The organism is Candidatus Sulfurimonas marisnigri (assembly GCF_015265475.1).
In the GTDB taxonomy this organism is placed as follows: domain Bacteria; phylum Campylobacterota; class Campylobacteria; order Campylobacterales; family Sulfurimonadaceae; genus Sulfurimonas; species Sulfurimonas marisnigri.
On record NZ_CP054493.1, the window covers coordinates 1268294 to 1325964 of the forward strand.

General features: G+C 33.4%; 67 protein-coding genes, 1 tRNA gene and 1 other RNA gene (2 of these 69 running past the window's edge). 24 read left to right on the forward strand and 45 right to left on the reverse strand.

What is annotated here, in order from left to right:
- Together HUE87_RS06395 and HUE87_RS06400 are read left to right on the forward strand one after the other, a co-directional pair.
- Positions 1–679 carry the end of a DUF1302 family protein gene (locus HUE87_RS06395; RefSeq protein ID WP_194365389.1) on the forward strand. The gene continues 758 nt to the left of window position 1, outside the view, so only the last 679 of its 1437 coding nucleotides appear in the window; its start codon lies beyond the left edge, outside the window; the stop codon is at positions 677–679.
- 16 nt (positions 680–695) lie between these two features.
- The gene (locus HUE87_RS06400; protein WP_229855068.1) at positions 696–1301 is read left to right on the forward strand and encodes a hypothetical protein; all 606 of its coding nucleotides are present in this window, start codon (positions 696–698) and stop codon (positions 1299–1301) included.
- Here HUE87_RS06400 and HUE87_RS06405 read toward each other — a convergent pair.
- A complete protein-coding gene (locus HUE87_RS06405; protein WP_194365390.1) occupies positions 1288–2523 on the reverse strand; it encodes a DEAD/DEAH box helicase in 1236 nt (411 codons plus the stop codon). The two genes, HUE87_RS06400 and HUE87_RS06405, sit on opposite strands and share 14 nt — an antisense overlap.
- A gap of 109 nt (positions 2524–2632) precedes the next feature.
- Positions 2633–2842, reverse strand: coding sequence for a hypothetical protein (locus HUE87_RS06410; protein ID WP_194365391.1), 210 nt, complete (start codon positions 2840–2842; stop codon positions 2633–2635).
- Between the two features lie 91 nt (positions 2843–2933).
- Between HUE87_RS06410 and HUE87_RS06415 the strand changes: the two genes are divergently transcribed.
- Positions 2934–3743 (forward strand): CHAD domain-containing protein, encoded by an 810-nt coding sequence (locus HUE87_RS06415; RefSeq protein WP_194365392.1) that lies wholly within the window; start codon positions 2934–2936, stop codon positions 3741–3743.
- A 76-nt stretch (positions 3744–3819) separates the two neighbouring features.
- On the forward strand, positions 3820–4467 hold the full coding sequence (adk, locus tag HUE87_RS06420; protein ID WP_194365393.1) for an adenylate kinase: 648 nt from the start codon (positions 3820–3822) through the stop codon (positions 4465–4467).
- Positions 4468–4569: 102 nt separating this feature from the next.
- Here adk and HUE87_RS06425 read toward each other — a convergent pair whose 3' ends face one another.
- The 4 genes from HUE87_RS06425 to HUE87_RS06440 all read right to left on the reverse strand — a co-directional run bounded on the left by HUE87_RS06425 (position 4570) and on the right by HUE87_RS06440 (position 10078).
- Positions 4570–5607 carry a sodium:calcium antiporter gene (locus HUE87_RS06425; protein WP_194365394.1) on the reverse strand — a complete coding sequence of 346 codons (1038 nt, stop codon included), beginning with the start codon at positions 5605–5607 and terminating at the stop codon, positions 4570–4572.
- A 291-nt stretch (positions 5608–5898) separates the two neighbouring features.
- Positions 5899–6468, reverse strand: a complete 570-nt coding sequence (locus tag HUE87_RS06430; protein ID WP_194365395.1) for an adenylate kinase — start codon at positions 6466–6468, stop codon at positions 5899–5901.
- A complete protein-coding gene (gene aspS / locus HUE87_RS06435) occupies positions 6468–8222 on the reverse strand; it encodes an aspartate--tRNA ligase (protein ID WP_194365396.1) in 1755 nt (584 codons plus the stop codon). Before aspS ends, HUE87_RS06430 begins: the two co-directional genes overlap by 1 nt.
- Positions 8223–8287: 65 nt before the next feature.
- On the reverse strand, positions 8288–10078 hold the full coding sequence (locus HUE87_RS06440) for a sensor domain-containing diguanylate cyclase (protein ID WP_194365397.1): 1791 nt from the start codon (positions 10076–10078) through the stop codon (positions 8288–8290).
- Between the two features lie 184 nt (positions 10079–10262).
- Between HUE87_RS06440 and HUE87_RS06445 the strand changes: the two genes are divergently transcribed.
- A complete protein-coding gene (locus HUE87_RS06445; protein WP_194365398.1) occupies positions 10263–11117 on the forward strand; it encodes an NAD(+)/NADH kinase in 855 nt (284 codons plus the stop codon).
- A gap of 20 nt (positions 11118–11137) precedes the next feature.
- Here the strand turns inward: HUE87_RS06445 and HUE87_RS12925 are convergent, their stop codons facing one another.
- From HUE87_RS12925 to HUE87_RS06480, 7 genes are all read right to left on the reverse strand, one after another.
- Positions 11138–11350, reverse strand: a complete 213-nt coding sequence (locus HUE87_RS12925; RefSeq protein WP_194365399.1) for a DUF1450 domain-containing protein — start codon at positions 11348–11350, stop codon at positions 11138–11140.
- 2 nt (positions 11351–11352) lie between these two features.
- Positions 11353–11859 (reverse strand): ferritin, encoded by a 507-nt coding sequence (locus tag HUE87_RS06455; protein WP_194365400.1) that lies wholly within the window; start codon positions 11857–11859, stop codon positions 11353–11355.
- 116 nt (positions 11860–11975) lie between these two features.
- Positions 11976–13217 carry a TIGR03862 family flavoprotein gene (locus HUE87_RS06460; protein WP_194365401.1) on the reverse strand — a complete coding sequence of 414 codons (1242 nt, stop codon included), beginning with the start codon at positions 13215–13217 and terminating at the stop codon, positions 11976–11978.
- Positions 13218–13279: 62 nt separating this feature from the next.
- On the reverse strand, positions 13280–13579 hold the full coding sequence (locus HUE87_RS06465) for a type II toxin-antitoxin system RelE/ParE family toxin (RefSeq protein ID WP_194365402.1): 300 nt from the start codon (positions 13577–13579) through the stop codon (positions 13280–13282).
- Positions 13580–13587: 8 nt separating this feature from the next.
- Positions 13588–13830 carry an addiction module protein gene (locus tag HUE87_RS06470; RefSeq protein ID WP_194365403.1) on the reverse strand — a complete coding sequence of 81 codons (243 nt, stop codon included), beginning with the start codon at positions 13828–13830 and terminating at the stop codon, positions 13588–13590.
- A 68-nt stretch (positions 13831–13898) separates the two neighbouring features.
- Complete coding sequence (locus tag HUE87_RS06475; protein WP_194365404.1) at positions 13899–14231, reverse strand: hypothetical protein; 333 nt, start codon at positions 14229–14231, stop codon at positions 13899–13901.
- Positions 14232–14482: 251 nt separating this feature from the next.
- Complete coding sequence (locus HUE87_RS06480; RefSeq protein ID WP_194365405.1) at positions 14483–14761, reverse strand: hypothetical protein; 279 nt, start codon at positions 14759–14761, stop codon at positions 14483–14485.
- A gap of 372 nt (positions 14762–15133) precedes the next feature.
- On the opposite strand from HUE87_RS06480, the gene HUE87_RS06485 reads away from it, so the two are divergent.
- The 11 genes from HUE87_RS06485 to mrdA all read left to right on the forward strand — a co-directional run bounded on the left by HUE87_RS06485 (position 15134) and on the right by mrdA (position 24902).
- Complete coding sequence (locus tag HUE87_RS06485) at positions 15134–16669, forward strand: AAA family ATPase (RefSeq protein WP_194365406.1); 1536 nt, start codon at positions 15134–15136, stop codon at positions 16667–16669.
- Between the two features lie 10 nt (positions 16670–16679).
- The gene (locus HUE87_RS06490; RefSeq protein WP_194367905.1) at positions 16680–17456 is read left to right on the forward strand and encodes a TatD family hydrolase; all 777 of its coding nucleotides are present in this window, start codon (positions 16680–16682) and stop codon (positions 17454–17456) included.
- A gap of 74 nt (positions 17457–17530) precedes the next feature.
- A complete protein-coding gene (locus tag HUE87_RS06495; RefSeq protein WP_194365407.1) occupies positions 17531–18760 on the forward strand; it encodes a lytic transglycosylase domain-containing protein in 1230 nt (409 codons plus the stop codon).
- The gene (locus tag HUE87_RS12805; RefSeq protein WP_194365408.1) at positions 18753–19586 is read left to right on the forward strand and encodes a septal ring lytic transglycosylase RlpA family protein; all 834 of its coding nucleotides are present in this window, start codon (positions 18753–18755) and stop codon (positions 19584–19586) included. Before HUE87_RS06495 ends, HUE87_RS12805 begins: the two co-directional genes overlap by 8 nt.
- The gene (gene hisB / locus HUE87_RS06505) at positions 19576–20148 is read left to right on the forward strand and encodes an imidazoleglycerol-phosphate dehydratase HisB (protein WP_194365409.1); all 573 of its coding nucleotides are present in this window, start codon (positions 19576–19578) and stop codon (positions 20146–20148) included. The genes HUE87_RS12805 and hisB overlap by 11 nt, the downstream gene beginning before the upstream one ends.
- Positions 20145–20639 carry a KdsC family phosphatase gene (locus tag HUE87_RS06510; RefSeq protein ID WP_194365410.1) on the forward strand — a complete coding sequence of 165 codons (495 nt, stop codon included), beginning with the start codon at positions 20145–20147 and terminating at the stop codon, positions 20637–20639. Before hisB ends, HUE87_RS06510 begins: the two co-directional genes overlap by 4 nt.
- Before the next feature lies 1 nt (position 20640).
- Positions 20641–21162, forward strand: a complete 522-nt coding sequence (gene lptC / locus HUE87_RS06515; protein ID WP_194365411.1) for an LPS export ABC transporter periplasmic protein LptC — start codon at positions 20641–20643, stop codon at positions 21160–21162.
- Positions 21159–21638 (forward strand): lipopolysaccharide transport periplasmic protein LptA, encoded by a 480-nt coding sequence (gene lptA / locus HUE87_RS06520; RefSeq protein WP_194365412.1) that lies wholly within the window; start codon positions 21159–21161, stop codon positions 21636–21638. The genes lptC and lptA overlap by 4 nt, the downstream gene beginning before the upstream one ends.
- Positions 21631–22248, forward strand: a complete 618-nt coding sequence (gene yihA / locus HUE87_RS06525; RefSeq protein ID WP_194365413.1) for a ribosome biogenesis GTP-binding protein YihA/YsxC — start codon at positions 21631–21633, stop codon at positions 22246–22248. The genes lptA and yihA overlap by 8 nt, the downstream gene beginning before the upstream one ends.
- Positions 22238–22702 (forward strand): N-acetyltransferase, encoded by a 465-nt coding sequence (locus HUE87_RS06530; protein WP_194365414.1) that lies wholly within the window; start codon positions 22238–22240, stop codon positions 22700–22702. Before yihA ends, HUE87_RS06530 begins: the two co-directional genes overlap by 11 nt.
- 415 nt (positions 22703–23117) lie before the next feature.
- Positions 23118–24902 (forward strand): penicillin-binding protein 2, encoded by a 1785-nt coding sequence (mrdA, locus tag HUE87_RS06535; RefSeq protein ID WP_194365415.1) that lies wholly within the window; start codon positions 23118–23120, stop codon positions 24900–24902.
- A 28-nt stretch (positions 24903–24930) separates the two neighbouring features.
- Here the strand turns inward: mrdA and HUE87_RS06540 are convergent, their stop codons facing one another.
- From HUE87_RS06540 to HUE87_RS06550, 3 genes are all read right to left on the reverse strand, one after another.
- Positions 24931–25857: a calcium/sodium antiporter gene (locus HUE87_RS06540; RefSeq protein ID WP_194365416.1), complete on the reverse strand. Its 927-nt coding sequence runs from the start codon at positions 25855–25857 to the stop codon at positions 24931–24933.
- 7 nt (positions 25858–25864) lie between these two features.
- Positions 25865–26284 (reverse strand): rRNA maturation RNase YbeY, encoded by a 420-nt coding sequence (gene ybeY, locus HUE87_RS06545; protein ID WP_194365417.1) that lies wholly within the window; start codon positions 26282–26284, stop codon positions 25865–25867.
- Positions 26285–26365: 81 nt separating this feature from the next.
- Positions 26366–26545, reverse strand: coding sequence for a hypothetical protein (locus HUE87_RS06550; protein ID WP_194365418.1), 180 nt, complete (start codon positions 26543–26545; stop codon positions 26366–26368).
- Positions 26546–26628: 83 nt separating this feature from the next.
- On the opposite strand from HUE87_RS06550, the gene queC reads away from it, so the two are divergent.
- Both queC and HUE87_RS06560 read left to right on the forward strand, forming a co-directional pair.
- A complete protein-coding gene (gene queC, locus HUE87_RS06555) occupies positions 26629–27303 on the forward strand; it encodes a 7-cyano-7-deazaguanine synthase QueC (protein WP_194365419.1) in 675 nt (224 codons plus the stop codon).
- Positions 27290–27952 (forward strand): M48 family metallopeptidase, encoded by a 663-nt coding sequence (locus HUE87_RS06560; protein ID WP_229855069.1) that lies wholly within the window; start codon positions 27290–27292, stop codon positions 27950–27952. Before queC ends, HUE87_RS06560 begins: the two co-directional genes overlap by 14 nt.
- Here HUE87_RS06560 and HUE87_RS06565 read toward each other — a convergent pair.
- Both HUE87_RS06565 and HUE87_RS06570 read right to left on the reverse strand, forming a co-directional pair.
- Positions 27936–29165 carry a putative glycoside hydrolase gene (locus tag HUE87_RS06565; RefSeq protein ID WP_194365420.1) on the reverse strand — a complete coding sequence of 410 codons (1230 nt, stop codon included), beginning with the start codon at positions 29163–29165 and terminating at the stop codon, positions 27936–27938. The two genes, HUE87_RS06560 and HUE87_RS06565, sit on opposite strands and share 17 nt — an antisense overlap.
- Positions 29166–29212: 47 nt before the next feature.
- Positions 29213–30346, reverse strand: coding sequence for a TRAP transporter substrate-binding protein (locus HUE87_RS06570; protein WP_194365421.1), 1134 nt, complete (start codon positions 30344–30346; stop codon positions 29213–29215).
- 120 nt (positions 30347–30466) lie between these two features.
- Here HUE87_RS06570 and HUE87_RS06575 point away from each other — a divergent pair, with 120 nt between their 5' ends.
- Positions 30467–31144 (forward strand): hypothetical protein, encoded by a 678-nt coding sequence (locus HUE87_RS06575; protein ID WP_194365422.1) that lies wholly within the window; start codon positions 30467–30469, stop codon positions 31142–31144.
- A 21-nt stretch (positions 31145–31165) separates the two neighbouring features.
- On the opposite strand, the gene HUE87_RS06580 is transcribed toward HUE87_RS06575, so the two are convergent.
- The 5 genes from HUE87_RS06580 to mobB are packed head-to-tail and all read right to left on the reverse strand — an operon-like array spanning position 31166 to position 35648.
- Entirely contained in the window at positions 31166–32161 is a 996-nt protein-coding gene (locus HUE87_RS06580; RefSeq protein ID WP_194365423.1) for a hypothetical protein, read from the reverse strand.
- A complete protein-coding gene (gene metG / locus HUE87_RS06585) occupies positions 32158–34092 on the reverse strand; it encodes a methionine--tRNA ligase (RefSeq protein WP_194365424.1) in 1935 nt (644 codons plus the stop codon). Before metG ends, HUE87_RS06580 begins: the two co-directional genes overlap by 4 nt.
- A gap of 14 nt (positions 34093–34106) precedes the next feature.
- The gene (locus HUE87_RS06590) at positions 34107–34313 is read right to left on the reverse strand and encodes a hypothetical protein (protein WP_194365425.1); all 207 of its coding nucleotides are present in this window, start codon (positions 34311–34313) and stop codon (positions 34107–34109) included.
- The gene (locus HUE87_RS06595) at positions 34297–35139 is read right to left on the reverse strand and encodes a class 1 fructose-bisphosphatase (protein ID WP_194365426.1); all 843 of its coding nucleotides are present in this window, start codon (positions 35137–35139) and stop codon (positions 34297–34299) included. Before HUE87_RS06595 ends, HUE87_RS06590 begins: the two co-directional genes overlap by 17 nt.
- Before the next feature lie 5 nt (positions 35140–35144).
- On the reverse strand, positions 35145–35648 hold the full coding sequence (mobB, locus tag HUE87_RS06600) for a molybdopterin-guanine dinucleotide biosynthesis protein B (protein WP_194365427.1): 504 nt from the start codon (positions 35646–35648) through the stop codon (positions 35145–35147).
- Between the two features lie 96 nt (positions 35649–35744).
- Between mobB and HUE87_RS06605 the strand changes: the two genes are divergently transcribed.
- The gene (locus HUE87_RS06605) at positions 35745–36215 is read left to right on the forward strand and encodes a hypothetical protein (protein ID WP_194365428.1); all 471 of its coding nucleotides are present in this window, start codon (positions 35745–35747) and stop codon (positions 36213–36215) included.
- Here the strand turns inward: HUE87_RS06605 and HUE87_RS06610 are convergent.
- From HUE87_RS06610 to gltX, 3 genes are read right to left on the reverse strand one after another with little or no spacing between them, the layout of a single operon-like run.
- Entirely contained in the window at positions 36148–37773 is a 1626-nt protein-coding gene (locus HUE87_RS06610; RefSeq protein WP_229855071.1) for a lytic transglycosylase domain-containing protein, read from the reverse strand. The two genes, HUE87_RS06605 and HUE87_RS06610, sit on opposite strands and share 68 nt — an antisense overlap.
- A gap of 4 nt (positions 37774–37777) precedes the next feature.
- On the reverse strand, positions 37778–38074 hold the full coding sequence (locus HUE87_RS06615) for a YggT family protein (protein WP_194365429.1): 297 nt from the start codon (positions 38072–38074) through the stop codon (positions 37778–37780).
- The gene (gene gltX, locus HUE87_RS06620) at positions 38071–39369 is read right to left on the reverse strand and encodes a glutamate--tRNA ligase (RefSeq protein ID WP_194365430.1); all 1299 of its coding nucleotides are present in this window, start codon (positions 39367–39369) and stop codon (positions 38071–38073) included. The genes HUE87_RS06615 and gltX overlap by 4 nt, the downstream gene beginning before the upstream one ends.
- A gap of 497 nt (positions 39370–39866) precedes the next feature.
- Here gltX and HUE87_RS06625 point away from each other — a divergent pair, with 497 nt between their 5' ends.
- The 3 genes from HUE87_RS06625 (at position 39867) to HUE87_RS06635 (ending at position 43502) form a co-directional block, all read left to right on the forward strand.
- The gene (locus tag HUE87_RS06625) at positions 39867–40193 is read left to right on the forward strand and encodes a hypothetical protein (RefSeq protein ID WP_194365431.1); all 327 of its coding nucleotides are present in this window, start codon (positions 39867–39869) and stop codon (positions 40191–40193) included.
- Positions 40194–40376: 183 nt separating this feature from the next.
- The gene (locus tag HUE87_RS06630) at positions 40377–43001 is read left to right on the forward strand and encodes an AAA family ATPase (protein WP_194365432.1); all 2625 of its coding nucleotides are present in this window, start codon (positions 40377–40379) and stop codon (positions 42999–43001) included.
- A gap of 81 nt (positions 43002–43082) precedes the next feature.
- Complete coding sequence (locus tag HUE87_RS06635) at positions 43083–43502, forward strand: bacteriohemerythrin (RefSeq protein WP_194365433.1); 420 nt, start codon at positions 43083–43085, stop codon at positions 43500–43502.
- Between the two features lie 74 nt (positions 43503–43576).
- Here the strand turns inward: HUE87_RS06635 and HUE87_RS06640 are convergent, their stop codons facing one another.
- From HUE87_RS06640 to rnpB, 11 genes are all read right to left on the reverse strand, one after another.
- Positions 43577–45016, reverse strand: coding sequence for a protein adenylyltransferase SelO (locus HUE87_RS06640; RefSeq protein WP_194365434.1), 1440 nt, complete (start codon positions 45014–45016; stop codon positions 43577–43579).
- A gap of 117 nt (positions 45017–45133) precedes the next feature.
- Positions 45134–45532: a hypothetical protein gene (locus tag HUE87_RS06645; RefSeq protein ID WP_194365435.1), complete on the reverse strand. Its 399-nt coding sequence runs from the start codon at positions 45530–45532 to the stop codon at positions 45134–45136.
- Between the two features lie 177 nt (positions 45533–45709).
- Entirely contained in the window at positions 45710–46528 is an 819-nt protein-coding gene (locus HUE87_RS06650) for an aldo/keto reductase family protein (protein WP_194365436.1), read from the reverse strand.
- A 58-nt stretch (positions 46529–46586) separates the two neighbouring features.
- The gene (locus HUE87_RS06655) at positions 46587–46988 is read right to left on the reverse strand and encodes a bacteriohemerythrin (RefSeq protein ID WP_194365437.1); all 402 of its coding nucleotides are present in this window, start codon (positions 46986–46988) and stop codon (positions 46587–46589) included.
- 206 nt (positions 46989–47194) lie between these two features.
- Positions 47195–47578, reverse strand: a complete 384-nt coding sequence (locus tag HUE87_RS06660) for a group III truncated hemoglobin (protein ID WP_194365438.1) — start codon at positions 47576–47578, stop codon at positions 47195–47197.
- A 260-nt stretch (positions 47579–47838) separates the two neighbouring features.
- Positions 47839–47913 (reverse strand) — tRNA-Glu (locus tag HUE87_RS06665).
- Between the two features lie 93 nt (positions 47914–48006).
- Positions 48007–48552: a response regulator transcription factor gene (locus HUE87_RS06670; RefSeq protein WP_194365439.1), complete on the reverse strand. Its 546-nt coding sequence runs from the start codon at positions 48550–48552 to the stop codon at positions 48007–48009.
- A 130-nt stretch (positions 48553–48682) separates the two neighbouring features.
- Positions 48683–48892, reverse strand: a complete 210-nt coding sequence (locus HUE87_RS06675; RefSeq protein ID WP_194365440.1) for a hypothetical protein — start codon at positions 48890–48892, stop codon at positions 48683–48685.
- On the reverse strand, positions 48889–49671 hold the full coding sequence (locus HUE87_RS06680; protein WP_194365441.1) for a glucosaminidase domain-containing protein: 783 nt from the start codon (positions 49669–49671) through the stop codon (positions 48889–48891). Before HUE87_RS06680 ends, HUE87_RS06675 begins: the two co-directional genes overlap by 4 nt.
- Before the next feature lie 65 nt (positions 49672–49736).
- A complete protein-coding gene (locus HUE87_RS06685; protein ID WP_194365442.1) occupies positions 49737–49997 on the reverse strand; it encodes a hypothetical protein in 261 nt (86 codons plus the stop codon).
- A gap of 44 nt (positions 49998–50041) precedes the next feature.
- An RNA gene (rnpB, locus tag HUE87_RS06690) (RNase P RNA component class A) lies at positions 50042–50365 on the reverse strand.
- Positions 50366–50539: 174 nt separating this feature from the next.
- On the opposite strand from rnpB, the gene HUE87_RS06695 reads away from it, so the two are divergent.
- Entirely contained in the window at positions 50540–51157 is a 618-nt protein-coding gene (locus HUE87_RS06695) for a TetR/AcrR family transcriptional regulator (RefSeq protein ID WP_194365443.1), read from the forward strand.
- A 93-nt stretch (positions 51158–51250) separates the two neighbouring features.
- Here HUE87_RS06695 and HUE87_RS06700 read toward each other — a convergent pair whose 3' ends face one another.
- The 8 genes from HUE87_RS06700 to fumC form a co-directional block, all read right to left on the reverse strand.
- A complete protein-coding gene (locus HUE87_RS06700; protein ID WP_194365444.1) occupies positions 51251–51805 on the reverse strand; it encodes a 2-oxoglutarate:acceptor oxidoreductase subunit OorC in 555 nt (184 codons plus the stop codon).
- Positions 51806–51814: 9 nt separating this feature from the next.
- Positions 51815–52672, reverse strand: coding sequence for a 2-oxoglutarate ferredoxin oxidoreductase subunit beta (locus HUE87_RS06705; RefSeq protein ID WP_194365445.1), 858 nt, complete (start codon positions 52670–52672; stop codon positions 51815–51817).
- Position 52673: 1 nt separating this feature from the next.
- Complete coding sequence (locus HUE87_RS06710) at positions 52674–53807, reverse strand: 2-oxoglutarate synthase subunit alpha (RefSeq protein WP_194365446.1); 1134 nt, start codon at positions 53805–53807, stop codon at positions 52674–52676.
- The gene (locus HUE87_RS06715) at positions 53807–54154 is read right to left on the reverse strand and encodes a 4Fe-4S dicluster domain-containing protein (RefSeq protein WP_194365447.1); all 348 of its coding nucleotides are present in this window, start codon (positions 54152–54154) and stop codon (positions 53807–53809) included. Before HUE87_RS06715 ends, HUE87_RS06710 begins: the two co-directional genes overlap by 1 nt.
- A 1020-nt stretch (positions 54155–55174) precedes the next feature.
- On the reverse strand, positions 55175–55300 hold the full coding sequence (locus HUE87_RS12810) for a hypothetical protein (RefSeq protein WP_268246164.1): 126 nt from the start codon (positions 55298–55300) through the stop codon (positions 55175–55177).
- 58 nt (positions 55301–55358) lie between these two features.
- Positions 55359–56231, reverse strand: coding sequence for a succinate--CoA ligase subunit alpha (sucD, locus tag HUE87_RS06720; protein WP_194365448.1), 873 nt, complete (start codon positions 56229–56231; stop codon positions 55359–55361).
- Entirely contained in the window at positions 56231–57403 is a 1173-nt protein-coding gene (gene sucC / locus HUE87_RS06725) for an ADP-forming succinate--CoA ligase subunit beta (protein WP_194365449.1), read from the reverse strand. The genes sucD and sucC overlap by 1 nt, the downstream gene beginning before the upstream one ends.
- Positions 57404–57437: 34 nt before the next feature.
- Positions 57438–57671 carry the 3' end of a class II fumarate hydratase gene (gene fumC, locus HUE87_RS06730; protein ID WP_194365450.1) on the reverse strand. It continues 1158 nt past the right edge of the window, so 234 of the gene's 1392 nt are visible here — the last part of the coding sequence; its start codon lies off the right edge, out of view; its stop codon occupies positions 57438–57440.

Consider the following 57671-nt stretch of genomic DNA (forward strand, 5'->3'; position numbering starts at 1 on the left):
TCCATTTTTAGAGTTAAAAACACCAAGCAACTCTTTAAATAACATGCAGTATGCAATGGCGGCAAATGGCGTTTTTTCAGGATGGGATTTGTCTTTTTACGCAGCACATGTACTTGATCAAAAGTGGAATTTTGACAATGTTCAGGGAAGCGTTCCTCTAATCGGCATAACTAGAGTTGTAAACAAAATTAATATGCTTGGAACTGCTATAAATATCGCGACTGGTAGCTGGCTTTTAAAAAGTGAAATAGCATTTTTAAGCGGAGTAGGGTATAACTCAACTGCAGATGAAAAAAACCGTCTCGATGTCTTATTTGGTTTTGACTACATGGGAATTAAAGACGCTGTTGCCTCTTTTGAAGTAGTAAACAGACATATATTTAACCATGAAAACCAGATGAAAAACCAATCAGATTACGTTGATAAGAATGAGATGCAGACCGCCCTTAGATTTACAAAATCGTATTCAAATGACACTCTAAATACTTCTGCTCTGCTGAGTATGTTTGGCTCAAACTGGGAAAACGGTGGATTTACCAGAATTTGGGTTGAATATGAGATAATGGATGCTGTAAGTGCAAATCTAGGTGTTGTAGATTATATTGGTGGAGATAGACCATTTATGGAAGCAAACAAAGAAAACGACAGAATATTTGCAGATATAACGTACAGTTTTTAACTTTAAAGGAAAATAGATGATTGATAATAAAATTGATGAGTTAACAGCAAAAATAAAAAAATTAGAAGACGAGCTGATAACAGAGTTCAAAAAGAAAAGTGAAAAATTTTACTTTAAAATAGAAAATGAGAAAGTAAAGTTTGAAGAGAGAGTTATAAAAGAGGGGAAATCAAGAATAACTAGTTCTATAAAATATTTATCATCATTTCCTGTTACTGTTATTTTAACTATTCCGTTTATTTGGGCTATGATTATACCTGTGATATTGGCAGACATAATGGTAACGGTATTTCAAGCCATATGTTTTCCTATATATAAAATCCCCAAAGTAAAAAGAAAAGATTATGTAATTATTGATAGGTATAATCTTTTTTACCTAGACAGAGTTGAAAAAATCAACTGTTTATACTGTGAATATTTTAACGGTGTAACAGCTTACGTAAGAGAAATAGCAGCAAGAACTGAGCAATTTTGGTGTCCCATAAAACACTCAAAACCGCTTAAAGATAGACATAATAGATATGATAATTTTTTTGATTATGGAGATTATTTAACGTACAAAGATGAACTTAAAAAAAGAAGGTCAGACTTTAAAGACCTAGAAGAGACTAAGCCTCTTTAAGGGCTTTTTCTCTAGCCTTATCTTTTTTACTTTTCCCTTTTCCTTTAACCGGAGCAGGACCTTTAACTTTTTTGGGAGCTTCGCCTTTTAGTTCAAACCCTGCTATCTGCTCCGGAGTCAATTTTACCTTACACTTCTTCTCTATAACGCCAAAATGCTCTTTGTCCTCATGTGATATAAAAGAGACAGCCACACCAGATTTACCAGCTCTTGCTGTACGACCTATGCGGTGAATGTAGTCTGTAGGAGATCGAGGAAGGTCAAAGTTAACTACACATGTGATATCGTCAATATCTAACCCTCTAGCAGCAATATCTGTAGAAAACAAAATTCGTATTTTTTTAGCCTTAAAATCACTGAGTGTCAGGTTACGCTCATCTTGAAGAAGATCCCCATGAAATGACTCTGCCTTGTATCCGTACTTAATAAACTTATCTGCTATATTGTCAGTAGCTCTTTTGTTTGCCATAAACACAAGTACCTGTTCCCACTTCTCACTGTCGAGCAGGTGTCTTAGCAGTGGACCGCGGTTTTCACGATTTACCTCTATTACCCTCTGAGTAACGCTATCTACTGTTGGTACTTCTTGTTCAATAGTGACTTGAATAGGGTTTTGAGTAATTTTAGAAGCAATATCTAGAATTTTTTGAGGGTAGGTTGCCGAGAAGAGCAGGTTTTGGCGTTTGATCGGAATAGCTTCAAGAACAGCTTCAAGCTCCTCTGCAAAACCAAGGTTAAGCATTTTATCTGCCTCATCAAGAACAAAGAAGTCAAGATGAGAAAGGTTCATTTGCTTTTTTGAAAGTACATCAAGAAGTCTTCCCGATGTTGCAACCAAAATGTCACACCCTTGCTGAATAGCATAGATTTGATCGCCAAGACTTTCACCGCCGATAACACTAACAACTATGGGCTTTCTCTTTAGTGAAGCACCGAATGTCGAAAAAGCATCCGCAACCTGAAGAGTAAGTTCACGAGTTGGCGTCAGTACCAAAGCTTTTATCTTAGGCTTTCCTTCGCCAACATTTTTAGACCACAGTTCTAAAATAGGGAGTACAAAACTAGCACTCTTACCGCTTCCGGTTTGTGCCATTGCCATTACATCATTGTGTTGAAGAACAAGAGGAATAACTCTTTCTTGAATAGGTGTCGGCTCTTTAAATCCACTTTTTTTAAGTGCATTTTGAATTTGTGCAGAGAGTCCAAGTTTGGAAAATGGCATTTTACTTCCTCTTATAATATAAACGTATTTTAGAGTGTTTTGCCTTTATAGGAGGTTTATATAGATACAGATTCGACTCTACATGTAGAATATTAAACGAGTATTATTTCTAATAATTATCATATTTGCCGGATTCAACTTCATCTTTTAGTTCATCAAGTGCTTTTTGCATTACATCAAGTATCTGTCCTGCTGCTTTTTTGTTATCAACCTCAGGAACGCTCCAGTCCTCAAACTTCATATTCATTTTAAAGATAGCTTTAACTTCAATTCTTATCTCATTTTTAAGTGCTTCCACACCCTTTGTTGTAGCATCCATAATCAGTCCTTTTCAATTAGTATATCATTATTTGTATTTTAAAGTATATTGCTGTATTATCTAATACATGTGATACAAAAAGGTACTTGTAATGGATTTTAGAGAGTGGTTTAAAGAGAGAGCTAATGTAACAAATGAGTTGTATATCAGACTAGACAACTATGAAGACATAGAAGTGTTACATCAATATCGTGTGAATTTAAGAAAACTATATGCATGCAGTGAAGTATATGCAAAACAAGTAGATAAAAAAAAATCTAAAGAACTATCAAAACTAATAAAAAGAATAATTAAACCTACTTCTGCTTTACGTGATTTAGATGTATTTTTAGGTGAAATAGAGACCTTTACATGTTCAGCTCAAATAAAAAAGAAACTACATAATATTTTAAATATAAAAAGAGCAACTCTTTTTGAAAAGTTTTCTTCTGCGGTTAAGAGTGATGAGTATAAAAACAATTTAAAAGATTTTTATACAATGAGTAAAAGCGATAAGTTTTTTTTATACAAAAAAATAGGTAGGGTGAATAACTACAAAACTATTAAAAACATAGAAAAAATCATCTACGGCGATTTTAACAAAATAGATGAAAGTACATCTTTTACTGAGCTTCATGAACTGCGGATGAAGTTTAAAAAGTTTCGTTATGCTCTTAATATTTACGAGCAATGTTTTGATGAAGGTAAAAAAATCTCTACAGATTTGTCAAAATTAAAAATATTACAAGATTTATTTGGAGCGATTCAAGATAATTTAGTAAGACTAGAGTTTGTCAAGAGCCTAAAAGGTGAGCTCACAAAAAAACAATTGATAGAATTAAAAGATTATTTTAAAAAAAATCTAAACAGTGCGAGAGAGAAACTATATATATTTAAAGACTCCAAAGAGTGGCTGTTGTAAATAGGACATTGACGCTTTATAGTTTATTTTAACTTCATTTATATATAATATCATCAACAAAACAAATAGGATAACAATGAGAATAATATTACTAGGAGCTCCAGGTGCAGGAAAAGGTACTCAGGCTCAATTTTTAACCAAAAAGTACAACATCCCTCAAATCTCCACAGGCGATATGCTAAGAGCGGCTATAAAGGCCGGTACTGATATGGGTAAAATGGCTAAGGCTGCTATGGATGCAGGTCAGCTGGTAACAGATGAGATTATCATCGGTCTTGTAAAAGACAGAATCGCTGAAGATGATTGTAAAAACGGTTATCTTTTAGATGGTTTTCCTCGTACGCTTCCTCAAGCCGATGCCGTTACAAATGCAGGCATTACTGTTGATGCCGTTATTGAGATAGATGTTCCGGACTCTGAGATAGTTACCCGTATGGCTGGTCGTCGTGCTCACTTGGCAAGCGGAAGAACTTACCACCTTGTGTACAACCCGCCAAAAGTTGAAGGCAAAGATGATGTAACGGGTGAAGAGTTAGTTCAACGTGAAGATGATAAAGAGTCGGTTGTTCTTGATAGACTAAAAGTTTACCATGAACTTACAAGCCCGCTTATAGGTTACTATAAAGAACAAGCTTCTAAACTTGACACTTTAACTTACATAACCGTAGACGGAACAGCTGACATCGCTGATGTTGAGGCTAGCATCGTTTCTAAATTAGGTTAATCAACTCCTACATGTAGTGTGTCCGGAGTTTTCTGGATGCCTCTTCTATCGTCCACCGCTTATGCTCTTTAATCACCTATGAAAAAAGATTCTTTCGTAGCTCTATCCAGCTACAGATAGAATTACAAGTCCCCCGAAATATAGTATGAGTAAGGTTACACTTTCAAAACCGATGTTTCCTGGTCCATGGCGTTGACGGTATATGAGACCCATAAGAAGCACACCTGTCATTAGCATCGAATTTGCCAACCAGAACTGCTCAGTACTCGTCATAGCAGCGTAAATTGAACCTTCTCGATAGGCAATATCAGATGCAGAGATGAAGAGGGTATCAAATGCATTACCGCCGATAATGTCACCAACTGCTAGATTTATAGAGCCCATACGAACTGCGGTAATGGCAACAACGAGCTCAGGAATTGAAGTGGAGACAGCGGTAAATACACCTCCGACGACACCGTGCGATAAACCTGTTTTTTCCCCAAGAGGTATTGCTAGCTGAGCGAGAGACCAGCCAGCCAAGGCGACAATAGTTGCGTAGCCGGCAAAGTACAACCAGAGCATCCAAATGTTGGGCTTGTGACTTCGGTTGTAATTCGAATGTTCTGCCGGCGTGTCTGTTGTTTTTCTTGGAAGCCACATCGGCATATCGTGCGTTCGAGCCAGCAGATATACGCCAAAGATGTACGAAATCACTAAAATTACCGTAGCAGGATGTATGCTGAAGATACTGACAATCGGAAACGAAAGCGCAAGTACATGGATTGACAGCAAGGTAAGAAGAAAAGCAGACATAAATAGATTTTCAGCTGATGCAGCTGCGTGCTCCAGGTTTGCACGCCGGTAAGCAATATCCGCTAACGCAAGAAATGCGGTTTGAGCAGCAATACCTCCGAATCCGTTGCTCACTGCAAGCTCTGCATGTCCTGAAACTGCTGCTGAAACGGACATTGTGATACCAGACAAAGACGTTGATGCCCCAATGAACAGTGCTCCCATAAGTGCTTCGCCTAGCCCTGTGCCATGCGCGAGTTCACGAGCAGTTTTGGTCATCTTGATACCAAACCATCCGATGATTGCTGTAGCGACAGCAAAAGCTGTTACAATAAAAACTAACGGCAAACTGCCAAAATATGTCATGCTAATTTTCTGATATTAATATTGACGTATCCGATGGAGCATTCATGACGATACCTTGGTTTTTAGATATAAAGAAAATTCACTAAAATTTCTATAGCGTTCAATACCGACACAAAGGCACCAAAAGTTGCCAGAATATCACTGATACTTAAGAGTGTAATTGTATAAAAAAAATATGAAGGGATTATGGAGAAAATAAATTTCAAGATGGGGTCTACTTGGCGCTTGCAAAAATAGCATATTGAAAAATATATAATTTAGATGTGTGAGCTTCCAAGTTTAACTTAGAAACTAGATTTTAAAGTTGATAAAACTTCCCATCTCGTGAACTATCTCTTGGATAGTACCTTCGCCACTTATTACATGTAAAAGATTTTTAGCACTATAAAAAGCTTGTATCTCAGCCAAAGGCTCAGTGTAGACTTTCATGCGGTTGTTAAATACTTCGTTGTTGTCATCAGCACCACGGTTACGACCTAGAACTCTGTCACGAGCAGTCTCTTCACTTACATGTACTTCAATTACGCTTGCAAGCTCTAAAGATGAGTCTACATGTAGATACTCATCTAAAGCATTTAACTGCTCCATGCTTCTAGGATAACCATCTATAATGATTATATCCGTAGGAGCATTTTTGATAGCATTTGTGATAGTTTTAATAGCTACTTCAATAGGCACTATTAAACCTTTTGACATGTAAGAGTTTAACTCTTTGCCAATCTCACTACCGCTTGCAACTTCTGCTCTTAACATATCGCCGGTAGAGTAGTGCGTTATTGCGTTGTTTTGCTCTGCTATGAGTTCTGCATCTGTAGTTTTACCAGAGCCTGGAGCTCCGATAATTAAAAAAAGTTTTTTCACTATTTTACTTGTTCGCGCAAACGAATATGTAGGTCACGAAGTTGACTGTTATCAACCGGGCTTGGTGCTTTTGTAAGAATACAAGAAGCTTTTTGTGTTTTAGGAAATGCTATAACATCTCTAATGCTTGCTTTTTTAGTGATAAGCATCATCAATCTGTCAAAACCTAAAGCAAAACCACCATGTGGAGGTGCGCCAAATTTAAGAGCATCTAGTAAGAAACCAAATTTCTCTTGTGCTTCTTCTTCTTCTATACCAAGAAGTTTAAACACTTCATTTTGAACATCTTGTTTGTGGATACGGATACTACCACCACCAAGTTCAGTACCGTTTAAAACAATATCGTAAGCGATAGACTCAATATCTTCTACATTCTCTTTATCTGTGTCTTTAGGCATAGTAAACGGATGGTGAAGTGCTTTTACTCTTCCATCTTCAACTTCAAACATTGGGAAGTCAACAACCCATACAAATTCGAATGCATCTCTATCTAGTATATTCATCTTCTCATGCTCTGCAAGGAAAATTCTTAGACGACCCATGTAGTCAAGTACAGTTTTCTTATCGCCGGCACCAAAAAATACAACATCGCCAACTGCTAGTTCAGTTCTCTCTATAATAAGTGCGATATCTTCTTCGCTGAAAAATTTAACAAGAGGACCTTTAAGACCATCTTCTTTCATCTGGAAGTAACCAAGACCATGAGCTCCAAACTTACGTACGAAGTCTTCAAAAGTTTTCATCTCACGCTTAGAGAATATTAAATCAGCACCTGGAACTTTAAGAGCTTTAATACGGTTCTTATGAGGAGTTTTTGCAATGTTTGTAAAGATTTCGTTGTCACATCTCTCAAAAATATCAATAACGTCAACCATTTTAAGGTCATATCTCATATCTGGTTTATCAGAACCATACCATTCCATAGCGTTGTTGTGAGTGATACGGTTAAATGGAGGCTTAACATCAACGTCACATGCTTTAAACATTGCAACAAGTAAATCTTCAGCTACTTTAATAACATCTTCTTGGTTACAAAAACTCATCTCAACATCTATTTGAGTAAATTCTGGCTGTCTGTCTGCTCGTAAATCTTCATCACGGAAACATTTTGCTATTTGGAAGTATCTATCAAATCCGCCAACCATCAGAAGTTGTTTGAAAAGTTGTGGTGATTGAGGAAGTGCGTAGAACTCGCCATTATGAACACGAGATGGAACTAGATAATCTCTAGCACCCTCTGGAGTTGATTTAGTTAAAATTGGAGTCTCAACTTCTAAGAAGCCATTCTCATCAAGGATATTTCTAGCTGCGATTGCCGCTTTACTACGAAGACGAAATACTTCGTATAAATCAGGGTCTCTTAGCTCTAAGTAACGGTATTTAAGCGTAGTCTCTTCGCCAACACTTTTATCACCGATTACAAAAGGAACAGTAGCAGACTTGTTTTCAATTATAAGCTCAGTAACTATAATCTCAATAGCACCTGTTTTTAGTTTTGGATTAGTCAAACCTTCGCCGCGAAGACGAACAGTCCCTTTAGCGATCAGAACAAACTCATCACGAACACCATCGGCAACTTTATGTGCCTCAGCACCATCTTCTGGGTCAAGAGTAAGTTGGACTAAACCTGTCTTATCTCTTAAATCTATAAAGATAATTCCACCATGGTCGCGGTAATTGTTTGCCCAACCAGCTAGAATAACATCTTGTCCTACGTTTGCTTCATTTAAATCTGTACAATAATGACTTCTCATATAAATAGAGTCCTAAATATAATTTTTGGGATTGTATCTAAAATTGTCTTATTGGATAATAAGTTTTAAGTATTATTCATAACTACTTTATTTCTACCACTATTTTTTGCCTCATAAAGAGCATCATCTGCTTCTTTTAAAAGAGCTTCCTTATCAATGTTCTCATACCCATCAGCGTAAGAAACACCTATGCTAATTGAAATAATATTAGTTACTATTGAGTATTCATGAGGAATCTTTAAATTTGCTATAGCTTTTAAAAGTGAATCAGCTACTTGTTTGGCACCTTTTATATCTACATCTTTTAAAAGAAGAACAAATTCCTCTCCTCCATATCTAGCTACCATATCACTTGGTCGTTTTAACTCATTTTCAAGAGTTTTTGCAACTTTTTTAAGTGCCTCGTCACCTTTTGCATGTCCATAGTGATCGTTATAATCTTTAAAACAATCAATGTCTATCATAATAGCAACAAGTGATGTTTGTTCTCTTGAGCTCTCTTTACACTTGATTTCAAAATTTTCATCAAAATATCTTCTGTTTGCTATATTTGTTAAACCATCACGCCTAGAAAGTTTTTCAAGGATATCATTTTTTATTTTTAAATCATATTCACTCTTATGAAGTTCACTGGTTCTATCTTTGATTTTTTGCTCTAGTCCTTCATTTAGTTGTTCTAATTCTAAATTTTTTAAACTAATTCTTCTTTCATAATTTAAAAAGCTTTGTTTTATTTTTGCTGAAATATAATAAGAGATAAAGAAAGTAACTATCATAATAAGCACTGTAAGATAGATAACTCTTTGAGATTTCTCATAGTATATTTTATACATTTCACTCTTCTTTAAAGCTATCTCTTGCTCTATATCTTTTAAATAAAACCCTGTTCCAATAATCCAATCTGTGCCAGGAACCTTCATAATGTAAGAGAGTTTTTCTTCAATAGTTTCTGTTTGTAAATTAACCCAATTATAAGATACATAATCGCTATTATTCTCTTTCATACTTTGAGTGATTTTTTCTATAGCCTTTAGAGTATATTTTTTTTCAAAATCAGAAATATTTTGACTAATATGATCTGGAATTGCTTTTTGAAAAAGTATATATCCATCTTTATGCACAACAAAAATATATCGATTTCCAATATTGTTTATTTCCGCAATAGTCTTAAGAAGCTCTTTATCTGTTTTTTTTATTGCAGAGTCAATATATTCACCTGAACCTAAGTACCAATTATAATGATTAAATGCCTTCACATATACGATTTGCTTATGCTTTTTACCACTATCTGGTGATTTTGTAAAAGTATTCCAAAGAAAACCTCCGTCATCATTTATACACAACGCTATCTCTTCTTTGATTATATATTTGCCTGTTGAATCTTGAAGATCAATAGCACAAGTTTCTTCTAGATGCTTTAAGTGTTTTGGAGCGAGTCTAAATATTCCATCATAATCCAACATATAAATAAAGCTTTCACCATTATTCCAAGTAAGAGTTTCTAGTGATGTTTTTATGATATTTTGTATCTCTTCTTTAGACTTTACGTTTTTATATTTATTATAGATATTATTTGCTATTTCATATGCAACATTAACACGGTCTTTAATACGAGATTTAAGTTTTTCTTGTGTTGTAGATTTTTGATAGATTATAATATCGGAAACGCTAGATATCTTATCTTTACCTGTGCTCATTTCCATCTCATACATGTCTTTTTCTAATTCTTTTAGGCTAAACTCAAAGCTTTTGTTATACATCTCTATATACAAGAATGACAGCAGTCCAACCATAAGAGGGATAAGTAGCAATGGCCCAAATGATAATATTTTTAGAAAACGTCTACCACTCAACATCTTTTATCCTTTGGATAAATATATCATTTTTATGATTTTGTAAAACTGAAATTAATTATTAATATATTTTTATAATTATCAAATTTATAATCTTTTAAATATCTTGGGACAACACGAAACCTTTTTATACATTTAATCGATAAAAGTGTATAATCAACTAAAATATTTCAATAAAGAGTCGTTTTTGAATAATAAAATTATTAAAAAAATAGGTGTTGTTTTAAGACCGTCAACGCCTGAGCTAAAAGATAGCTACATAAGGTTAGAGGAAATTTTCAATTCTTATGACATCGAAGTAATGCTTGAGAAAAAAAGTGCTCAAATGATTAACTTCGAAGGTGAAGAGTTTGAGAAAATTTGTAGTTATGCTGACATTTTAGTTACCATTGGCGGCGATGGTACGCTTCTGTCTACTGTTAGAAAATCATTTGAATTTGATATTCCAGTTTTAGGTATTCACGCAGGTACATTGGGCTTTTTAGCAGATCTATCTATTGATGAACTTGACTCTTTTATTCAAAAAATTATCAAAGGAGAGTATAAAGTTGACGAGAGAGCTATACTTGAAGCTACGGTAATCAAAGACTCAAAAAAGGTTAAAATGTACGCTTTTAACGACATTGTTTTAACCAGAACAAGCGTCTCAAATATGATACATGTAGAAACTTTAATAGACTCTAAACCTTTTAATACCTACTATGGGGATGGGGTTATAGTTTGTACTCCAACAGGTTCAACTGCATACAATCTCTCAGCCGGAGGACCTGTGCTATTTCCGATGACAAATGTTTTTGCTCTTACCCCAATCTGTCCACATTCTCTAACGCAAAGACCTGTTATTCTTCCTGGAAAGTATGCAATTGAGATGAGAACATCTGAAGAGAGAGCTTTAATAATAATAGATGGACAAGATATGCATGAACTCGGCTTAGGTGAGAGTGTATATATTGAACTTGCGTCAAAAACCATAAAACTAATACATAAAGAAGAGTTTAACTATTTTGATGTACTAAAAGAAAAGCTAAACTGGGGAAAATAGCCGCTTTACGCTTCTTGTCTTTATCTTTGTTTAGATTTTATAAATTTTATAAATTTTTTAATACTATTTTTTTTAATTTTTTCACCATTTACATTGGCAACAGGCTTAGATTTGCAAGACCTACACATCCCGATGCATGATTTAATCATAATCTCTGCATCCGGAAAACTTAATACTAATTTTTTTGTAAATTTCTTTTTTTTAGAGTAATTTTTACAAAGTTTTATTAACATATTTATTCACTAACTTGAGTACCTGACTTACGTTGAGAGAGTTGAGAATCAATCATGAATATGCCATTTCCATCACCAACAAGTTTTAGTTTAGAGATAATTTCTCCTACACTTGCTTCTTCTTCTATTTGCTCTTGAATGAACCATTGTAAGAATCCATAAGATGCATGATCTTTTTGTTTACTTGCCAAGTCACATAACTCATTTAATGAATGTGTCATCATTTGTTCGTGCTTTAAACTATCTTTAAAACACTCTAAAAGAGATGTGTAATTAATATCTGGCTGCTCAATTGCTAGAAGTTCAATCTTACTTCCCTGGTCTAAAATGTACTTGTAGATTTTAAGTGCGTGCATACTCTCTTCTTCGTACTGCAACATAAACCAACTAGCACCACCGTTATATCCAGTATTTGCACACCAACTCGACATACCAAGATATAAGTATGCGGAATAAAATTCTTTATTGAGTTGTGTGTTTAACTCAGATGCCATTTTTTTGTTAATCATAGTTTACTCCTTGTTTATACATAATTATAACCAAAATATTACACAAGACATTTTTTCACACTGTAAGAGTGGAAATTAAATCATAGGGGGTCTATTTTTTATCAAAAATTGACTATTTACTTTTCTAACAATTTCAAAAGACCTCGTGCTGCCTGTTTACCTTGCCCCATTACGCCCGTCAATAGATAGCCTCCCGTTGGCGCTTCCCAATCTAACATTTCGCCAGCACAGAATACGCCAGGGAAATCCTTGAGCATTAGCTGTTCATCTAGATTTTCAAACATTAAGCCCCCAGCTGTACTAATTGCCTCTTCAATGGGTCGATAAGATTCTAATTGTAATGGAAACTTTTTAAGTGTCTTTGCCACTAACTCAGGCTTAGTTAACGACTCCTTTGCCAACACCTCTCTAAGTAAAGAAGCCTTAACGCCCTCCAATCCTAAGCGTTTCCAAAAAGCACTCAAACTCTGCTTACCTTGTTTGCCACTGAGCTGTTGCTGTAACTGACTTTGCGTGCGATGTGGGAAAAGGTCTAAATAGACCGTAAACGGAGATTTTTGCTCTATTTGCTCTCTGAGAAATTTAGAATAGGTATAGATTAAACTGCCCTCAACTCCATTTTGACTAACTAAGAGTTCACCCAGTTTGGATTGAAGGTTACCGTTAATATCTGTAAAGCTAAGTTCTACATTTTTTAGCGGGGTGCCTGAAAACTTCTCCCTAAATACCTCTGACCAAGTAACATTAAAACCCATATTTGCTGGTTTAAGCGGGGCGATTAATAGCCCTTTATCTTTCAATGTTTTTGTCCAAGCGCCAGTTGAGCCTAATCGCGGCCAAGAGGCGCCACCGAAAGCCAAAATCACCGAATCAAATGAATAATCCTTAAGGCCATCAGGCGTTTGGAACTGCCAAACATCCTTCGACCAACCAACTAGACGATGTTTCATTTTGAACTGAGTATTATTTGCTTTGAGTTTACGTAACCAAGCACGTAGCAATGGGCCGGCTTTTTTATCTAGGGGATACACTTTGCCAGAAGAGCCAACATAGGTTTCAAAACCAAGGCTTTGTGCCCACAAGCGCATGTCATTGGGGGTAAAGGCTTCTAGTGCAGGCTGTAAAAAAGGTTGGGCTTCAAAATAACGGCTCGCAAAGAGGGTAAAGTCTTCACCATGTGTTAGATTTAATCCCCCACGTCCCGCCTGCAAAAACTTACGTGCCGCAGAAGGCATAGCATCAAATACCGTCGGAGAATAACCCGCATCAGACAACACTTGTGCCGCCATCAGACCCGCGGGACCAGCCCCGATAATAGCAATTTTGCATGATAATGTTTCTGAAATATCTGACGACATAAATCCAATCCTTTGTGATTAAAATGTTTAATGATATTTTTTAGTAATGTATGCGTTCACGGCTAGGCTTTGCTATGTCTTTCGATTAACTTAGTCGGATTTTGTCTTGTATGAAAAATTGCTAATATCACTACTATATCTTCATATTGTTCGTAAATGATAATGTAAGGAAACTTTTTCATAACTACTTTTTGAGACGTTTGTGTTTCATATGGATAAGTGTCTGGTGAGCTTAAAATACTGTTAAATAGTTTATCGAGATGAGATATAAATCTTTTTTCTAACTTTGGACTTATTTCATAATAATAGTTTAATGCAATTTTTAAATCATTTTCTGCAAGTGGATGTAGTTTTAAATTCAAATTTATCTTTATCTTTCTAAATCGTTTTTAATCTCATCCCAATTTCGACCTAATGATGGGTCTTTATGAAAAGAGTCAATTCTGGAATTAAGTTCTTTTTTTTGTGCCTCGTTAAGTTCAGAAGTATTGTTTCTTGTAGAAAAATCGTGAATATCATTATCAACGATAAATTTTAATGCTTTTAAAATTTCTTCTTTAGAGCTATTAAAAAAGTTTTCAATTTTTGGCTCTTCAATTGATAGTTGTATCATATGTATCCCCCAATTTTATTTTAATATGTAATTATAACACAATAAGATTTTTCTAAATTTTATTCCTTTTATACAATGATATTAGCAATCTTTAAAAATACTTTATCTAACCCACTAACCACTTTAGCTGCAATAGCAACAGAGTCACCAACGTCTTTAAGGTCTTCAACAATCTTGTTAGAAACTTCTTTTATATCATTAAACTGCTCATGTAATGTGTTTATATCTTTTGACTGTTCTTCAAGAGCTTCAATATCAAACCTCTCTAATAGATCAGCTAATTCTTCATGTTTTATGATCATTGCCGAATGTTCTCGTCCAAGTTGATTATTATCTAAATAATCTTTTATCTGAAAATATGTATTTTCTAGTGAATCATATAGTGAATTATCTATAGCCATTTACGGTTCCTTATTAATGTTGTCTCTAAATTTTTAACATATTATATATCAAGATTGTCAAATTATACACCCCAGGGTTGAATACCTATTGCTTTAAGATAAAGTCGTTTTTCACTATCAATCCCAATTTTAACTATTGTGTCTGGTTACCATAACTTTTCTATGTCATCTAACGGGTGTCTTGAGAAATATGAAGTGCGCAGGGGCTCATATTTCTTTCCAAGTACTTGTTATATGTTTAGAGAATTAAGTTATTTTTGTCTTTCAAAACAAACGCTACCATGTGTTCCAATTTTATTTCCAGTTGTATATTCTGAAATATAGAATACTCTCCAGCCATCATATTTTGCTAGTGTTTCATCCATGTCTTTTTGATCTCTCATATCCAATTCAACACATCTGGTTTCCATGTTAGAATTTGCATCTGCTATTCTCATATTAGAATGAACATTTGCTGCTGAACAACCTGAAATTATAATTGCTAATGTAGCACCTAGTATACTTGTAGTTATAAATCTTGATATTTTCATAAACATCTCCTTAAGTTTTGTGCTACTGTTACAATAGTCACATAAAAAATCTCTTTAAAACTTTTCATATAACTATTTATTCATTAGCATTATAGTGAACTAAGACTTAATATTAATGATTAATAGAACACATTAATTGTTCTATTTAAAGTAATAATTAATCAATTTAATGACAAATTGTCATATTATTGATTTATTTTTATTATTTGACTTATTGTTCTTAAATAAAAAGTGTCCTTTTAGCACGAAATTTATCCGTTATTTGGACAAAGTGTTGAGTTGTTAGTTAAATGAACAAGGTTAAAGTCATAAGCCCTTTAGATTTTTAATAATAAGAAAGTATAATTTGAAAATATTTTACAAGGTACATAAATGATAGAGAGATTTTTTCTAAAAGATTATCTTAGTTTTAAAGAAGTTGAATTAGAATTAAATAGTGGGTTAATTGTTTTTACTGGTCCTAGTGGTAGTGGTAAATCTATTTTAATGAACTCCATTTTAGCTTCTCTTGGTAGTGCTTCTTGTGATGCAACTTTATGTGAGTCGAGTGTCACATGGGACATTAACGGCGAAGAGTTAGGGATAGAGAGTGATGATATAAATGTTTTTAAGCACATAAAAAAAGAGAAATCCAGATACTTTATAAACAACCAAAGTGTTTCAAAAAAATCTATGAGCACTCTGGCTTCAGGGTATCTTAGACATTTATCTTTAAAAGATTTCAGCGATTTTGAAAATGAGAACCTACTCTCTATTTTAGATAGCAGAATTGAGCACAAAGAGCATAAGATTTTTGCTTTAAAAGATGAGTATAGAGCAGCTTATTTAGAGCATAATATTGTTAAGAAAGAACTTTTAACTATAGAAGATGAGCAGAGAAAGATTATTGAACTAAAAGAGTTTGCAGCTTTTGAGATTAAAAAGATAGAAGATATAAACCCGACTCCATCAGAAGACAGTGAACTCTTAGAGATTAAAAAAGGGTTATCTAAAAAAGAGAAAGTATTGAAAAACATCTCGTTGGCTAACTCTATATTTGACTATGAGCACAATGTTTTTTTAGCTTTAGACTCATTAGATATTGAGAGTTCATTTTTTGGTGATAGCATGAATGAACTAAGAGCAATAATGGAGAGTGCAGAAGATAAGTTTAGTGCACTTGATGAAGTTGATGTAGAAGACGTTCTAAACCGTATAGAAGCACTCTCTGAGCTAAAAAGAAGATACGGAAGCATTGAAGATGCCCTAAAGTACAAAGAGCAGAAAATATTAGAGTTGCAAAAGTATGAAAATATAGAGATGACCAAGGGCGATTTAGAGCAAAGAGAAGCTGCCCTTGGCAAGAAGGTAAAAGAGTTAGCGCAGAGACTTAGTGAGCTTCGACATGTAGAGATAAAACTCTTTACAAATGACTTAAACAAATACTTAAAAGAGCTCTATTTAAGAGAGGCGCAAATAGATATAAAAGAGATTGAGTATGATCTCTCTGGAAAAGACGAGATTGTCATAAAGCTAAACTCTACGGAACTTCAAAAAGTAAGTACAGGTGAGTTTAACAGGCTTAGACTTGCTATTTTAGCCCTCAAATCTGAGTTTATGGGTAAAAATGGCGGAATCTTAATGCTTGATGAGATAGATGCAAACCTAAGCGGTGAAGAGTCCATGAGTGTGGCAAAAGTTCTAAAGCAACTCTCAAAACACTTCCAGATATTTGTTATTTCACACCAGCCGCAACTTACATCAATGGGTGACCAGCACTTTTTAATACACAAAAACGGAGATGAATCTCTAGTTAAAAAGCTAGAGCTCCAAGAGAGAGTTGATGAAATAGCCAGAATAATCAGTGGTGACAGAGTTACCGATGAAGCAAAGAGGTTCGCAAAAGAACTTCTACATGTACAAAAGTGAGAGAGTAGAAATGATAATAGATACACATGTACATCTTGATGATGAGAGATATATTGACGATTTAGACAAAGTCTTAAACAGAGCCAGAGAGAGCGGGGTAGAGCGTTTTATAATCCCTGGAGCAGATCCAAAAAACATAGATAGAGCTGTAGAGATTTCTGAAAGTAATGACGATGTGTATTTTGCTGTTGGTGTCCACCCCTATGATATGGACTCATTCGATACTTTGGAGTTTGAAAAATATATTAGCCATAGCAAATGTGTTGCAATTGGCGAGTGCGGTTTGGATTACTTCAGACTTAAGGGGACAGACGAGGAGAAAGAGGCAGAAAAACAGAGACAAAAAAAAGTTTTTATTGCTCAAATTGAGCTAGCAAAAAAGCATAAAAAACCTCTAATAGTACATATACGTGATGCTTCAAGAGAATCTAAAGAGATATTAATAAATTATAATGCTCATGAAGTTGGTGGAGTTTTGCACTGCTACAACGCAGACGAAGAGCTTTTAAGCTTAGCAGATAAAGATTTTTATTTTGGAATAGGTGGTGTTTTGACTTTTAAAAACGCTAAAAAACTTGTTAATGTTTTGCCAAAAATTCCATCTGACAAACTTCTTATAGAGACAGATGGTCCATATTTGACTCCAATGCCTCACCGAGGAGAGAGAAATGAACCACTTTATACAATATTTGTTGCAAAAAAAATCTCTGAACTTTTAGAAATTTCATTAGAAAGCATAGAGAGAACAACCACTGAAAACGCCCTAAAACTCTTTAATATTTCTTAATATTAAAGCTTCTTAACTATTTTTAATATTCTTTTAGATAAAATCTAATCTTTAAATTTAAAATTAGGGTTGTCATGTTGAAATATTTTATACTTATTTTATTACCACTTTTACTGAGTGCTAACCTTACGTTTTCTTCAAACCACAACAAAGAAGTGGCGATTCTTGAGTCTTTTGACATTGAAGCATCGTTTTTATACGATAAAGTTTTAAATAAAATGAAAAAAAATAATGTTTCAATATACAAAGAAAAACATTTTTTTCAAGCAATGAATGAAGCCTACCTGTTTATACCTGCTATAAAAAATATATTAGCAGAGAACAATATTCCTGCTGAATTTCTTTTTCTTGCAATGGCAGAATCAAACTTTTCTACTAGAGCATATTCAAAAAAAAGAGCATCAGGACTATGGCAGTTTATGCCAGCAACAGGCAAGCTATATGGACTTAAGATTGATGAGTACGTTGATGAGAGAAGAGACCTTGTTAAGTCTACAAAAGCTGCAGCGAAATACCTTTCTAGTCTTCATAAAAGGTTTGGCAAATGGTATCTGGCAGCTATAGCTTACAACTGTGGTGGCGGCAGGCTAAGTAAAGCTATTAAAAGAGCTAAAAGTGACGATTTATCAGTTTTACTCAACCCTAAAAAAAAGTATATTCCAAGAGAGAGTAGACTATACATTAGAAAAATTATTGCTTTAGCAATGATGGGAAATGATGAACAATTTTTGCTAAATAGTGAATATGAGCACCTTTTAAACAGAGCAAACGCATACTCAATATCTACAATAAAGGTTCCAAGAGGCGAGTCACTAAAAAGAGTTTCAAAACTAGTAGGAATTCCAATTAATGAGTTAAAAAAATTAAACAGACACCTTAAATATGATTTTGCTCCACCATACATAAATGGATATGACATATATATTCCGTATATTAAACTTTCTGAGTTTAAACAGAAGTATTTTGAAGAAAAAATTCAAAATATATATAGAGTTCATACTGTAAGCAGAGGTGATAATCTTTCAGCAATAGGGAAAAAATATGGCGTGTCATATAAAGTAATTATGGATTTTAATTCTCTTAAAAATAGTAGACTAAAGATAAAACAAAAATTAATTATTCCGATTGACAATAAAACTAGTTTTGCAAACATTAATAGTAAGTTTTATTATATGGTGAAAAAAGGTGATACTCTGGGCTCTATTTCCAAATTTCATAAAATCAGTGTTAAAAATTTAAAGCTTCAAAACAACATCAAGGGTAGTATAATAAGAGCTGGAGAGAGATTAAAACTATATGAATAAGTTATCAATATTTTTTATAATACTACTTCTTGTATTTACATCTGGATGTAGTACTAGGGGAAAAAGAGTATATAAAAGCTCTACAAAAGCCAAGTCATATTCACATAATACAAATGATCACAGTTCAACTATAAACAAAAAAGATTACACTCATCCAACAATGAATCCTTACGTTATTAGAGGTATAAGATATTACCCTACTGTAGTAAGTGTTGGGGATCAGTTTAGTGGAAATGCAAGTTGGTACGGTCCAGACTTTCATGGTAAACTAACTTCAAATGGTGAAATTTACAATATGTACGATATGACAGCAGCTCATAAAACGCTACCTATGAATACAATAGTAAAAGTTACCAATAAAAGAAATGGTCTTAGTACGGTAGTCAGAATTAACGATAGAGGGCCATTTATAGCAACTAGAATTATAGATTTGTCAAATAAAGCAGCTCATAAAATAGAGATGGTTGGAGCTGGAACAGCACCAGTTAGTATTGAAATAATAGGCTTTTATAGCAAAAACAAAAAATACAAAAAAAATATTCCTACAAAACGAGAGCTAGAAAGCTCTCCTAAGCAAAAGTCGCTAGAAGGTTTTGCCTTACAAATTGCTTCTTTTTCAAAAATTGAGGGTGCACTTACTACTCAGCAAAAACATAATAATACCAATGGGTATACAACCGTCATAAAAGATGTGCAGACAGAGAATGGTAGAATGTTTAAAGTTTGGTTAAAAGGCTTTAGAAGCGAAGATGAGGCTAGGGATTATAAATCACTTGGTAATTTTAAAAATTCATTTATAGTAAGAGAGGATTACAATGATAGCTAAAACAAGAACAACTAAAGAGACTGACATAACAATTTCATTAGAATTAAATGGAAATGGAAATAGCAATATAAACACAGGTGTTGGTTTTTTAGACCACATGCTGGAGAGTTTCTCAAAACACTCTTTGATTGATATAAATATTACATGTAAAGGCGACACGCATATTGATGATCACCATAGTGTAGAAGATGTTGGAATTGTTCTAGGTTCGTTATTGGCCGAAGCTATATATCCAGTCAAAAATATGGAAAGATTTGGTTCTGCAAACATTGTTATGGATGAAGCATGTGTATCTTGTGACTTAGACCTTAGCAATAGACCATTCTTAGTGTATGAAGCTGATGTAAGTGGTAAAGTAGGATCATTTGACACTGAACTAGTTGAAGAGTTTTTTAGAGCTTTTGTACTCAATGCAAGAATAAGTGCACACATAGTAATGTTAAGAGGAAGAAACAAGCATCATATAATAGAAGCTTCTTTTAAATCACTAGCCGTTGCAATACGTAGAGCTATGGCTAAAAATGAAAGAGTTGGAATACCCAGCACAAAAGATGTACTATGATTAAACTAATAGTCTTAGATGTTGATGGTTGCTTAACTGATGGAGGAGTTGTATACTCATCTGATGGTAATGAAAGTAAAAAATTCAATATTAAAGATGGACTTGGTATAAGCACTTGGGTTAAAATGGGAAAGCAGGTTGCTATAATAACTGGAAGAAACTCCAAAATAGTAGAGAGACGGGCCAAAGAGCTAGGAGTTCAGCATTTGTACCAAGGTGTTGTAGATAAAGACAGAGTTTTAAAAGAGATTGTTGACTCTTTAGGACTAAAGTTTTATGAAGTTGCTGCTATTGGTGATGATTTAAATGATTTTGGCATGTTGAACCTTGTTGGAAGAAGTTTTACTCCAAAAAATGGTGTTAAAGAGATAAAAGGGATTGTTGATACAGCTTTAACCTCTAAAGGAGGCGATGGTGCTGTAAGAGAGATGATAGATACTATAGTGGAAGAAGATGATTTAAAAGATCAATTTTTAGCTGTTTGGATTTAATATGAATCTGAATATTTTTTTTATTATAGTCTCTGCTGGATTATTAATGATATATTTTCTTTTTAAGCCACTTAGCATTAAGGAGCAAAAATTTACGGATGTCCCTCTGTTTAATATATTTTCGTTTACAATGTATGAATTAAACAATAAAGGTTTAATAACTCTAATGAGTGGAACAGAAGCAACTAGATATACAAACAGGTATGTCGTAAATCTAATAGACTACACGGATAACTCTAAAAACTATATAGCTAATATGAAAGCAAATAGCGGTATATATAAAAATGAGATTGTTACCTTAGAAGGTGATGTTGTTTATTACAGAGAAGATGGTTTAACTTTTGAAACACAAAAAGCAGTCTACAATAAAAAGACAAGTATTACCAATGCGGATGGGAAATATTTACTCTATCAAAATTCTGACAGAGTTATTGGAACACAACTTAAATATAATAATCTTTTAGAGCAAGTTAGTTCAAAAGATGTTGTAGCAAAATATCAACTAAAAGAGGAACATAAATGAAACAAATATTAATTTTAACAATTTTATTGGCATTAACGCTTTCATCAGAAGAATTGCAGGTAAAAGCAAAACTTTTTAATGCTGATCAAAAAACAGGAATATCTGTGTTTGAGGGTGATGTAAATGTTATAAAGGGGAGTGATGAGCTAAATGCTTCGAAAGTTACTATTTATACAGATGAGCAACAACAGCCTACAAAGTTTATAGCTGAGGGAAATGCTTCATTTAGCATAAAAACACTTGATGGTGCTTCGTACAAAGGCAAAGCACAAAAAGTTATATTTTTCCCACAAAAAAAAGAGTATCACTTCTACAAAGATGTTTATTTAATGCAGGTAAATGAAAAAAAAGAGATAATAGGGGAAGAAGTGGTTTTAAAAACAATAGAAGGCAAAGCCTATGCTAAAGGGGCTGAGAAAGAGCCTGTGATTATGATATTTAATATTCCAGAAAAAGAAGAGAAAAAGAATGATTGAAATAGTTGATGCAAAGTTTGTAACCTCTGCTGCAAATATAATGGGTGCTCCGGAAACAATTGAACAAGATGAAGTTGTTTTTATGGCTCGCTCTAATGTTGGTAAAAGTTCACTTTTAAATGCCCTCACAAATCACAAAGGCTTAGCTAAAGTCTCTTCTACTCCAGGTAAGACAAGATTGATTAACTATTTTGATGTTACTTTCATAAATAGGGAAAATTCTGAAAAATCTTTAGCAAAATTTGTAGATTTACCTGGTTTTGGATATGCAAAAGTTTCAAAATCAATAAAAAGCGATTGGGAAAAAAACTTAACAGACTATATTTCTAAAAGAGAGCAGATAAAACTTTTTATTCATCTGGTAGATTGTAGACACCCTTTTTTAGATATTGATAAATCAGTTAGCAACTTTTTACTTGAACATTCTAATGAAACTCAACATATTATGCAGGTTTTCACAAAGATTGATAAGCTAAATCAAAAAGAGCAAAATGCACTTAGACGCGATTTTCCAGAAGCCGTAATGGTTTCAAGCTCAAAAAAAAGAGGATTAGAAAAAGTAGTTAAAATTATATATGATATTTTAAAAGAAGATATAAATGAAGATTGAGCTTATAAAGGCAAGGCTTAGCGATATAGAAAATATGCAAAGACTTGTTTCCCCTGAAGTAGAATCTGGAGTTATACTTATTAGAAGCTCTGATGAGATAGCTACAAATATAAGATCATATATACTCGCAAAAGAAGATGATGGTGAGATTGTAGGCTTTTGTGCTCTTCATATTCACGCTTCTTCATTGGCAGAGATTAGATCATTAATAGTAAAAGAAAATAAAAGAGACAAAGGGATTGGTGAAAGTCTAGTGTTAAAAGCATTGGATGAAGCTAAAGCTCTTGGTCTGCAAAAAGTTCTTAGTTTAACCTATAAGCAATCATTTTTTGAAAAGCTTGGGTTTGTAGAAATTCCTAAAGAGTCTATTCCAGAACATAAAATCTGGGCTGATTGTATTAAATGTAAACACTTTCCTGTATGCAACGAAGTATCTCTGATAAAAACTCTATAGCAAAATACCTATATGCTGTAGGGTTTGTTATATATAGTGCACTGAGTGGTATATACCTGTTTCTTCCACCTCTTTTTGCAATTTTATATATTTACTTTGCTAAAGCACTTAAACAAGAAGACAGCATTGGTATAATACTAGTATCATTCTGTTTGGTGATTTTTGAAGCAGAAAATGGATATGTCCTTTTTAGTTCAATTATTTATTTTACTATTATATATAAATATATAATGCCAAGAATAGGTAAAAACTTTGGTTGTTACTCATGTATTAAAATATCAACAGTATTAATTGTGTATCTTGGTTTTTATGCCTTTAGTCTACTTTTATCAAATGTTTTTTTATTACCTGTACCAAGTATAAATTACTATGTAATATATTACATAGTAATTGAATTCTTTATAGTGAGTATATTGTGAAAATTAAATTTATTCTTTTTATATTTGCATCGGTTTGGCTAACTCTTATTCTAAGAGTTTTCTTTCTCTCAGTGGAATCAAATACCTATTATAAGCAGCTTTCACACAATAATACTATTAAAATAGAAGAGATTGCTCCCGTTAGGGGAGAAATAGTAGATATAAATAACAGAGCAATTGCAATTAATAAGCTCGGTTTTAAAATACAACTGTCTCCACATCTTAGATCAAAGAAAAAGATTAATCAATTTAACAATGAAATAGACATATTAACAAAATTATTACCTAGTCTAGATAGAAAAAAAATTATAAAAAATTATAAAAAGGTTGACTCATATTACAATCATAACTATATTGACATAGTTCAATTTGTATCTTATGAAGAGATAATGCCTGTTTATTCAATACTAAATTTAAGAGAAAATATAAATATAATACCATCTCCTAAAAGATACTATCCATACAAAGAGATTGCGTCACATCTGCTTGGTTATGTTTCTCGCGCAAATAAGAGAGATATCAAAGACGATAATCTGATAGAGCTTATCGGATACACTGGTAAAACAGGTATTGAAAATCATTATAACACCTATCTGCAGGGACTGGCAGGCAAAAGAGAAATTAAGGTAAATGCTAATAACCAAGAGGTTGAAGAGCTTTCAAACAAAGAGGCTGTTGAAGATAGAAAAGTAATACTAAATATAGATATTGAGCTACAAAAATATATATCATCTCTTTTTGTAAATAAATCTGGTGCAGTAATTGTTATGGGCGTAGACGGAGCAATACTATCTGCAAGCAGTTTTCCTGAGTATGATTTGAATACATTTGTAAATGGAGTCTCTACTAATATGTGGAACAAGCTTTCAAACTCTATTGAAAAGCCATTTACAAACAAGTTAATACATGGTCTTTACCCTCCAGGATCGACTATTAAAACTGGATTAGGTCTAATATATACAACAACGGATGTTAGCCCTTACTGGGGTGTAGATTGTATTTCATCTATGCCTCTTGGTAAAAGAATATTTAGATGCTGGAAAAAAGATGGACACAGAAAAACAGACCTTAAAAAAGCCATAAGAGAGAGTTGTGATGACTATTTCTACAAAGGAAGTATTCAGGTCGGCATTAAAAAAATGAGTGAGGGACTAAACAGATATGGGCTTGGCAAAAAAACAGGGGTTGATTTACCAAATGAATTTATTGGTACTGTTCCATCACGTGAGTGGAAAAGAAAGAAATACAATCAACCATGGTACATTGGTGAAACTGTAAATACATCAATTGGACAAGGAGATTTTCTAGTTACACCTATGCAGATGGCTCAATTTACTGCTTTGATGGCAACTTCAAAACTTCCGCGACCATACATTGCAAAAAAAGTTGGCGACAAAAAACTTAAGCCTTATTTAGAAGATGTACTTACAGAAAAAGAATTAAAAAGACTGCCAATAATTCAAAAGGCTATGCATGAAGTTTGTAACTACCCTACAGGTACTGCCACAAACTACTTAAGCTCGAAAGTGACTATTGCGGGAAAAACAGGGACTGCACAGGTTGTAGGTATCTTGCAAGACATTGATAAAAGAGAGCTTGAACATGAAATGGAATACTATTCCCGTTCTCATGCTTGGTTTACATCTTATGGACCATCTAAAAACCCTCAGTATGTTGTCTTAGTAATGGTTGAACATGGTGGACATGGTGGTGCAGCAGCTGGTAAAATAGTTTCAAATATATATAATAAGCTTTTAGAATTGAAATACATTAAAAAGTAGTTTTTAGCAATATTACATGTAATGTTATTTACATAGAATTTTGTATAAAAAGAGCCAATATCGCAAGCAAAAATATTGCTCCAGCTTTATTATAAAGTTTATTTGCCAAGATAAACACAAGTGTTAAAGAAGCTGCAGCCATAATAAATATATCAAACTTAGTAGAAACTAAATCAATAATCAATGGATTAATTAACGAAGCTCCTCCTATAACCATAGAAAAGTTTGCTACATTTGAGCCTATTATATTTCCTATGCTCATCTCCGCATTACCTTTTTTTATGGCAACTAAAGATACTACTAGTTCAGGAAGGGATGTTCCTAAAGCTATTAGAAAAATTCCTATAATCCATTCGCTGATACCAAAATCTCTTGCTATGTTAGTTCCACTCTCAATAACGAAGTTTGCACCACCTATAGTAAGAATAAAACCAATAGTTAGCAAAACTATTGTTTTATTCCAGTTAAACCCCTCTTTAGTTAATTCTTCATCTATTCCGCCCTCTAAATCTTCTTTAGAGTCATTAAACAAGAAGATAAGATAAGAAACCATTACTAAAAGATATAAGAAGCCATCAAATCTACTGATTATGCCGTCTTGAATCATTATAAAAAACAGAACTACTGGAATAATCACCCAAGCACTGTCTTGAGCAAATAAGTTTCTTTTTGGAGACATTTTTTTTGTTATTAAAAACACTAAACCAAGGACCAGTGTGATATTAAAGATAACACTTCCGACTACATTGGCAACAGCCATATCACTTTTACCAGCAGATGACGCCATCATAGACGCTGCCATTTCAGGCAAAGATGTTCCAAACGCTATAAGTGTAGCACCAATAACAAAATGTGATATGTTGAAATGTAGAGCGATTCTCTCCGACTCTTTAATTATAAAATCTGCACCGTAGATTAGAGCTGACATTGCAGCAATAAAAATTATAAAATCCATTGAATACTTATCCTTGCGTTCTTATTATTAAACTTTTTGGTAGATTAAACTCTGTAATTAACTTAGCTTCTTTTTCTCTCATCTCTCCATCATCAACTTCATGATCAAAACCAAGGAGATGAAGTAAGCCATGAATAAACAATAGGGCAAGTTCGTCACTCTCTTTGTGATTCAACTCTTTGGCCTTATCTTCTACATGTGAAGACGATATTACAATACTTCCAAGTGGACACATCGGCATAGACTCATATGGGAAACTTAAAACATCAGTATCCTTATCAATATTGCGGTGAACTCTATTTAACTCTTTTATCTCTTCATTATCTGTAATAATTAACTCAATCTCTCTATCTGTAATAGATTCTGCTATAGCCTCTAAGACATCAATATTAATTTCAAGTGAAGTTTTGTTATCTAAATCAATCATAAGCGGGATTATATCTAATGTGTGGAGTTAATGTGGTTAAAATAGATACAAATAGTATCTATTTTTTTGAATAATAGCTCTCTAGCCAGTAATATTTATACTGCCACCAATGCCAGTTTTTTGTGCAGTAACCTGCTTAGACTGCTCGTTAGCGCTATCTAAAACTTTTAAAATTTGACGCTCTTGAACTTCTGTTGCTTTTTTTAACACTTCCACTTGAGCGGAAGCTGAGCCAGTTCCTGATGAAGATGACACATCCATAATAAATCCTTTGTATAATTATACGTTCATTGTACAACATACACTATTTATAAAAGATTAATAAATTATGTTAAAATCTTTTTATGAATTTAAAAAACAAAAAAGCACTATGTGTTATGAGCGGTGGCATGGACTCTACACTCAGTGCATATATGATGAAAAACAGTGGATACGAAATTATTGCCGTACATTTTAACTATGATCAAAGAACACAAACTAAGGAGCTTGAGTGCTTTCATAAAATATGTAATAAATTGGATGTAGCACAAAAGTATGTTTTAGATCTAGACTTTTTCAAACAACTAGGTGCTTCAGCTTTGACAGACAAAAGTATAGAGGTTCCAACTAGTGGAATAGAGGAGGGTATTCCTGTTACTTACGTCCCTTTTAGAAATGGTATATTTTTAAGTATGGCAGCAGCTATTGCTGAAAAGGAGAATGCCCAAGTTATTAGCATAGGCGTTGTTGAGGAAGACAGCAGTGGTTACCCTGATTGTAGAGAGTCTTATATTAAAAGCATGCAACAGAGCATAAATCTAGGTACAAAAGATGAAACATGCATAGAAATTAAAATGCCTCTAGTTCATTTACAAAAATCTCAAATTGTTCAAAAATCATTAGAACTACATTTGCCGCTAGAGCTTACTTGGAGTTGCTATAAAAATGAGGATAAAGCTTGTGGAGTTTGTGACAGTTGTCGTTTAAGACTAAATGGTTTTAGTATAGCTGGAGTAAAAGACCCTATTGATTACAAGTGAAATTAATTTTAACGATTTAAACATACTTCATGTATGTAATCCAAGGCTTAAAAATAGCTATATATCCATATGTAAAAAAGGTTTTATAACGCTAAAAACACCAAGAGTGTCAGATATATTTATCCAAAACTTACTCAATAAAAAAGAGGTTTGGATAAGAAAACAACTTCTACAGGTAGAGCACAATCAGCCTTTAGAAATAAATCTTGAAGATGAAGTACTTATGTTTGGAGAGGTTTATAGTATAGATTCAACTGAAGCAACAGAGTTAAGAAGATTCTTGGAAAAACTTAAAAAGCCAGATGAAAAAAATATCTTGAAATGCTATGATAACTTCTACAAACTATACGCCTCACAATATATAGTTCCAAAAGTGGAACAGTTCTCAAAACTAATGAATTTGAATTATGAAGAGATAAAGTTTAAAAAAATGAAAAGCAGGTGGGGAAGCTGTAGCTCAAAAAGGGTCATAACTTTAAATACTCAGTTGATAAAAATTGACAAAGAGCTAATTGACTATATAATTGTTCATGAACTAGCGCATTTAACTCATATGAATCATTCACGAAAATTTCACGATTTAGTTGATATATATATTTCAAATGCCAAAGAGTTAAATAAAAGATTAAAGGCTATTCATCTTCTTTAACAAAGTAATTTAAGTGGTACCTACTAGATGGTGACCACATCATCCAGCCACTTGTATTTATATCTTCAGTCGCTCTTATCTGTTCTCTAACTTCAAATTTTCTATAGTGTCTTTTAGTATGTGCATAGTCTTTAAAATATTGTAGCCATGGTCTAACTCTTTTTGAATCAATTCTATCTTTTATATTTTTAATACTTCTATATATAACGGCATATGGATGCTCAGATGGATATTCAAAATAAAATGATCCACTGGCAAATCCAGATGGATAGAGCATCGGAGAAATATAGTCCGCATGTTTTGCCAAAGAGAGCACAGTTTGACCAATGTTGTTATCGTCATTACTCCAACAAATATTTCCATATGTGTCTACAGAGATAAAAACTCCATATTTTCTAAGTCTACTTTGTGCTAAATCTAGAAACTCACCTATAGTTTTAACTCTATTTTCCTGATTATTTGTTTCACAAAATTTCAATCCGGCTTTTGCAGGAAAACGGATATAATCAAAGTTTATTTCATCAAACCCTACTTTTGCAGCTTCTTCAGCCATGGATATAGCATACTCATGTGATCTTACATCATACGGATCAACCCAAGCCATATTGTCATGGTTTCTCCAAATAGTTCCATCTATTTTTTTAATTGCATAATCTGGATTATTTGAGGCTTGAAGTTCATCTTTAAAAGTAACAATTCTTGCTATAGTATATATATTTTTTGATTTTAGCAACTGCATAAAATTTTCAATATCTCTATTTGTTCTATTTTTGTGAGCTCCATAACTGTTTGCCTGCTCAAACGAAGTTTTAAACACTGTAGAGCCATATTCATTTTTAATATCAATTACTAAAGCATTTACCTCCGTATCATCAATCATATTTAGAATTTTTTTGATTCTTTTGGACGTAGTATTTGCAGCCCAAAAGGTTAAATATAAAGCTTTTACTGTTATAGATTCCAATTTTAAATTAGTAGTGTTGTTTTCAAAGTTTATTTTGTATGGTCTATATCCATAAGCTTTTATATGTATATTTGTTTCGTTAGTGTCTATTGTAAAAGAGCCATTTTCATCACTTTTTACGCTAATTATAGAGTCGCTAATAATAGCATTTATGATTGGAGCAGATGTATTTTTGTCTACTATATTACCGCTAAAAGAGGCAAAAAGTAGACTTTGTAATAGGGCGGTAGTAATAAGTATAAGTTTCAAAGTATCTCGCTAATTTAAAATAAAATGCGATTATACACTGATATTATTTATCTCTCGTTAAGAAAGTATCTTAAACTTGCATCACTCCACCCTTTAGAGAGGTTTAAATGCTGTTCAATAGAGGCATAAACTTTTTTAAATTCACCACTTTTAAAACTCAAATCTTCAATAACTTCTTTTAGAGCCTTTTTGCCAGCCACAATAACATCTTTTGGATATTGATGTATTGAAATATCTAACTCTTTTAGCTTACGAAGTGCCTTAATATTTTCAGCATGAAACTCGTAAGTCATATTAGAGTTCATTTCGCTGGATGCAACCTCTATAATTGATTGATGCTCGTAAGACAACTTACTCCAAAACTGCTTATTAAAAGTAAGTTCTAAAATTGAACCAGGCTCATGCCATCCAGAGTAGTAATATGGTGCAACTTTATAAAAACCCATCATAATATCAAGCGCAGGCCCTACCCACTCAGTTGCATCTATAACACCTCTTTCAAGTGAAGTGTAAATCTCTCCAGCAGGAAGCAAAATAGGATTTACGCCCATCTTGGCAAAAACTTCTCCACCAAGACCTGGAATACGCATTTTAAGACCTTGCATATCTGAGAGTGAGTTTATTGGTTTTCTAAACCATCCACCCATTTGTATGTTTGTATTGCCACCCATAAAAGGGTGAAGATTATATTTGCCATACTGTTCTCGCCAAAGCTCTAAGCCGCCACCAAAAAGCATCCAAGAGTTAATTTCTTCAGCTGTAAATCCAAATGGTATACCGCTATAAAGTGAAAATGCAGAATTTTTCCCCTTCCAGTAATATGGTCCAGAGTGAAAAGCATCAATCTGACCACTACTAGCCGCATCAAAAACTGCTAGAGCAGGGACTAAAGTGTTTTTAGGGTATATTTTTACCTCTATGGAGCCACCACTCACATCCTTAACTCTCTGGGCAAACCGCTCAACACCTACACCCATGATAGGAAAATGTGCAGGCCAGCTAGTAGCAAGCTTTATAATAGTTTTTTTATTGCGGTTTATATTTACTCGTTTCTTGTCATCAATGCTTTTTTTTGGATGTTTTGAGTAGTCTATCGCTTGACGATTGTCATCGTTGCACCCACCTAATGCGAGTGTAGCAGAAGTTGCTGTAGCAGTTGTTAAAAAGTCTCTACGGTTCATATTTTACTAATACCTTAAAATTTACAAGTTACTATATTGTATCTAAAAATCTATAATAGTTTTTAAGGACAATATATATAAAATCACAAAAATCAGACCTCAGTTAAGGAAATCAGCACAATGACTACAATTATAAAATTCTTTCTAGCGATAACTATTTTTTCTCTAACACTTAGTGCCAAAGAGCTTAGCATTGATACAGTTATTCAAAATATGATAAAAGCATACGGTGGAGAGAAAAATTTAGAACGCTCTTCCTCATACGAGCAAGTGTGGCAGATTGATAGACAAACTGATGGCGTAAAAGGTAGAGATAATAGAAAAGTTATTCTTCCTTACTATCTTAGAACTAAGCTTATCTACCCTGAAAAAACAGAGATAAGAGTAGTAATTAGAGATAATGGCACAAAAGAGTTCTCTGGAAGAAAGGTACAAGCAAAAGGACCAATGCTAGATGCTATGAAACTACAGCTTATGAGACTGTTTACTCCTCTTATACTAAAAAATAGGCTAAAAGATATAACGATGATTACAGAGAAAAACCAGTATATATTATCATTAAAAAACAACAGCATTACATCAAAATATTTTGTTTCAAAAAACAGTTTTCTTGTTGATAAAGTTATAGGAGAGCTTAAAATAGGTTCTATGAATATGGAATTTTTAACAATTTATGAAGATTACAAATCTGCTAATGGCGTTATGATGCCCCATAGAGAGATAAAATACGCTGGTAGTGTAAACACTGCTATAATGACTCTTAAAGAGACTAAGCCTATACAGTCTCCAAATATATAAGTTCTACATGTAGTCCATAAACTAAAAATCTAAAGTTAGCTGAGTCTGGTTTACAATAGGTCTATTTAAGATAGATTTATCTACACCAACTACAAGGGCGAAGTTAAAACTGTTGTTTTTTAGTATCTCAATTATTTCTTTTTCATTTTTATACTTAAATATATTTTTATTATCTTCACATGTAATGCTAAATGGAATAACAAAAATAATATTTGCCCAGGCTGCATTACGCTGTAAAAATATCATCTCACTATCAATCAAGCTCTTGTTTGGCTCAAAAATAAGAACTTTATCACTAGTCCCAAAGTTTTTTATCTCAAATTTTTTATTTGTAAAAACTGCCTCAAAATGTTCTATAGGTGTAAACTTTCTAAGCCTAAAGTTTATTTTTAAAGTTTTATACAAATGAAAAAGCTCTTCAAGGTATGGAATAAAAAATGGTGATATTAATTGTCTTTCATAAAATACATCATTATATATAAAAGATGTTTCAAAGAGTGTTTGTTCCATTATATCAATATGTTTCATAGCAGTGCTAGGAAGTGTTTTAATGTCTACAAACATATCTCTATCATTTAGAGTAGGGCAGAAGAGTATCGCCGTTCTATTTTCTATATTATAAAGAGAGTTGTATAAATATCTCATATCCCCATTTAGAACAAAGAAATTTGTTTGTGTTATAACCTGAAGAGCAAGTTTTAATATTATTTCATTACATTCATAGACTACAACCTCTTTTTCTATCATCTTAAAGCGGAGTAGTCTTTTTAGAGAGTCATCTAAACTAATAGCTTTTATCCAAGCTATTTCACTATCACTAATCTGCATAGGCTTGTCAAAAACAACACCATAAGCACCATTTAAAATGGCCAAATCAACTTCTTTTTCATTGTAAGCAAAAAAGAGATCACCTCTTTTTACTTTTGAAGCTTCAAAAGTGATGTTCTCAAAATTATTTACACATGGTTCATTAACTAAAGATGCATGAGTAAGTGCTAGAAAATTTTCAAGTCTCATCCAATAGGTGTGCCTACTTTCTTAGGTTTTTCAGGTCTAATTAGACATAAACCATCTTCATCCTTGGCAGCAAGAAGCATTCCTTCTGACATCATTCCCATAAGTTTTGCAGGTTTCAGGTTTGCTACAACACAGACTTGAGTATTTAAAAGAGATTCAGCGCAATAAAACTCTTTAATTCCAGCAACGACTTGTCTATTTATTCCTTCACCCAAATCAACCTGAAGCTTTAAAAGTTTTTTACTTTTTGGAACTTCCTCAGCTTCAACAACTATACCGACTTTCAAAGATGTCTCAAAAAACTGACCTATCTCTATCAGGTTGTCTTCCTCTTTTTTGTCATCTTTTACTTCAGGAGCAGTATTTTTTGGAGCATTTGGTTGAGCGGCCGGTGCTTCAGTCATTAAAGGCTCCTCTACACGTGGAAAGAGAGGAGGAACACTTTTAATATTAAATAATTTCAATAGTTTTTTCTCTAAAACAAGCTCTTTATAGCTTGAGTTATCTATAGTGAAATTTAGAGCGTCAGCAATAATATTTGTAGTTTTAGGCATAACTGGAGAAAGCATTATAGAAGCTTTAGCCAAAATATTTGCAACTAAAGCGACTGTCGCAAGTGCTTCATCTCTTTTATTCTCTTTCATCTTAACCCACGGAGCATACTCTTCTATAGCTTTGTTTCCTATAGCAAATAATTTCCAAAGCTCTTCTAGGTATCTGTGCGTCTGCATATTTTGCATAAAATCATCAAGGTTGCTTAATGCCTCATCCATAGCATCAAGTTCTTTTTTGTGATACTTAAGCACATCTACGCTATCTATCTCAAAATCAGAGTATTTTCCACTCATACCGATTATGCGATTTAAAAGATTGCCTAAATCATTACTAAGTTCTGAGTTTATTCTATCTATTAACGCTCTTTGAGAAAAATCACCATCTTGTCCAAAAGGAACTTCTCTAAGCATGAAATATCTTAAATTTTCAACTCCATAAGCATCAGCAACTTCTCTTGGCGAAACAACATTTCCTTTGCTCTTTGACATTTTTTCACCATCTCTTGTCCACCAGCCATGCGCACCAATATGCTCAGGAAGAGGTAAGTCAAGGCTCATTAAAAATGCTGGCCAGTAAATAGCATGAAAACGAAGAATATCTTTGCCTACAAACTGAGTAGAAGCAGGCCAATATTTCATATTTGCATCATCTTTACCATAGCCTAACGCTGTAATATAATTCATAAGGGCATCAAGCCAAACATACATAACATGTTTGTCATCATTTAGAGACTCCGGCATTTTAACACCCCATGTAAAAGACGTTCTTGTTACTGAAAGGTCACGAAGGCCACCTTTTACAAAGTTTATTACTTCATTTGCGCGAGAACGAGGCAAAATAAAATCAGGATTATCAGCATAGTGCTTCAATAAAGCATCTTCATATTTTGAAAGTTTAAAAAAGTAACTTTCCTCTTTTACAATACTAGTCGCTCTTCCACAATCAGGACAGAATTCACCATCAACCAACTGAGTTTCAGGGAAAAAAGTTTCACAACTCACACAGTAGTGACCCTCATAAAAATCTTTGTAAATATCACCTTTAGCATACATAACTTCAAAAGCTTTTTGCACACCTTTTTTATGGTCTGAGTCGGTAGTTCTAATAAATTTGTCATAACTTATTTCAAATTCATCCCATAAATTTTTAAAAGTAGCACTTATCTCATCTGCAAACTCTTGAGTAGGTTTGCCATATTTTTGTGCTGACTCTTCAATCTTTTGACCATGTTCATCAGTACCAGTTAAAAAGTATGTATCTTCACCTTTTAATTTCTCATATCTAGTCATTGTATCAGCTATAAATGTAGTATAAGCATGTCCTATGTGAGCTTCGCCGTTCACATAGTATATAGGTGTTGTAATATATTTACTCAATTTTTATTCCTCTTTTAAAATTCAAATCCGCCAGTATCGCCCTTGGACATACTGTTGTAAACTGACTTTACATAATCAGTTCTTAGCTCACAATTTAAATAGTGTTCACACTTACTGCAACTATTTAAGTTTTTTTCTTTGTGACAATTCTCAACTTTTACTATCATCTCGTCAAGATGAAATTCAAATCTATCTTTTTCTTTACTATCTATTTTTTGCATAAACTTCTTTTACTCTTGCTATTTCATATTTAGACCCAAAAAAACATGCCGAAGTTTCATGAATACCTTTATGTGAAAGTGTCATTAAGTCCACATGTCCGTTCGTAGCCTCTCCACCAGCAATTTTATAAATAAAAGCAAAAGGAAACACCTCAAAAAGTTTACGAAGTTTACCTTCTGGTTTATCAGCAGTACCTGGATAGCTGAAAAGTCCTCCACCTTTAAGTAAAAGTTGGTGTAAATCAGGAACCATTCCACCAGAATATCTTAAACGGTAACCCTCTGAAAAGAAGCTATCAACTAGTTCTTTATGATATGGTTCCCAATTTTGCTGAGTCCCACCAGGTGCATTTAGATTTCCTTTTTCTTTCAATCTAATCTCTTTAACAAACTCAAACTCACCATCTTGAAGTAGGTGAAGTTTAGTTTTATGATGAGCAAATACCATCTCTACACGAGGACCAAACACAACATAACAAGCGGCAACCATGTTTTTTGCACCAAAAGCATTTTCATAAATACCAAAAATTGAACCAACACTAAGGTTTACATCTATAAGTGATGAACCATCTAGAGGATCATAAGCAATATAATATTTACCAGCTTTATGCATTGGCATCTCATGCTCTTTTTCTTCACTCGCTATTGTGTGAATTGAAGCTACGTGAGAGAATTCTTCTTCAATAATCATGTCACACTTAATATCAAGCTGAAGCTGGGTCTCTCCAGAACTATTCTCTTGTTGTGAGTAACCTATGTCTTTAGTATCTATCGCTATCTTAATTCTTTTTGCTGTTCTTTGAATTGCCTCAAATATATCAGTCATCTGTTTTACACCTCTTTTGCATTTTTTAGTATCCAAGATATCACATTTTCACAATTGTTTATATCTAGGATCTCTATATTATCTGGTAAACTATAATTTTTAATATCTACACTATTATCTGTAGCAAGTGCATCCATATATGGAAAATAGTCACTATCTAAAGAACCTCTAAACACACTAATTCTAGGAAGAGGTAGATTTTTAAGCCCTTCAACTAACAGTATATCAAATTTATCAAATAGCCTAATCATTTCATCTAGCTCTTTTTGTCGTTGTGAGAAATAAGTTGTGCGATTAGGTGAAGTAACTATAACCTCTGCGCCTGCATCACTGAACTTATAACTATCTTTTCCTTCAACATCAAAACGGGCTTTATCTTTAGGATCATGCTTAATAATAGCAACCTCTTTCCCATATTCATGGATAAGTTTTCTAGCTACTTTTAATATAAGTGTAGTTTTACCACTATTGGATGGACCTGTAAACGCAACTGCTAATCTTTTGCTCAAGTTATATCTTTATTTAAATTTTAAGTGATTATACAAAATAGTCATTAAAAGCTTGTTTAATAAGATATAATTCTCGCATTATTTATAGGAACTTCAATGAAATCTTTTTTTTTATTTTTTATTTTTTTAATACTATTGGCAGGTTGTTCAAATAAAAATGCTTTTAAAGACTTTAAGATGAGTAAAGAACAGGAACTAAGTGTATCAAGCTTACAAAGTAGTAAGGTTGTTTCTGACAAAGGAGAGATTAGTGGTGTATTTTCTGCTATATACCTAAATGATGTTTATCCAGAGTTATATAACGATAATGATTACTTTTTTGTCTACATGTATGTAAAAAAATCTCCACAACATGAACCAAACTTAAAACTAAATTCTAAGCCACCTGTTAAATTGCAGGAGTTACCAAAAGATAATAAATTTTCTCATCTGGCCTTAACAAAAAGTGATTGGAATAGATATTATATTGCCACTTTTTCAAAAGACAATAATGATAGTATTAGCCTTGTTTTCGAAAGCGGTCAGTCATCTTCGGCTGTGTTAAAATATCAAAAAGGTGAGCAATAGATATCTCATCACCCATAACTTTTTTATACATTACATAGTTGGCTAAAACTCTTTTACCATATTCTCTGCTTTCACTATTAGACATCATTTCCATACTTAAAAAAGGTTCGTACTCACCTTTACTAAAATTGCCTTTTAGCAGATGCTTTTTAAAAAAACCCATGCCTCCATTATATGCATATGCCATAAATAAAGGGTGATATAATGATTTTTGCATCCATTTTATATGTGCTCTGGAATACCTAATATTATTTTTTGGAATAAACATCTCATCATAGTTTTTAATTGGTTCTTTAATACGCTTGCTAATATCGTCAGTTACAAAAGGCATTATTTGCATGAGTCCTAGTGCGTATGAGCGGGATAGGGCAGATGGAATCATATTACTCTCTTGCCTCATAAGTGCATAGACTAAAGCTTTAGAATCTAAACTTAAACCTTTAAGGTGTTTATCGTACGGCATCATATAGCCATGCATATTATGTTGATTTGCTTTTTGGATAATAAGGGCTTGAACAGGTAACATTTCTTTTTGTTTGTAGAGTTTTGCAAGGTTAAAAAGTTCATCTTTTTCTGTACTTTTTATCTCTTTTAATATTTTATTCCATTCAAATGGATCCAATAAACTTTTTTTTGAAACTTCACCGTTTGTCTCAAGTGAACTAAAGTAATTTTTAAAATCTACACTCATTTTTTCTCGTGCAAAAAGAGTATATATATTAATATCCATACTCAAAAGCAGCTTATTTAAGTAATCTTTATGTTTTGTAATTTTATATAGCCAGAAGTTATTTTTATCTACATCAATTTTATATTTGGCTTGTGAACGGGAGAGTTTAAAATACTTTATAGCATAATCTTTCTCTGAATGTCTTAGACTGTTTAGTGCTAAAAAAAAGTTACTTTTAGAGTTTAATTTTTGACCATCAATATAAAATAAAGATTGCTGAAGCTTGTCAAGTTTATCATCATGTATAACTGTTTTAATAAACTGTGAAATTCTCCAAGATGATGTAAGTGAATCTAAAAATTCTTTATTTAGTTGCATATTTAAATATTTTCTTCTATACCTGTATCCAGTGTTGTTAAATAGAGTCAATATTGTATCAGCGTCGTATGACTTGTAATTTTTTGCTAAGTGTTTTTCATTTAAAATATTTAAAATTTTTACTTTTGGCTTTGATTTTAATCTTTTTGTTAGAACATTTCTTTGATAGTTTGTGTATTTAAGAGCCTTGTATGGAGAGAAAGCAAGTTCCAAACACTCGCTATCTTTTATTTTAAAAAGGTTGGATTTCTTTTTACAAGAGATTTTTTTCTTAATCTCTTGATTTTTGGTTTTTTTAGAATAAGCGTATAATAGTTTATTATTTTTTTTATTATTTACCTGCTGGTATGCTTTGTCAGCTTCACTTGAATTAATATTTTGCTTTAAATATTGCCAAATCATAAAGTCTTTAGCACGGCTTGCCGGCTTAGAATCGATGTCATTAAGTGTTATCTCAGCACTACTACATGTAAAGATTAAAAGTAGTACTAAAAAAAACTTTATAATCATAATTTTATAAGAGTTTAGCAATTACGCTGAAAAGTAAATTTAGAAGAATTATTCCAACCTGCAAGCCTACAATAATAACAAGTGGTGCCAAGTCCAAGCCATTAAAGTTTGTTCGAATAAATCTTCTTACAAAATTATATGCTGGTTTAGTTATTCTGCTTAAAAATTGAACTATTGGATTATATGGGTCAGGATTTACAAAACTAAGTAATGCTGCAATTATTACAACCCATATATAAACTTCTATTAAACCAGTAAAAAGTCCGCCCAGTTTTAAAAATGCAATTCCTAAATCACTCATTTAACGATCTCCCCTATATAGTTTTTAATATACTTATATATCTCAGCAACATCTGGACCATGTCCGGCACCTGTTAAAATAAAACGAAGAGGTTTAAAAAAATCTTTTCCTTTGAGACCTGACTCTTTCATAATATAGTTCTTAAAATCACCGTATTCTTCAAAGTAGGGTGAATTTTTAATAGTCTCTATCATTATTTTAGCTGAGTCTGCAAACTCGTCTGGAATTATTTTGTCAGCAAAAATAGGCTCTATTTTAGATCTCAATTCTTTAGTTGTTCCTGCTTCTTCTAAGTAAACTCTTGCAAGTTCACCTATTTCATTATCAGCAAAACCCATATATCTTGACAGCTCTTTAGCGTCAAGATTTTTAAGATGCTCTCTATTTATATGTTTTAGCATGTCAATATCAAAGCGAGCAGGGGATTTAGATATTTTTTCCAAATCAAACCAATCAATTGCTTCGCTTATATTAAAAATTTCTTTAGGTGGTTTATTTCCTATTAATATTAAGTAGTTTGCAATAGCATCTGGTAGATACCCCTCTTCAAGAAGCCATTTAACACTTGACGCATCATCTCTTTTACTCATTTTTTTACCACTATCATTTAAAATAATAGGCAAGTGAGCATACTCGATCTCTTTCTCATAAGCAAGTGAATTTCTAATTAAAGCTTGTTTTGGTGTATTGCTCATATGGTCTTCACCGCGAATAACAAGAGATATATCACTTAACATATCATCAACGGCACAAGCAAAGTTATAAGTAGGTGTTTTGTCTTGCCTCATTATAATAAAGCTGTCAACATCTTTTGGCTCAAAACTAACATCACCCTTTATATAATCCTTAATAACTATTGTTTCATCTGGTTTTTTAATTCTAATAGTGAATGGATTCATATTATCTATTACAAGTTCGTCAGGTAAGTTTCTACATGCATCATCATATCTGTATGCTTTTTTTTCCTCTTTAGCTTCATCACGCTTTTTATCAAGCCAATCTGAAGAACAAAAACAGCTAAACGCTTTTTTATTATGAATCAACTGAAGAGCCATTGCAGTATGGAAACGTACATTTTCACTCTGATAAATCACTTGAGAATACTCTATACCGAACAGAGATAACAAATCAAGTATCTCTTTATCTTTGCCATCTATATTGCGCTCTTTATCTGTGTCTTCAATTCTAACAATTAGCTCTTCATTTCTTTGTTTTGACACAATGTAGTTAAATAAAGCAACTCTAAGGTTACCTATGTGCATATCACCAGTCGGACTAGGCGCAAATCTTAACATTAAAAATCCTAAAAATTATTTTTGTGATTTTATCTTATTTTACCTAATAGTTACATTTGTAAAAGTTTTGCTTTTGATTGTTATGAAAAAAGAAGTGGTGCCCCAGAGGAGAGGGTCACTACTCAAAACAGCCTCCTTATAACAGGGCTCTTATTTGACATAGATAACCTCATTCCACTACCGTTTATTCCTGGTTTTGCTTGTTTGAACTCTCGTCATATTTTTATGGTGATGTTCTAAAGAGAAGAACTTTTCAACTGCTTCTTAGCAGCAACAAACTAACTCTATTTTTTAAATAAACATCTTTTTACAAAGCTAATCTTTACATAAAAGGAACCTTGCTTGCCTGGTTTAACAACCTTTAAAATAGGTCTTTAAGGGAATTTACAATAAGATTATGCACTAAAAATCCTAAAGGAAAAAACAAATTTATGGATACAGCTATTAATATAAAATTTAAAGTAACACCATCACAAAAAGAAACGATTGATTTAAGGATGTCAGAAAATGGATTTGATGAAATCTATGCATATTTAAAAGTAGTAGCACTAAAAACACAAACATTTAGTGTTACATCTGCAGGTTCATCAACAGAAGAAGCATCTGTTGAACTTGGATTTAAAGTGACAGAATCACAAAAAACTAAAATAGAAGAAAACATGAAAGAGAGTGGTTGCGTAGATCTTACTACTTATCTAGTATATGTTGCATTGCATGCAGTTGTAACAGCAGTGGTAGAAGTACGATCAACTGGAAGTTTAGATGAAATGCTAAAGCGTATTACTGATAGTCGTAACCCATCGAAGAGAAAAAGGTTGTTTTAACTTCGATTTCATCAGTATATATAATTTTTTTCCTATTTTTATTATAGCTTCATACTCTACTTTCATCTTTCTGAAATATTTTCTTACTGCTACATTTGATACTACACAATTAAGATAGAAAAGCTAGAATTCACCATATAGAATATATATATAAAATAATTCAAAACTATTAAGAGCAAAAATATGACAAATACAGAAGCGTTAGTCAAAGCAGAAATTGAAAAATACGAGAAAGCCCATGAAAATGAGTTGGACAGTTTATCATTGAATGAGACTAAAAACAATATACAATTTTCTAAAAAATTCAAAGTAGAACTCTCTAAAGATCTATTTGGACAAGAACAAGCAGTCAATATTGTAGCCAACAGTATGAAAAACAATGTCAAAGACGAAAAAGGACCTAAGAGTACCTATCTTTTTTTAGGCTCTCCTGCTACTGGTAAGACCTTTCTTGCTGAGCTTATGGCTAAACATTTGCCCAAGTACAAAATCATGAAGTTTGATATGACACAGTACCATCAGCAAAACGGTGGAGAGCTGTATGGGTATCCTACTGGTTGGAAAGGGTTTGGTGTTGGTCAATTGACAGGCTTTGTCCATAGAAATCCAAAAGCTGTCATTGTTCTGGATGCATTTGAGAAGTGTGACAATATCATTCAAAACAACCTTCTTTCCATCTTTGAAGGTGGCAGAATGCGTGATGCATGTGGTTGGGATAAGGTTACAGATGAGCCTTGTAATGAAGACCCAGACATCACATACAGTGATGAGAATGCTACCTACTGGGTAGATTTTACCGAGGTTATTTTTATCATCACTACAAGTTTAGGTAAAGAGCTATATCTTGACTACAGGTTTAAAGATCTAGTAAAAAAAGACTATATCCAAGCCGAATCGATGATTCTCGAAGCTATAAAACGGGAAAAGAAGAGAGATAGTAGAAGTGGTGGTCTTCAAGAAGCCATAGTACCGGAACTGGTCTCTCGATTTTCCAAAGCAAACATTGTCTTATTTAATAAGCTTGACTACGATGCTTTAGAAAAGATATCCAAGAAAGTATTCCTAACTTATATAGATGAGTTTAACAAACAGTATGAGATTGAATTTGACGTAGCTAATAATTTTGATAACTTTTTGAAAATTCAGATACTAAACTTTGCTCCAGAACTAGATGCAAGGCGTCTTAAGGATAAGGTAAGTACGATCTTCTTTAACAGAATTACCTCATACATTCAGGACTCAGAAAAGCCTATTAATAGTTTCAAGCAGATAAAAGTATCTATTTCCAAAGATACTATGAGATTTTTAAATGATAGAGTGAACCCACTTATAGAAGATGAGACGCTTGTTAGAGAACTTTTTAGAAAGAATATCACACTTGAACTCAATGACAAAATCACAGAGAAAAATGGCGTTATAACGTATAAAGTAAGCAGTTGTAAATTCTTGCAAGTTATCAGGATTAAAGATTTCAGTGAAGATGGACTTGTCTTTGATATACCAAAAGTCTCTTTTGATGATATCGCAGGTCACCATAAGGCAAAGCAAAGACTTAGAGAGGTCATTAACTTTTTTAAAGAGCCAAAGCAGTTAGAAAGCTTTAACATCGAACCACCTAAAGGCATGCTTTTGTATGGACCTCCTGGTACTGGAAAGACGATGCTGGCAAAAGCCTTTGCTAAAGAAGCTGAGTTGCCTTTTATCTCAGTAACAGGACTTGAATTACTCCAGCCTGAAAAGACTCAGCAGATATTTTCTAAAGCTAAGGAGTACGCACCGGCTATTATCTTTATTGATGAAATCGATACCATTGGAAAGCGTGAGGGAGAAAATAGTAATACCGTACCTATTAATAAATTGTTATCGGAGATGGATGGGTTTTCGGGAAAAAAAGGTGAACATATCTTTGTCATTGCTGCAACTAACTATAAAGAAAATATAGACAGTGCTATCATCAGACCGGGAAGGGTAGAAATCCATATAGAGATTAATAACCTTGATAAAGATGCAAGAGAATATTTCTTAAACCAAATCATTGAGAAAAAACCCGCAAGTGGTGCATTTGATATGAATAAGCTGCTAATGTATACCGCTGGATTTACAGGTTCACAACTCGAACTTTTAGGTAAAGAAGCTTCGTTTTATTGTTTACGTCACGGTTTACCTGCAATTACACAAGATATTTTAATTGAGCAGATTAATATGATTAAATACGGTGAGAGACAGTCCTATTTATCTCTTGAAGAGATGTTTGAAGAGACAGCGATCTATGAAGCGGGACGTACTGTAATCTCTAAAGTTTTAATGCCTCATATTCATATTGAACATGTTAGTTTAACTCCAAAAGACAATAATGAACATTTTGTTTCACTCAATTATAATGATGTTCAAGAGAATATGACAGTCAAAGATTTTAAAGACAAAATATGCGTATCTTTAGCAGGAAGAACAGCCCAAATAAAAAAGTTTGGTGACATTGATGGTATGGATACAGGTGCTTCCAATGACTTGCAACAAGCCACACGTGATGCGTATACGGCAATTGCACATTATGGAATGGATAAGGGAGTTGGATACATAAATATCAATGGTGTAATGGATGCAAAAGAAAACTCTATAAGTAGTAAAGATACAAAACACTATCATGAAAAAATTGAAACTGCACTTGAACGCTGGATGCTTGAAGGTGAAAAACATGTTACAGGTTTAGTCAATGAATATTGGAGTACTATAGAGAGCTTATCAAAATTACTTCTTGAGAAAGAAATTATTTACGAAGATGAATTGGATGAAATTCTAGCTAGATAATGCTAAACAGGGTTGCTGATAGTAGAACAATATCTTATTCATTTCTATTCAAGTAAACAAATAAACAAAGGAACAAAGATTATGATGACACAAGAACAACTACCTATGGTCGCAATACCAAGTATGAATAATACTCATCTAGAAGAGATGTTAATTATAAATAAACTCGAAACTGCTGCAAGGGATAATGACACAGGTACAGTGTCTAAAATATTAGAAGAGTTGCTGAAACATACAGTCATGCATTTTGTCGATGAAGAAGATATGATGGAAAAAGGACTGTTTCCTGATTTCAATACGCATAAAAGTGAGCATGACAGACACTTGCACGAACTCAAATCTTTATTAAAATATTTTGAAAAAAATAAAGACACAAAAGCCATACTTGTTTATATTGAAGGTGCTTTAACACCATGGCTAATTCACCATATGGAAACTATGGATACTGTAATGGCTACGTATATACAAGCAGAATCTTCTACTAAGGGAAGTACAACATGAAACTGTTAAAGTACTAAGGATAAAGAGGCTTGTTTCCTAATAAAATAGCCCATCCCTCTTTATTTTTTTCGTCGTCATGACGAGCAGGAAAGTCCAAGGTTTTTGTACTCTTCGGGTGTATCTCCTGCGAAATGCTCAAATTCTGGTAGTTCATCATACGGATGTGCTGCAATATATAACAGCGTTTCCACCATTGAATAGTCACCACCCTCAGCCTGTGTTATAGCTTTTTGAAGCATATAGTTTTTCAAAATGTACTTTGGATTACTATTTAGCATCTCTTTTTGACGTTGGGATTGAGTACGTGTTTCCTGTGATAGACGATCATCATATAGCTTAAGCCATTTGTCCAGTATCACAGGCTCCATAACAATATCATACAGTGGTGTTTTATCACCGTTATAGCGACTAAGTGTTCGGAAGAAAAGAGTGTGATCAACGAAGACGTTATGCAGTGTTTCCACAAGTTCTTCAATCAGTAAGGCGTCATCATCTAGCTTCATAGAGAGTCCAAGTTTGTCACGCATGATATCAACATATGCATTTGGATAAATAAAGGCACCGAAGTCATCGAGTTTTTGCTGCATCCTCTCTTTTGAAATGATTGGAGAAAGTGCTTTTGAAAGCATAGTAAGATTCCAGTAGGAAATATTAGGCTGTTCTCCGTAACTATAGCGTCCGGCACGGTCAGTATGATTGCAAATATAACCATACCTGAAATCATCAAGCATAGCAAAAGGGCCATAGTCAATAGTAAGACCTTCTATTGACATATTATCGGTGTTCATGACGCCGTGATTAAACCCTATCGCTTGCCATTGTGCAATCAATTTTGCAGTACGCTCAACAACTTCGCAAAACATTTTGAAAAAGCGGTCGTCATCATCTTTGAAGTGTGGGTACGATTCAACAATGACGTACTCAGTAAGCATCTCAAGCTTACTATACTCACGCCTATAGTAAAAGTACTCAAAGGTACCAAAACGCACCCAGCTAGTCGACATACGCATGACGATAGCCGCTTGCTCTATGCTATTACGAATGACTTTAGTCTTTGATCCGATGATACCAAGAGCTCTGGTCGAAGGAATGCCCAGATGGTGCATCCCTTCGCTCATCAGATACTCACGTATAGATGAGCGTACAACTGCCCTTCCGTCTGCCATACGAGAATAGAGTGTTTCACCGCTACCTTTGAGCTGTAAGTTCCAGCCATTAACGCTTCCCAAGTTGATAGTTCTTCCATCTCCTAGCCATGGGTTATAATTACCAAACTGATGTCCAGCATAGCACATGGCAAAAGGACGTGAACCTTTAGGTATAAAAGTACCATTGAGAAGTGCAACAAAATCAGGATCATTACAACTATTGCTATCAAGATCGATCAGTTTTGCAGCCTCAGGATTAAAGCTGATTAGATAAGGTTCATCAAGCGGCGTAGGGTCGGTTAAATCATAAAATTCGCTATCCAATGAAAGGTAGGTAGTTTGAAGTATCATATTATCAAGTATCATGATGAAATTTTACATTTGTTGTTCTAAATAGCAGATAGCATATGCAGAGTAATTTGTCATCCTTTGTAAGTACTAAGAAAAAGAGATTCACTCAACTTGCTGATACTTTTTCTTTAGTCACTCAATAGAAAAGGGCTTAGATTTACACTTCAATTCATAGGCCTCATTCACACCTGCAATAAACGAACCTGTAAACATTTCTGCCAAGTCTTCATCTTCATGTTCATCATCATAATGATATTGAGCAAACCCAAAGAAATCATCAGGTGTAATTTCACATTCACACATTTTGTTTATGGCGTCCATATAATGATCATTAAAGAATAGCGTTGCTATTTCTTCTCCTTGATAAACGTGCTCACTATGATCATCAATCTCTTTATAACACTTTTGCTGATATAGTAACGCTTCAAGTTCGTCAATTTTATCAGCTTCTGCCACTGATGCAGATCCATTTTTTAGAATGCTCATAACTATCTTATGCATTTCTGCTATTATTCTTGCTTGTTCACTCATTTTATCTCCTTTTTGATATCTTAGAAAAACTTTATAAACTCCAAAATATTTTGATACTATTAAAACCTAAACTTAGGGTGTTGACTACCTATCTATTGAGTATAATACTGAATAATTGTTGAGTATAAGCATAAAGTAGAAGTAGCCTCTTCCCCTTTGTTTTTATCTATAGAAAACCTACTCAAAAAGTGAGTCGAGATTTGAAATCTCACTATCTTCTAAAGTAATATCAAAACTCTGCAGATCACTTTGCATATGCTCCAGGTCCGTAGTTCCTGTCAAAGGTGTGATGCCAATCTGATGAAGGTAGGCAAAAAACAATTGTATAACATTCTTATTGTACTTTTTACTAAGCCCAAGGAGTTCTTTGCTTTGAAGTATGTGAGGGTTTGCAGTGAGTGTCCAAAAACTTTGGTAGATTATATTATTTATTTTACAAAAGCTACGTATCTCTTTGTCATAGCCGCTATCTTGATAAAACCTGTTCTGAACTACAGAAGGTTTTATATTTGCCATGTCGTAAAGACGTTGCAGAGTCTGAAGGTTATAGATATTTGAGATACCTAGCTGTTTGGCTTCGCCTCTTTGAGCTATCTCCTCCATAGCTTTCCATACCGCTTCAAAGTCTTCGAAGGGAGAGAGAGGCGAATGTAGAATAAGTGAGTCGATATAGTTGGTATTTAAGTTTGTTTTTGAAATATCAAAAGATTGTGCAACTTGAGTGCTTAGTTTGGCTTTTTTATCATAAGGAATGTTCAGAGGATCCTGCCCTGAAAGGGGAGTAAACTTAGTCTGTAAAAAAAGATCTTCACGTCTAAAACCATCTTTTGCCAAAGCTTCTATGGCTTCTCCTACTCCTTCTTCATGGTAATGTTTGGGCTGACAGGCCGTATCAATACCTATAAACCCTGTTTTGACTGCTTGAATTACAAGTTCTTTAGTATGCTCTTTTTTCCATGCGGTACCATAGATTAGGGGAGGTGTATCTATATGCATTTTTCACCTTTTTGTTATATAAAACTATAAACTTTCAAATTTGCTTTGGATATTATTACTAATTTGAGTTAGCAAGGTGCAAAGCAGTTTCAGTATCCCATTTTGAAATATGTAAAATCAACCACTTCTTAAAATCTTTCTCTAAAAAACCCTGTAGCTCTGTTGGACCTTTAAGTATTTCCCATCGTTTATGGAATTTTTTTAATTTTTCTCTCATAGTATCATGGTCACTTTTATGCACTTGAAAATGACTATAGTTATTTTGCTCCATCATATCTTCTTCCGTTTTAAAGTGATCTTCGATATCAAACATAACTACTTTGAAAAGTTCATCTATTTTATCTATATCTTTGGCTACAACAGCATCATAAAAATCATTTATAACTTGTATCTCTTCTTCATGTAACATATTAATTACTTCATTCGCTACTTGTTGTATATCTTGTTCTTGTATTAGCATTTTATCTCCATAAAATAAGGTTTGAAAAAATATTATAGCTATAAAAAATTTATACTTACTGACAAATATTAAGAAATTTAAATATATATATAAAGTTTAAAGAGTAATGTTAGTCCAAAACATTGATAAGAAAGTTTACTGTATTCAACTAGGTAAATGTAATTTTAATAGCAGGTACTTAAAATGTAAGTACCAAAAAACATAACTTAGATATTTAAGTCACGCATAAATTGTTCAGAAAAGAGTAAACCTTTTTCCTTAAAACGATCAGAAATATCAGAGACATACACTTCATCAGCTGATGCTGAAAAAAGCTCTATCCACTTCATAAAACTTTCTTTTTTTATATGAGGAACTCTAATATGCGCACCAGAAAGGTCTCCTTTATAAGTCTTTTCACCCAAAAGTTTAGCCAGCCAAAAATCAGCTAAAAGTTCTATATGTTCTTTCCAATCCTCGCTTGCTATATCATCCCCAAGTTCATGGATAAAAAAAGGACCTAATTCTTTATCACATATAGCTCTTTCGTAAAACAAAGTCATTAAGTTTTTTATATTTTTTCTTGTAATACTATTTTGAAGTTCCAGCATGCATCCTTTTTGTACAAATCACCTATAGACACACGTGGAATAAAGGCAAAAATAATTTTTTAGAAATGAAATTATATCAAGATTTAATGCTCCAATTCAAGTTTAAGTTGCAGCACTCTTAAAATTAAATAGTGGTATATTTTGCTCTAGCTTCAATGGGAGTAGGGTAAATATAGTACACGAAGCATTGTCAATAGTGTCCATGGCTATTTGTAACGGTAATATATTCTTGGAGGTGCCTATGATAGGCTATTTGTAAGTGGTGACCCCGAGGAGAATTGAACTCCTGTAACATGGATGAAAACCATGGATCCTAACCGCTAGACGACGGGGCCACTTAGTAATATCGATTACTGAGCCGAAATTATATAGATTTATATCTTAATAAATTATAAAATTGATCAAACTCAGCAAAGTTTATGATAGGTTTAGTCGTAAAAACTACGAAGAGCTCTAATTATAACAGCATTTTTAGAAATACTTTCAGCTTTTGCATTTTCATTAACTATTTCATAAAGGTCTAAAGGAAGAGAAATAGAAAATGTTTTAGTCTCTATTTTTTTCTTTTTATTAATCATAGACATAACACTCGTAAGTAATTCAATAATTTTTTTAGTATCTATTGGTTTTTGAATAAAACTATTTACTCCAACTTCAATAGACTCAGATATTTTTTCAATATCATTACTTGCAGAAATTACAATAATTATTTGAGTAGGGTTGATTTCACGAATCTTACGAGAAAGTTCAATTCCGTCCATTCCTGACATAATGATATCAACAAAAACAACATCTGGAGCTGACTTCATATAAGCATTAAGTGCATCTTCACTATTGAAGTATGACCCTACAGTTGAAAAAAAGTTTTTGAAAGTTGAACTTAAAAGTTCATTTACTACTTTTTCGTCTTCAACAACCATAGCTGTTAATTTTTTTGTTTCTTGTGTCAATTGAACCAAATCTACATTTGACATAATAAATCCTTGTTTTAAAATATTAAAGAATTATAGCAGATAATTGGGTAACAAATGAAACAAAATAGTACAAATAAGACTTATCATTAACTAAATGACACCAAAGAAGGGATTAACTTAAAGTAATATATCAATTTTCGTGTTTTTTAAATTTTTCTAACCACTCAAGGTCAGGTTCCTTTGAGCACTCTTTTTGATTTAATAAAGAGTCTATAATATTTACAAGGGTCTTTTCATCCATAAACTCTAATAATTTAGGATTAATAGATGTCTTTTTTACATTATCATATGTATTTAATAGATTTTGTATATCATTTATTAATAGTTCTTTTTTATTCATTTATTACTCCAGGCTTTATTGAAATCCATGTTATCTATATGCACAGCTCTTGCTAGTTCTATTAAACCAACTTTTTTCATAATCAGTTTAGTTTTTTTAGGCCAACCATCCCTGTAGTTAAATGAGTGAGGATGTCCTCCTATCATATCTATAAAATGTTCATTTGTACCAATCTCAAACAGTATACCTACCCCATACAATGAAACCTGACGATTTAACCAAAGTTTTGCATCTCTAAAAACTTTAACTTTAGACTTACTCACTATCCATCTAGTTGCAAAATCATTTATACAAGCTCGATTTGCAATACGTTTTAAGTTTTTATCATATTTCAGTAGCTCTAAGTTCTTTACAGTACCGGCATGAGGAACTGGTCTATAATCTCTTTTTAAATTTTTAGGTCTTGTTTGCCAAAATAAATCACCTGTTTGATGCTTTTTAATAATTTTTTTATCAAATATAACCACTTTATTAGATTTGGAGTAGGGGAGATAAAGTCTTGGAAGTTCTTTGTCTCCTTTAAATGCGCCAAGACTAAGGATATTTCCAGTAATTTGGGCTACATAACCTCTTCCATATCCAGATTCTAATCCTGCAATTGCCATTATTGCCGCCGGAGGAATATTGTTTTTAACTCCAATTTCAATAACATCTACGCAAATATCATAATAGAAGTTTTTTACATGTGGATACTTCCTAAATGAATATTGGCTTGACAAAAGGCTCGTAAAACCTATAGATATGGCTATAAGTATAATTGGAAGTTTATTTAATAACATAATGAACTGTATTTCCTATTGGTTAACATAATGTATATTCTATTGAATATAACTTTAATTGCATTCTACTTAATAAGTGGAGAATTTGATATTGCTCTTTTAACTTCCGATGCATCTATATCATCACCTTGAAGCATAAGTTCAATATTACCATCCTCACCACTAACTTGCATATTTTTAATTTTTTCTTTGGTCTCTTGGATCATACATTCACACTTACCACTTTGACATCTTTCAACCATCTCAACTACATTTTTCTTTTCTACTGCGCCACTAAATGTTATTTTAACACCATCTTTTTGTACTTCAACGTTTGCTTTTTTCATATCATCTCCCTTGTAATTGTTAATATTAAATAGTATATATCTATAAGTTAGGCACAGCTGTAAGCCGAGTTTTGTTTAAATAGCATTAATCTACATCACAATTTACATAGTGCGTCTAGCGAAACAGTAGCATTATAAGACGCTGACCACCTGTTTCTTGCTGCCATGTTGGGTTTACAAGCTCTCTATATTACTATAAAGACTGGTGGGCTCTTACCCCGCCCTTTCACCTTTACCACCTAAGTGGAAGTTTACTTTCTGTTGCACTTTCCCTCGCATTACTACGGCCATTAGTTAAATGGAACACTGTCTTATAGCAGCTCGGACTTTCCTCTTGTATCGCTACAAGTTGCTATCTGCTGTACCTACGGAATGTTACTAAAACTTTCCTTTAAATCTGTTTTTTTACCAAAAAACAACTGTTCATATATGATATTCGACAAATGAACAACTGTTCATTTGTCGAAAGCTTAGATTAACAACTGTTCATATATAATACTTTTTAAATTAACAACTGTTCATATACTGAAAAAAGGTTTATAATGCCCAATAATACGACTATTGCAAAGAAAATAAATACAAAACAAAAGATACTAAAGGTGTCATCTACCCTATTCTCTGAGCATGGATACAAGGGAACAAGTGTGCGAAAAATAGCCTCTGAAGTAGGTATTAGAGAGAGTGCTTTATATAATCACTTTAAAAATAAAGAGGATATATTTTTAAGTGTTGCTAAAGAGATTTTTACTTCTCCCTTCTCCGATAACAATGAAGATATTAGAGAGTCTGCCATGAAAGGAAAAGCTTTTTTACAGAAGTTTGCTATGCAGTATAAGCTACTTACATTTGATAAAAATAACGAGAGTATGTTTAGGCTGCTTATGATTGAGTTGTTTGCCAATAAAGAGCTTAGAGAGCAGTTTATGGATGAGTTCCACACTCAGAACATAAAAACACTCTCAGAGGCATTCTTTATAATGATGCAAAACAACATTATACGATCTGCTGATCCAATGATGGTAGCTTATGAATTTCTATCCACCCTGTTCTACATTAGACTACAAATAACACTTATGAGGTTTGATAATAGCTCTACTAATAGCATGTCAACACAGTTCGAGAAGCATGTAGAGTTTTTTTGGGAGAGCATTGGAGTATAATACTAATTAATATTATATAGATATTAATTAGTATCAATATAAGAGTTTAAAAAAAAGACAACCCATTACAGGTTGTCTTCTAAATAAAACTAATTAAGCCATAGCTTCTTTAGCATATTTTTCACCAAGCTCGTAAGCTTTTTTATTTACTTCATGAACTTTAGCTGGAACTTTTGAAAGCATTGTAGCTATTAAAACATCTTTGTCAATAGCATTCATCATAGTATTAGCAATTGCCAAAGCAACAACAGATTGAGTAATTACATTACCAACCTCTTCTTTAGCTATAGTAATAATTGGAATTTCATGGATTTTCCATGTTTTTCTATCTTCATCAGTTGGATGAACAAGGTTTGGATCAACAACGATTGTTCCACCTGGTTTAACACCATCTTTAAAAGAATTATAACTAACATTTGCAACTGAAAGCATAAAACCTATTTCACCATCATTTGCATATGGATAATAAATCTCTTCATCATCTAGTTGAATATCAACAACAGTCGGTCCGCCACGAACTTGTGATGTGTATGTTGCTGTCTTAAGACCCTCTCCACCAGTTTTAATCTTTGCTGCTGCAAAAATTTCTCCAGCAAGAAGAACACCTTGTCCGCCAACACCTGTAAATCTCATTAATGTTTTACTCATAGTGTCTCCTTATATTTTTTTAGCAAAGTCATCTTGAGTTATTGCTTTTCTCTGACCTTGGTGAACTTTTTGAATCTCTGCATACATGTCACAATACTCATCAGCTTCTGTATCTTGCTTTAAGATACCAGTTGGTAGGATATTAAGTTGCTCTTCTGGTGTCATAAGATCATATTTCTTCTTAGGAGCAGTAATACTGTCAATCCACTCTAGATTTTCCATAGCTGAAAGCATTTTATTTTTTCTACCAAGATTAATATGGCAGTTAGAAAGTACTTCCATCATTGAGAAACCTTTGTGTTCCATCGCTTTAATAAGTGCTTTTTCTAGCTTTTTAGGGTCAAGCATACTCTCACGAGCGACAAATGAAGCTCCTGAAGCTATTGCTAAATCACATGTATTGAATGTTGGATCAATATTACCAACTTTTTGAGTTACTGTCCACATACCTTTTGGTGTAGTTGGAGAAGTTTGTGAATTAGTTAAACCATAAATGAAGTTATTGATAACAATCATAGTTATATCTATATTTCTTCTACAACCATGGATGGTATGATTACCACCAATAGCAAGTGCATCACCATCACCAGCAACACAGATAACCATTTTGTCTGGTCTTGCTAGTTTAATACCTGTTGCATAAGCTACTGTTCTACCGTGAGTTGTGTGAACAGTATTAAAATCAACATAGGATGAAAACCTTCCTGAACAACCTATTCCAGAAACAACACATACATCATTTTGGTCTATACCCATCTTTTCTATTGCTCTTACAAATGCTTTAAGAATAACCCCATCACCACAACCCCAACACCACAGTGTAGGCATCTTTTCAAGTCTTAAATATTTATCATAATTAAATGCCATATTATAATTCCTTTACTTTATTTACAATCTCATAAGGAGATATTGGTCTACCATTAACCTTAAATAAGCCTTCAATATCTAGTCTTGAAGATGCTCTTTGGATTTCACTATGATACTGACCAATATTCAGCTCTACAACTAGAACTTTTTCAATTTTATCAGTATGCTCTTTGATTTTTTCTGCTGGAGATGGCCAAATTGTAATTGGTCTAAATAAACCAGCCTTAATCCCTTCTTTTCTCAAGTGTCTAATAGACTCTTTAGCAGCTAATGATACTGAACCGTATGCAATAATCATAATCTCTGCATCATCCATCATAAACTCTTCATAAGACTCAAGCTCATCTTCATGAAATGCCACTTTGTCTTCTAGTCTTTGGATTAATTTTCTGCAAGTCTCAATCTCTTCAGTTGGGAAACCATTTTTATCATGGTGTAGACCTGTAAAGTGATATCTATAACCTTCAAACATAGGGTTAAGAACTGCTGGCTCATCATGCTCACATTGATATGGAAAATAATCTTCCGGCTTGCCATCAAATCTTTTTCTTGGAATAATTCCAGCTTCAACATCTTCGGCAGTTGGAATATCTGCTTTACCGTGCATATGACCGATAGTCTCGTCTAGCAACACAATAACTGGTTGCATGAATCTGTCAGCTAAATTAAATGCTCTTACAGTTTCAGTGTAGCACTCAGCTAAAGAACCAGCACACAAAGTGATTGATTTATAATCACCGTGTGATGGGTTTTTAGATTGAAGGATATCACCTTGAGAAACACGAGTTGGAAGACCAGTTGACGGGCCACCGCGCATAACATTAACACAAACCAAAGGCACTTCTGCCATTTGAGCAAGGCCTAAATTTTCAGCCTTTAAAGACATTCCTGGACCTGATGTAGCGGTTAGTGCTCTATCACCAGCCATTGCAGCACCGATAACAGCACAAATACCAGCTATCTCATCTTCCATTTGTATTGCAACACCACCTTTTTTAGGTAAAAGGTCTGATATAACATGCATAACTTCACTTGATGGTGTTAGTGGATAACCACCAAAAAACTTACAACCAGCATCAACTGCTGCAATTGCTGCTAGTTCATTTCCAGTTGATATTACTTCTCTAGTTGGCATTATTTAGCTCCTTGATTTAGTGACATAAAATTATTCGCAACTATTGCTGCTTGACGTTCTTTTGCTTCATCAGTAAGTTTTGCAAAACTAAAGCCTGCAGCTTTATACTCTTTTGAGTCTGCTACATAAATAGCAAAGTCAGGACATGTAAGCTCACACTCATTACAACCAATACAAGATTCAGGATGATCAATTGAAATCATCGCGCCAAGAGTTGATGTTGATTCATACTTCATACCAAGAACACCTGAAGGACATACTGAAACACATATGTCACACGCTTTACAGTTATCTGTATTTACCCAAACCGGTTGATCGCCTGGGTTTACCATTGGACTAGCTGCCATATTTTCTCCTATATTAAATAAAAATTAAGATTGTATCTTACTTTGTAAGTAAAAATAATATCTAAGTTATTATAAGTTTAATCTAAATTGTGCCAATAACGCTTCAAAATGTAACATCTGTTACATTTTGAGACTCGTAGAAGTCTAAAACTAGAGAGTATTTAAAATTATGTGTGAGCTACAATATGTAACACAAAGCTACACTTCTAAATATTTATCCAGTCTACCTTCAAAGAATATAGCCAGTTAATAAATAGTTAACAATCAGTTTACAACAGGCAAAGTCCATTTTTAGAGGTATTTTTCATCAAATAAATATAGTAATTTTAACAGTTAATTTTCATTTGGAAAAGATTATTTCACTTTTGTAGGTTTTATTAACTATCAATATGCAGATTCTATAATATTAGTTCTATAAATAATTTTTCTAATTTCTGATGAATATTTTAAAAAATAATGAGTGGATACTTTTTACCCCAATTTTGTCAAGCTTTAAAAGCTCTTTTTCTGAAACTTCCTTTGTTTGTCTCTGAAAACAAGCTTCAAATCTTTTGCAAACTATTTTTGCTATTTGGAGACTATATATCTAATATAGTTTCTAATCTCATTAACGAAACAGAGCTGAACTTAAGTTTATGGGAAAATAGCGTTTATTCGCTTCAGGAAATCCTTTCAGTCCATCAACTGAAGCTATTATCTTCAACATCTTTGGCTTGTAAATCAGTGAGAACTAATAGGCAAAGGTTAGTAGCATGATTCTTTACTTATTATTTTATCTGGAAAAGCACTAGTTGTAGCTTTGCAGATGGATACTTCGTAAATCTGTTCGATGTGTAATGACATATCTATATATATCATTTCTGAGCCACTCATTGAAATAATTTTTTCTTCTATTTCACACTGATAGTAGTTTATTGTTTTTTACGTATTTGAGGTTCAAAAGTGCCATAACTTGCACCTTTTATATTTTATTTCATTGCCACGAAGAAGATCATCTGAAATATGTGATTTTTTTTATGATTAAAGTACAGCTTCTGTAAGTTGTTTAATTAGTGGAGCTAAAAGCCAACCTTTACCTGTAATCTTTTTCCCACTTCTAAATTCTTCTAAGATTTCATCAAAATCAAAATCTATTTCTTCGTTCATTGTCAGTCCTTAATAGTACTTTATCAGACTGACACGAAATTTCTAACACTTCCTAAAATTACTTAGCTAATACTTCCGCTATTGCTTTACCAATTTCTGCAGGAGAAACAACAACTCTTACGCCAGCTGCTTCAAGTGCTTCCATTTTCTCTTTTGCAGTACCCGCACTACCAGATACAATTGCGCCTGCATGACCCATTGTTTTACCTTTAGGAGCAGTTTGACCAGCAATGAAAGCAACTACAGGTTTAGTAATTTGCTCTTTGATTAGTTTAGCGGCTTGAATCTCAAGGTCACCACCAATCTCACCAATCATAACTATCGCATGAGTATCTGGATCTGCTTCAAACATTGGTAAAATTTGCATATATGAAAGTCCAATAATTGGATCTCCACCAATACCAACAGCTGTACTAATACCAAAACCTTCATTACATACTTGATTTGCACCTTCATAAGTTAATGTACCGCTCTTTGAGATAAGGCCAACATTACCTTTTTTGAAAATCATACCAGGCATAATTCCAATTTTACACTCTTCGGCAGTAATAACACCAGGACAGTTTGGCCCGATTGTTTTCATGCCATGTTTAGTAGAATGAGCTTTTGCAGCTTGCATATCCTTTACCGGAGCACCTTCAGTAATAATTACTGCAAGTTCAATTCCAGCTTCAGCAGCTTCCATTACGGCGTCACCAACAAATGCAGGTGGAACAAATATCATAGAAACAGTAGCACCAGTAGCAGTAACAGCATCAGAAACAGTATTAAATACAGGTTTACCTAAATGCTCTTGACCACCTTTGTTAGGAGTAACACCACCAACAATTTTAGTACCATATGCTAAACACTGCTCAGCATGGAAAGTACCCTCTTTACCAGTGAAACCTTGAACGATTACTTTTGTATCTTTATTTACTAAAATTGACATTAGTTTCCTTTCGCTGCTGCTACTGCTTTTGCAGCACCATCACCTAAATCATTACCAACGATAAGGTTGGCAATATTTGCATTTTTAAGAATTTCTGCTGCTTCTGGAGCATTTGTTCCATCAAGACGAACAATAACCGGGACATTAACATCAGTAAGCTTAGTAGCTTCGATAATACCATTAGCGATACGGTCACAACGAACAATCCCACCAAAAATATTTACGAAAATAGCTTTAACTTTTGGGTTTTTAAGAATAATCTCAAAACCTTTTGCTACTGTCTCAGCATTAGCAGAACCACCAACATCCAAGAAATTCGCAGGTGTTCCACCCATATAATTAATTGTATCCATGGTACCCATAGCAAGACCAGCACCATTAACCATACAACCAATTTCACCATCTAGAGCAACATAAGAAAGACCATACTTAGCAGCCTCTACTTCATCCGGATCTTCCTCTGTTAAGTCTCTCATATCAGCAATTTCCGGTTGACGACCTAGAGCTGAATTATCAAAACCCATTTTACCATCAAGTGCAATAAACTCACCCTTGCCTGTTTTAACAAGTGGGTTAATTTCTATCATCTCTGCATCATTTTCCATATATAATTTGAAAAGTTTATGTGCAAATTTGATGATATTTTTTTGCTCATCCTTATCTGTAAGACCAAGACCAAATGCTAATTTACGACCGTGAAAGCTTTGAAAACCGATAGCTGGATCAACGGGTATTGTTATGATTTTTTCAGGAGTGTTTTCAGCAACATCCTCAATATTCATACCACCCTCAGTTGAAGCCATAATTAAAGGCATTTCAAGTTTTCTATCAAGCACAACTGATAAATACAGTTCTTCTTTAATATCAGCACCATCTTCAATATAAAGTTTTTGAACTAACTTGCCTTCTGCCGTTGTTTGGTGCGTTATCAAAGTCATACCAAGAATTTCACTAGCTAATTGTTCTACTTCTTCAAGAGACTTAGCAAGTTTAACGCCACCACCAAGACCACGACCACCTGCATGTATTTGAGCTTTAACAACCCATACCGGGCCACCTAATTGCTCTGCAGCTTTAACAGCGTCTTTAACGCTTAAAACCATTATACCTTTTGGTACTGGAACACCATATTTTTTGAAAATCTGTTTTGCCTGATATTCATGTATATTCATTTATTCTCCTTGTTTTAAAGTGGGCACAAAGCAGTTAAGCTTTAGGTGCAATCATATCTTCTGGTACAACATATTTATCAAACTCTTCGGCAGTTAAAAAACCAAGTTCTATGGCTGTAGCTTTTAATGTAGAATTGTTTTTATGCGCTGTTTTTGCAATTTTTGCTGCATTATCATAACCCACATAAGGGTTAAGTGCTGTTACTAGCATTAATGAATTATGTAAAAAGTGATCTATTTTATCTGCAACTGGTTCAAGTCCAACAGC

Coding starts and splice junctions, on each gene's coding strand:
- HUE87_RS06400 (WP_229855068.1), top strand. CDS start 696: ATGATTGATAATAAAATTGATGAGTTAACAGCAAAAATAAAAAAATTA.
- HUE87_RS06405 (WP_194365390.1), bottom strand. CDS start 2,523: ATGCCATTTTCCAAACTTGGACTCTCTGCACAAATTCAAAATGCACTT.
- HUE87_RS06410 (WP_194365391.1), bottom strand. CDS start 2,842: ATGGATGCTACAACAAAGGGTGTGGAAGCACTTAAAAATGAGATAAGA.
- HUE87_RS06415 (WP_194365392.1), top strand. CDS start 2,934: ATGGATTTTAGAGAGTGGTTTAAAGAGAGAGCTAATGTAACAAATGAG.
- adk (WP_194365393.1), top strand. CDS start 3,820: ATGAGAATAATATTACTAGGAGCTCCAGGTGCAGGAAAAGGTACTCAG.
- HUE87_RS06425 (WP_194365394.1), bottom strand. CDS start 5,607: ATGACATATTTTGGCAGTTTGCCGTTAGTTTTTATTGTAACAGCTTTT.
- aspS (WP_194365396.1), bottom strand. CDS start 8,222: ATGAGAAGTCATTATTGTACAGATTTAAATGAAGCAAACGTAGGACAA.
- HUE87_RS06440 (WP_194365397.1), bottom strand. CDS start 10,078: ATGTTGAGTGGTAGACGTTTTCTAAAAATATTATCATTTGGGCCATTG.
- HUE87_RS12925 (WP_194365399.1), bottom strand. CDS start 11,350: ATGTTAATAAAACTTTGTAAAAATTACTCTAAAAAAAAGAAATTTACA.
- HUE87_RS06455 (WP_194365400.1), bottom strand. CDS start 11,859: ATGATTAACAAAAAAATGGCATCTGAGTTAAACACACAACTCAATAAA.
- HUE87_RS06460 (WP_194365401.1), bottom strand. CDS start 13,217: ATGTCGTCAGATATTTCAGAAACATTATCATGCAAAATTGCTATTATC.
- HUE87_RS06470 (WP_194365403.1), bottom strand. CDS start 13,830: ATGATACAACTATCAATTGAAGAGCCAAAAATTGAAAACTTTTTTAAT.
- HUE87_RS06475 (WP_194365404.1), bottom strand. CDS start 14,231: ATGGCTATAGATAATTCACTATATGATTCACTAGAAAATACATATTTT.
- HUE87_RS06480 (WP_194365405.1), bottom strand. CDS start 14,761: ATGAAAATATCAAGATTTATAACTACAAGTATACTAGGTGCTACATTA.
- HUE87_RS06485 (WP_194365406.1), top strand. CDS start 15,134: ATGATAGAGAGATTTTTTCTAAAAGATTATCTTAGTTTTAAAGAAGTT.
- HUE87_RS06490 (WP_194367905.1), top strand. CDS start 16,680: ATGATAATAGATACACATGTACATCTTGATGATGAGAGATATATTGAC.
- HUE87_RS06495 (WP_194365407.1), top strand. CDS start 17,531: ATGTTGAAATATTTTATACTTATTTTATTACCACTTTTACTGAGTGCT.
- HUE87_RS12805 (WP_194365408.1), top strand. CDS start 18,753: ATGAATAAGTTATCAATATTTTTTATAATACTACTTCTTGTATTTACA.
- hisB (WP_194365409.1), top strand. CDS start 19,576: ATGATAGCTAAAACAAGAACAACTAAAGAGACTGACATAACAATTTCA.
- HUE87_RS06510 (WP_194365410.1), top strand. CDS start 20,145: ATGATTAAACTAATAGTCTTAGATGTTGATGGTTGCTTAACTGATGGA.
- lptC (WP_194365411.1), top strand. CDS start 20,641: ATGAATCTGAATATTTTTTTTATTATAGTCTCTGCTGGATTATTAATG.
- lptA (WP_194365412.1), top strand. CDS start 21,159: ATGAAACAAATATTAATTTTAACAATTTTATTGGCATTAACGCTTTCA.
- yihA (WP_194365413.1), top strand. CDS start 21,631: ATGATTGAAATAGTTGATGCAAAGTTTGTAACCTCTGCTGCAAATATA.
- HUE87_RS06530 (WP_194365414.1), top strand. CDS start 22,238: ATGAAGATTGAGCTTATAAAGGCAAGGCTTAGCGATATAGAAAATATG.
- HUE87_RS06540 (WP_194365416.1), bottom strand. CDS start 25,857: ATGGATTTTATAATTTTTATTGCTGCAATGTCAGCTCTAATCTACGGT.
- ybeY (WP_194365417.1), bottom strand. CDS start 26,284: ATGATTGATTTAGATAACAAAACTTCACTTGAAATTAATATTGATGTC.
- HUE87_RS06550 (WP_194365418.1), bottom strand. CDS start 26,545: ATGGATGTGTCATCTTCATCAGGAACTGGCTCAGCTTCCGCTCAAGTG.
- queC (WP_194365419.1), top strand. CDS start 26,629: ATGAATTTAAAAAACAAAAAAGCACTATGTGTTATGAGCGGTGGCATG.
- HUE87_RS06570 (WP_194365421.1), bottom strand. CDS start 30,346: ATGAACCGTAGAGACTTTTTAACAACTGCTACAGCAACTTCTGCTACA.
- HUE87_RS06575 (WP_194365422.1), top strand. CDS start 30,467: ATGACTACAATTATAAAATTCTTTCTAGCGATAACTATTTTTTCTCTA.
- HUE87_RS06580 (WP_194365423.1), bottom strand. CDS start 32,161: ATGAGACTTGAAAATTTTCTAGCACTTACTCATGCATCTTTAGTTAAT.
- HUE87_RS06590 (WP_194365425.1), bottom strand. CDS start 34,313: ATGCAAAAAATAGATAGTAAAGAAAAAGATAGATTTGAATTTCATCTT.
- HUE87_RS06595 (WP_194365426.1), bottom strand. CDS start 35,139: ATGACTGATATATTTGAGGCAATTCAAAGAACAGCAAAAAGAATTAAG.
- HUE87_RS06605 (WP_194365428.1), top strand. CDS start 35,745: ATGAAATCTTTTTTTTTATTTTTTATTTTTTTAATACTATTGGCAGGT.
- HUE87_RS06610 (WP_229855071.1), bottom strand. CDS start 37,773: ATGATTATAAAGTTTTTTTTAGTACTACTTTTAATCTTTACATGTAGT.
- HUE87_RS06615 (WP_194365429.1), bottom strand. CDS start 38,074: ATGAGTGATTTAGGAATTGCATTTTTAAAACTGGGCGGACTTTTTACT.
- gltX (WP_194365430.1), bottom strand. CDS start 39,369: ATGTTAAGATTTGCGCCTAGTCCGACTGGTGATATGCACATAGGTAAC.
- HUE87_RS06625 (WP_194365431.1), top strand. CDS start 39,867: ATGTCAGAAAATGGATTTGATGAAATCTATGCATATTTAAAAGTAGTA.
- HUE87_RS06630 (WP_194365432.1), top strand. CDS start 40,377: ATGACAAATACAGAAGCGTTAGTCAAAGCAGAAATTGAAAAATACGAG.
- HUE87_RS06635 (WP_194365433.1), top strand. CDS start 43,083: ATGATGACACAAGAACAACTACCTATGGTCGCAATACCAAGTATGAAT.
- HUE87_RS06640 (WP_194365434.1), bottom strand. CDS start 45,016: ATGATACTTGATAATATGATACTTCAAACTACCTACCTTTCATTGGAT.
- HUE87_RS06645 (WP_194365435.1), bottom strand. CDS start 45,532: ATGAGTGAACAAGCAAGAATAATAGCAGAAATGCATAAGATAGTTATG.
- HUE87_RS06650 (WP_194365436.1), bottom strand. CDS start 46,528: ATGCATATAGATACACCTCCCCTAATCTATGGTACCGCATGGAAAAAA.
- HUE87_RS06655 (WP_194365437.1), bottom strand. CDS start 46,988: ATGCTAATACAAGAACAAGATATACAACAAGTAGCGAATGAAGTAATT.
- HUE87_RS06660 (WP_194365438.1), bottom strand. CDS start 47,578: ATGCTGGAACTTCAAAATAGTATTACAAGAAAAAATATAAAAAACTTA.
- HUE87_RS06670 (WP_194365439.1), bottom strand. CDS start 48,552: ATGTCAAATGTAGATTTGGTTCAATTGACACAAGAAACAAAAAAATTA.
- HUE87_RS06675 (WP_194365440.1), bottom strand. CDS start 48,892: ATGAATAAAAAAGAACTATTAATAAATGATATACAAAATCTATTAAAT.
- HUE87_RS06680 (WP_194365441.1), bottom strand. CDS start 49,671: ATGTTATTAAATAAACTTCCAATTATACTTATAGCCATATCTATAGGT.
- HUE87_RS06685 (WP_194365442.1), bottom strand. CDS start 49,997: ATGAAAAAAGCAAACGTTGAAGTACAAAAAGATGGTGTTAAAATAACA.
- HUE87_RS06695 (WP_194365443.1), top strand. CDS start 50,540: ATGCCCAATAATACGACTATTGCAAAGAAAATAAATACAAAACAAAAG.
- HUE87_RS06700 (WP_194365444.1), bottom strand. CDS start 51,805: ATGAGTAAAACATTAATGAGATTTACAGGTGTTGGCGGACAAGGTGTT.
- HUE87_RS06705 (WP_194365445.1), bottom strand. CDS start 52,672: ATGGCATTTAATTATGATAAATATTTAAGACTTGAAAAGATGCCTACA.
- HUE87_RS06710 (WP_194365446.1), bottom strand. CDS start 53,807: ATGCCAACTAGAGAAGTAATATCAACTGGAAATGAACTAGCAGCAATT.
- HUE87_RS06715 (WP_194365447.1), bottom strand. CDS start 54,154: ATGGCAGCTAGTCCAATGGTAAACCCAGGCGATCAACCGGTTTGGGTA.
- HUE87_RS12810 (WP_268246164.1), bottom strand. CDS start 55,300: ATGAACGAAGAAATAGATTTTGATTTTGATGAAATCTTAGAAGAATTT.
- sucD (WP_194365448.1), bottom strand. CDS start 56,231: ATGTCAATTTTAGTAAATAAAGATACAAAAGTAATCGTTCAAGGTTTC.
- sucC (WP_194365449.1), bottom strand. CDS start 57,403: ATGAATATACATGAATATCAGGCAAAACAGATTTTCAAAAAATATGGT.